This window comes from Candidatus Zymogenaceae bacterium (assembly GCA_016931225.1).
Classification (GTDB): Bacteria; Desulfobacterota; Zymogenia; order Zymogenales; family Zymogenaceae; genus JAFGFE01.
Genome location: JAFGFE010000025.1, coordinates 1 through 57671, shown reverse-complemented (window position 1 = coordinate 57671; position 57671 = coordinate 1). Strand labels below are relative to the sequence as shown.

Genomic DNA, 57671 nt, shown 5'->3' with positions numbered 1-57671 from the left:
CCCCGATCGCGGCGGCGCGTGGGAGGTGATCCACTCCTCCCATCGGGACGAGGGAAGCTCGACCGATCCGGGACGAATCGCGATTCATCCGTCGGAAGCCACCCTCTGGCTGTGCAGACAATGAATCGCCGTTCATTTTTTCTTTCTTGACATATGGAAGTATTTTTGATAGTAAGATGATTTTGTGTGAACAACGTTAGTACGAGGAACACGCAACGATGAAAACCTACCTTATGAGTCCGGGGCCGACGCCTATCCCCGAGCGGGTTTTAGCCGCCATGTCGGAACCGATCATCCATCACCGCGCTCCGCTGTTTTCGGAGATTTTGGAAGAGGTCCGCGACGGCCTGAAAAACCTTTACCAGACGAAAACCGAGGTCATCATACACGCCAGCTCCGGCACCGGCGCGATGGAGGCCGCGGTCGCCAACACCCTCTCCGCGGGCGACGAGGTCATCTGCGTCCGGGGCGGGAAGTTCGGCGAGAGATGGGCGGAGATCTCCGAAGCCTACGGCGTTACACCCATCAACATCGACGTCACCTGGGGTCAGGCGGTGAATCCGAAAACCATCGCAGACGCCCTCGACGCGAACAAGAACGTCAAGGCGGTCATGGTCCAGGCGTCGGAAACATCCACCGGCGTGGGACACCCTATAAAGGAAATCGCCGACATCGTCCGGAAAAAAGACGATACCATTCTCATCGTCGACGCCATCAGCGCCCTGGGGGTCATCAATCTTCCGGTGGACGACTGGGGCCTCGACGTGGTGGTTTCCGGTTCCCAGAAAGGCCTGATGCTCCCGCCGGGGCTTGCCTTCGCCTCGGTCTCCGAAAAGGCCTGGGAATTCGTAAAGCGATCGAATCTTCCGAAATACTATTTTAACTTCGCCAAGGAGCAGAAGAACCTCCTGAAGAATCAAACCGCCTATACGCCGGCCATATCCCTCATCGTGGGACTCAAAGAGGCGTTGAATATCATCAATGAGATCGGGCTGAAAAAGCTTTTCTCCCGCTATGAAAAAATGGCCGACGCCACCAGGAAGGCGGCTCTCGGTATGGGGCTGAGCCTTTTCGCCCCCACCTCCCCGTCCGGCTCCATCACCGCCATCCAGTCTCCGCCGGATATCGACGGCCAGGCGGTGGTAAAGAGCCTTCGTGAAACCCACGGGATCACCATCGCAGGGGGGCAGAGCCAGCTCAAGGGGAAAATCTTTCGCATCGCTCACATGGGCTACGTGGACAGATACGATATCATTATGACCCTGGCGGCCCTGGAAATGACGTTGAAGGGGCTCGGCGCCACTATCGAGCTGGGGAGCGGCGTCCGGGTTGCTCAGGAACTTCTCACGGACATGGACTGAGGATAGAACAATGAAAAAGGTTCTTGTCAGCGACAGCATGTCCGAAAAGGGCATCGATATTTTTAAAAACGCCGACGGCATCGAGGTGGACGTCAAGACGGGTCTTTCCCCCGATGAGTTGAAAGAGATCATCGGTCAGTATCACGGCCTGGCCATTCGATCCGCCACAAAAGTAACCGTGGACATCATCGAAGCCGCCGACAACCTCAAGGTCGTCGGGCGGGCGGGAATCGGCGTGGATAACGTGGATATACCCGCCGCCAGCAAGCGGGGCATCGTGGTAATGAACACCCCCGGCGGGAACACCATCACCACCGCCGAGCACTCCATCGCAATGATGCTGTCCCTTTCCCGAAACATCCCCCAGGCGACCCAGTCCATGCGGCAGGGCCTGTGGGAAAAGAAAAAATTCATCGGAAAAGAGGTCTTCAACAAGACCTTGGGCGTTCTGGGCCTGGGAAACATTGGGAAAATCGTTACATTACGGGCCCAGGGACTCAGGATGAACGTCATCGCGCACGATCCCTTCATCAGCCAGGAGGCGGTGGAGAAGCTGGGCGTGGAGCTTGTCGAACTGGATGAGCTGTTCGCCCGAGCGGACATCATCACCATCCACAGTCCGAAGACCGATGAAACGCTCAACCTCCTCAATAAAGACGCCTTCTCAAAGATGAAACGTGGGGTGTTGGTCGTCAACTGCGCCCGCGGCGGCATCGTCAACGAGGACGATCTCCTGTGGGCGCTCAACGAGGGGATCGTGGGCGGAGCGGCGCTGGACGTCTTCTCAAAGGAGCCGCCGGATTCCAGCCCCCTGATGGAACACGAGCGGGTCGTCCTAACGCCTCACCTGGGGGCGTCCACTGAAGAGGCCCAGGTGAATGTGGCGGTGGCGGTGGCGGAACAGATCGTTGATTATCTCACCCGGGGAATCGTCAGAAACGCCCTGAACATGCCGTCCGTCAGTCCCGAGGCGGCGACGGAAATCCAGCCCTACATCCACCTGGCGGAGATACTCGGCTCGTTTCTGTCTCAGCTCGGTCTGCCGGGACTCACCGAGGTCAACATCGAATACCTGGGCGAGGTGACGAATCTGGAAACCCCGCCGATTACCGTTGCGTTTCTCAAGGGGATTTTCGAGCCGATCCTGGAGGAAAAGGCCAATTACGTAAACGCGCCCATCATCGCGAAAGAGCGGGGCATCAAGGTGGTGGAATCCAAAAGCGAACAGGCCGGCGGATACACCAACATGGTCAGGCTCACCGCGAAAACACAGCAGGGGAATCGGGTCATCGCCGGGACAAATTTCGGCGTGGATAATCCCCGCATTCTGGAGCTAAACGAATTCAAGCTCGAGGCCATCCCCCACGGGATCATGCTGGTGCTGAAAAACAACGACAAACCGGGCGTCGTCGGATCGATCGGCACCTTGCTGGGCGAAAATAACATTAATCTGGCGCTGATGCACATGGCACGAACGAAGATGGGCGGGACGGCGCTTGTGATTCTCTCGGTGGACGACGACGTCCCCCCGGAGGTAATGAAAAAACTGAAAGAACTCCCGCACGTGCTCACCGTGCAACAGGTCAAGCTCTAAAGATAATCCATATAATCACAGGACGCAAAAGTGCGTCCCGTTTCGTCGCGGCGCCGCTTGTGCCGCGTTACGGATTATTTTGTCTGCACGATACAGACAAGAGCCCCCGATCGCGAATATAGAAGAAGTTAAGAGAGGGAGAAGGACGTGTCTCAAATTGTCATAATCGGAACCCAGTGGGGAGACGAGGGCAAGGGAAAAATCGTTGACCTGCTTTCGGAACAGGCGGATGTTATCGTCAGGTTTCAGGGCGGCAATAACGCCGGACACACACTGGTGGTTGGGGGGAAACAGGTCATACTCCATCTGATCCCCTCGGGTATCCTGCATGCGGGAAATCTCTGCATTATCGGCAACGGCGTGGTTATCGATCCGGCGGTGCTGGTCCAGGAGATGAACGATCTGAGGGATAAGGGTTATTTCACGGACAGTGAAACGCTCAAGATCAGCGAACAGGCGCACATCATCATGCCCTACCACAAAAGCATCGATCTGGCCCGGGAGGCCAAGCGAAAGAAGGGTAAGATCGGCACCACCGGCCGGGGAATCGGCCCCGCATACGAGGACAAGGCGTCTCGGATTGGATTCCGCGCAGGCGAGCTCTCCAACCCGGACCGTTTTCGTGAACGCCTGGAATCAGTACTCCCGGAAAAGAACTTTTACCTGGAAAAATATCTGAACGCGACACCCCTCGACATCGACGAGGTGTTCGATACCGTCATGACCGCCGCCGATCAAATGGTGCCGCACCTTGCCAATACGTCGGCGATCCTCAGACACCGCATCGAAGCGGGGGACAACGTCATGTTCGAGGGCGCTCAGGGGACATTGTTGGATGTCGATCACGGCACCTACCCCTTCGTCACCTCGTCCCACACCGTCTCTGGTAATGCGGCGGTGGGAGCGGGCGTGGGTCCCAGGGACATCGACGACGTCTACGGCATCACCAAGGCATATACCACCCGGGTCGGCTCCGGCCCCTTCCCCACGGAACTCACCGATGCGACGGGAGACAAGCTCCAGGAGGTGGGGTGCGAATTCGGCGCCACCACCGGCCGTCGTCGCCGCTGCGGCTGGCTGGATGCGGTGGCCCTCAGGCACGCCGTCCGCCTTAACAGCCTGTCCGGGCTGATCATCACGAAGCTCGATGTCTTGAGCGGAATCGATCCGATACGCATCTGTACATCATATACTATCGACTCTGAAAAACACGCCGATTTTCCCGCCGATACAAAAAGCCTCGAACGGGTCGTCCCGGACTACATCGAGGTCCCCGGATGGACGGAGGACATCTCCCATGTCCGCTCCGTACACGACCTCCCCGCCAACGCCCGGGGGTACATCAAAACCATCGAGGATCTCCTGGGGGTTCCCGCCGCCGTCATATCGGTGGGTCCGGACCGCGAGCAGACCATCATTATCCGCCATCCCTTCGGGGCGACAGCATGACCGATGTAATCTACCGACGGAAAAAAGACATATCCATTCGCTCAATCGACGGCGGTATAACGGTTCTCGTCCACATGGAGGACAGGGTCCACGAAATGAAGGTTGAGGTGGACGTGGGCCTGCCGAAGATGAAGATATTGGACATACGGGGGCATATGATCAGGATACCACACGAGGAGTGCGGAAAGGCCCTGGAGGCCCTCCCCCGGGCCGTGGGGCTGGAGATCAAGCGGGGGCTTTCGGTATTGATGGAGGAGACCATCGGCGGAAGCATCGGCTGCACTCATATGACGAACCTGGTTATGGAAGCCTGTTACTGCTCCATTCAGGGTCAGTACGCCGCGTTCAGGGAAACCTTCCCCGCCCTGGGGGACGATTTGACGCCGGAGGAGCGGATGAAGCTCTTCATGACCATGCGGCCTGATATGATCAATTCCTGCGCCCTGTACAGCAACGACTCTGAATTGGTCAAAAGGGCGAGGAAACTCCCAATGTCTGAAAATATCCAGAAGCTCATCGACCGGGTCGTTTCCTTTTACAAAGCGGGGTAACGCCCCGTCGTGGAGCACCGGGAAGACGGCTTCCGGTTCCCCTGCCCCGCCCGACGCCCTCCGTGATATGGATCATGGATGACGGGGGCGATCTCTACCCCCGAATCCACCGATGCGAATCCTCCCGCGCCGATTTTGGATCGTGAATGAACTGCAATACCTGGTCGATCACCTCGTCCCCTCCCCGGTATACGATGCCGTGATAGGGGGAATCGATCCAGACCAGCCCCTTGATGTCCGAATTGATGGCGCTGTAGTACTCCCCGGCGCTCTCCGGGTCCACCGTGGGATCACCTCCCCCCTGGAGAATCAACGCCGGTATCTCCACCCGGTAAAGCTCCCCCTTGACGACGTCCGCGAGCTCCAGAAGCTGGTCGATGCCGTGAATCGGATTCTTGAAATAATTGATATGCGGATTTTCCGGGTTGTTCTTTACGAACTGCACCGGCCCCTTCTTGGCGCCGAAGAATTTCATGACGCCGCCGACAAAATCGATGGCCGGGGCAAGCATCGATGATCTGTTCACCAGCTTCATCGCCGCCGAAATCGATGCGATCCCCGATAACTTCGGGTGACCCTGGGCCGCCAGGTGCCACGCCAAGAGCCCCCCCATGGAAAATCCGCATACGAAAAAGCGATCCGTCAGGTTGGTGATCACGCTCACCCCGACCCGTACCGAGCGATACCACTCCTCCCAGCTTCGGGTATCCAGATCGAAGGGGGATGTGCCGTGCCCCGCCAGCCTGACGGAATAGACCGTGTATCCGTCCTGGACAAGGCTCTCGTGCAGGGGGCGCATCTCTTCGGGGCTGGCCATGTACCCGTGTATCAGGAGCACGCCGGTTTTTCTCGAGCCGATGGTCAGCTTCGGCCACCCGAAACGCTGCTCCTTCGATTCATCCTTTGAAAAGAATCGGGTGTAGTCCCGCTGGTATTTCTCCTCCTCGGTCAGCGCCAGCGCCCCGGCGGTCTCCTCCTTAAGTCGCCGTCCTGAAAGCTTCAGGGTTTTATCAACGATGTCTGTCACCTCGGTGATCGGGGTGATCTCGTTGTTGATGACCTGGATGGTATTGAGGACCCGGATATCGTGGAACTCCTGGGGCCACTTGAAGTCCCGCTCCCTGATGATCAACTGCTCTTCCTTCATTTCTATCAAGGACTCGTCGATTCCCATGTCGAAAAAGCCGTCCAGGGCGTTCCCGCCCCATTTCACCAGGCTTTCGGGATGTTCAGCTACGGCGTCGTGAATGAAGAGATCCGTAAGCTTCCTGACCTTCATGGCGGCCAGAAACACCCGGCGGCGGATATCTTCCACGCTTTCCCGTACCATTCCCCGGCGCGCCATGCTGAACAGGAGCCGTGCCGCCAGGTGATCCGGTGTGACTGTGGTCAGGCGGTAGATACGCCCCATGTAGTGAAACATCAGGCGGTTTACGGCGTCTTTTACGGCCTTCGAGGGCGCTCCGGGGGTTTTCCCCACGGGCGGAAAGACGCTTGTGGGGGATATCTTTTTCGTATAATCCTTAATGTCTATCGTCTCGCCGAAGTTTACGTGTATTTCAACACCGGGGGAAAAGATGGAGCTTTCCACCTTCAACTCTTCGATGAGCTGGTCGGAAAGACTGACGCTCTCCAGATAATCGGCCAGTCGCTCCACCTGCCGGGACAGGCCGGTTTCGTCCACCCGCAGCGGATAGTAGGTGATATTCACCGGCACCAGGGTAACCTTCAGGTCCTCAAGCCGCTCCAGGTCGAAGATGTTTTCGAGACGGTGTTTTCGAGCAAACTCCTCGAACAGCTCCAGGGCCGCCCGCGCCCTGAGGGCAAGCACCGCCGCCCCGGTGTGGGGGGGACGATCCAGTTTGACGTCGCCGTCGTGGATGCGGAAGGTGTCCCCCTCCATCACGTTCTTGTCCTTGATCATCCGTCCCTCCGGGAAGATGATCCAGCACTCCCCGGAAAGGAGGCTCTTGACGGCAAGATCGTCGCGGTCCGCCAGCTTCAGCGGCACCGATCCGAGGCCCGCCATGAAATCCTTGGGAAACGCATCGAAAACGTACTGGGCCGTGAGGCTTCTGGTCAGGAGGCCCCTCCTGCTCAACATCACGTAGGGAAGCAGTATTGCCTCCATGCGAGTAAAGTGATTGCAGACAAAAATCGTTGAGCGATCCGGCACCTGTTCAATGCCCCTGGTGATGAGTTTCACCCGGGATATCCGGATGAGGGTGTCCACCAGAAAGCGCATGCGCGCCGCACTCGACCGGTTAAATTCCTTCAATTGAGGCATATTCTTCCTCGAGAATGTAAGCGCCGACATGAGGCATCATCCGTTCCCCCGCCCCCGCGCAACCTGTGGGAAATCCCGCCGACATACCGGATGAATGCAGAAAACACATCCGAAGAAAGGGGGGAATCGAACAATGGGTATTGCCGCGAAGGGAGTCCGCCCCTCTTGTGCTTTCATCGAGTATACTTGTTTTTTTATGTCTGTGCAACTCTTGGAATATTCCTCTGTCCATCCGGTCGTCACCGCCGCCAGCCCCCCGCTTCCGATGAGAAACGACAAGGAAAAAGGATGGGGAACGAACCGACAGGCTCGCTCATCGTTCATATTTTCTTTCCGTATGTGTCCTCCGCACTTTTTTATACACCGTATATAATTGTATGATATAATATTGGAATAGTTTTAAGCAGTGAGAAAGCAGGAGCGTTTCTCTTTTTTTGTCTCAAAAAACCTACAAGGAGGTTTGTATGAAGAAGCTTGCGGTATTCACCGCCTTGGTGATGCTGTTGACCGTCGGCGTGGCCTTCGGTCAGAGCGGCGAGTATGTGGACGTAGAAGTGCCCGAGTACGGCTACGCCTTCGAGCTGCCCAAGGAGTTCTCCCTGGAAGACAAAATTGACAAGACCACGACCTGGCTGTATCAGCCCGGCTCCGGCGGCGGCGCGGTGGGCGGCATGCTCAAGTCCAAGATCCCCGGTGTTGCCGGCGGCGGATTGGACAGCGCCCTGTCGATCTACGTAAACTGGGTTTGGATGCCCGACGTGTCCTCGAGCACGATGTTCAACGAAAACAAGAAGTCCGACCTCCAGAATATCAACTCTCCCGATCCCGATTATACCGACCTTATTGTACTGGACGGCTTTGAGGGCGGATCCGCCTACTGGTATAAAGAGGTGGACAAGGACGATCCCGAGGAAATCCACCGGTGGCACATCAAGATGTACGGCAACAAGAGCGCCTACGTCGTGGGACTGTGCGGCGTGTATCGCCAGTTCGAGGAGTGGGGCCCCATCTATGAAGAAGTGGTGCACAGCTTCCGCCTCATCCCCCTGGAGGGCACCGAGTAACCATCCGCGCAATTTTTTGCGTGATGCGGGCGGGGTCCCCTCCGGGGTCCCGCCCTTTTTTCTCGATCGAACCGAAAACCCATGAAAACGGCACATATTCAAAAAAAGACGAGCCTGGCACCCGCCGTGTTGCTCGCCGTCATGTTGACGGTGACGGCATCGGCGCTCCTTCCCGTGGCCGCTGCCGCCCAGGAGCTGGGAGACGTCGTTCACCTTGAGGGGGGGACGTTCCTGATGGGAAGTAACGGAGGCAAAGCCGACGCCGCCCCGGCCCACGAGGTGACGCTCTCTCCCTTCACGATGGACGCCCACGAGGTGACGGCCGCCGACTTCGCCCGGTTCCTGGACGACATCGGCACCATCGCCCTGGACGGGAACCCCCTGGTGGACCTGGGGGTTGCCAACGTGGAGGTGAAAAGCGGGAGGTTCTCACCGAACAAGGGCATGGCCGAATACCCGGCGGTGGGGGTGACGTGGTACGGGGCGCAGGCATACGCCGAGTGGGCGGGAAAGAAACTCCCCACCGAGGCCCAGTGGGAATACGCCGCCCGGGGGGGGATTCCCGACGCGGTCTATCCCTGGGGCGACGAGTTCGATGCGCTCCGAAGCAACCTGGCGGGCTCCTTCACCTCGATAACGCCCGTCATGAGCTATATCCCCAACGGCTTCGGGCTTTTCGACATGGCGGGAAACGTGATGGAGTGGACCCGGGATCGCTACGGGGAGGAATACTACGCCCGCTCGCCGAAAAGCGACCCCAAGGGGCCGATCAGGGGGGATGTGCGGACGGCCCGGGGCGGCGCGTGGGACAGCGCCCGTCCGACCACGGTTTACGACCGCACCCCGCTTCTCCCGGAGACGGCGCTTTCGAACCTCGGCTTTCGATGCGTGGAAAAGGAGTGAGGTGATTCTCCCGCTTTCTACACTTTCCATCATATACCTGAGTACTGCTGTCGATATTTCTCCACAGTCCCCCGTTGCAATTTCATCATCAAGAATCGGATAGTATTGCAGTCCGGACAATACAAGAATCCACCATCGGAAGGCATTTCAAAATTTTCAAGATCAAGATGGCGCCGAATGCGTCGGATGCCACCGCCCGATACCGGGATTTTTAAATTCCGATTGACATATACCTTCATAAGTAATATAAGATGTATCGAATTTTGTCGATAATACAACATATTTGAATATAATCAATCAGCAGATCTGACTTCATTTTAAACCGATCACAATGGAAAAACATGAAAGAATGTCTCAAAAAGATTCTTCCGGAATGTGTTCTGAATGTACTGAGAGTGATTCGGCGGAAAATCAAATATATATATACAATTGATGCAATAGTTGATGATCTCAATTCACTTCGATCGCATGTTTTGGATATAGAAGTCGAGCTCACACAATTGAAATCCGTCATTCAATACGAATCCGACATGCCCCTGCCGCCTCCAAAACATCTCCAGGTAAGAGTGGTTGGTGGATACGCACCAACCTTCATACAAAGCGGATTCAGAGTATGTAATCATATCAACGATGCCCTCAAAACCGTCGAGAAGGAGCTTACGGATTTCAATACAATTCTTGATTTTGGCTGCGGATGTGGTCGGGTAATCAGATGTTTGAAAATAGTCCATCCTTCATCTGATTTATATGGTACCGATATTGACAGTGAAGCAATAGAATGGCTCAGCGACAATTATTCCAAGTATGGAAGTTTCTCTGTTTCTCCACACATGCCGCCGACAGAATACCAGGATAATTTTTTTGATTTCATTTACGGAATAAGTGTATTCACTCATTTGCCGGAGGATATGCAGTGTGCGTGGTTGAACGAATTGAGAAGAATTACAAAGCGGAAGGGGTATCTCATTCTTACAACACACGGGGAAAAGCATTATGGGAAATGCGGCATGGAAACAACTGAAATCATGGCAAACAAGGGGTTCCTATACAGACAATTTGATAATTACGGAGAGAGAATACAATTACCAAGTTTCTACCAAAATACGTATCATTCGCATGACTACATCAGGAGAGAATGGGGAAAACTATTCGATGTCATTGATATCAAAGCAACAGGCATGGAAAATCACCAGGATGCTGTCTTGCTGCAAAATAAATAGGGAGGCATTAAAAACACGCACCTTCCGTACCGTGTCCACTCCCATGCCGTCCATTGGGGCGGCTTCCCCCTTTTCAGAGACAGGTTCCGATATCTCCTTTTTTCTCTTCTATTTTTCGACGGTTTCTATAGACCGCATTTTTCTTTCCCGGAGACGGCGCGTGACGACCTCGGCTTTCGGTGCGTGGGAGGGGAGTGATTTTTCGAGGGTGAGTGAGTTTTATATGGTGTCTGATTTTTATTTGTCAGGCGGGAGAGTGCCGCCGAACCGCGCGGCGACCTCGATTCAATCCAGTTTCCCCAGGCAGTCCTTCCAGGTATCCGCTTTTTCAATGAAGGCGGGATACCCCTCGCTCCTGATAAAATCGAGAAACTCAAGGCTCCTCCTCAGCTTGTAGTCCGTGAACCTGCCCCGGATCAACCCGCACGTGGGAAAATCCGCACAATCGGCGCAGATCTCGAATTTGTTATCCCTGAAACAGCATAATTTTATCTTGCACTTTGCCCGGACGATGTCCCGCTCCCCGGTGTCATACCCCAGCTTACAGCCCCGGCACTGCCCGTCCGTATATACCTTGCACGTCCTGCAGTAAAACCCACAGCAGGCGATGTATGTTATTGGTTTTTCAAGATTTATATTTTCAGAAATTTTCATCTTTAAGCATTGTATTTTTTATATATACTATTCTTACGCTATGATATCGTATGCTAAATAGATTTTATGCCATTCACTCTATGGAGTTTATAATGATTCAAGAAGAATATTTCAAGTCTTTATTTGAAAAATATATTAGAGCATTTGAACCTACGAAAGTAAAAGATTTGTTGATGGATTATTTGGACAGACCAGATATAGTTTGTCAAAGTAATTATGGGGTTTGGGCAAAATATACGAGATTCTTTCGTAATCAACTATTAGAGAATTTTGAATATCAAACTTGTATTGATTTCCACGAAGAGCTTCTTGATTTCTTTAAAAAAGTATTAGAACCAAAATACGGTCATATACATAAAGGGGAAATCCTATGGCAATTAGGCTCTCTTTGGGGTCCTATTGATATTAATAAGTCGAAGGAATACTTGCTTGAAGCAAAAAAGGATAATGAAATACTCGAAAAAATTAGGGATGACCATCCCAGTAAAGGTACTTCAACATATACAAAATTATGTATTATAGACAGGATTGAAGAAGGTATTCATTTTACTACAGAAGATGAAAAAAGGAAATTTTTTGGTGCCTTGTTCACACCTGCCTTTAATGCAGCTATTTATAGAGCAGTTGTTAATCCTGAAAAAGTTAAAGAAAGAATCAAAACCTTGATAAATAGTAATGATGCACTAATAGATTTCAATATTATAGACATTTACGATGAATTATCCATTTCAAATGGAAATGATTTGAAAATTTCAACAGTAACATTGACTGGAATACTTCTGGAAAGTATAGTTATGGCCTTACTAAAATATAAATATGAGAAAGATGTATTGGAGACAAAAATTGCCAACAAAAAAACAAAAAAAGTTAAACTCGAGGAAGCTAAGTTTAAGGATCTTTTAGAGAATATATATACATATGAATCACTTAATGATTCAATAAAAGTCACATTCGATACTATTAGAGTTTTTCGGAACAGGTTACATCCAGGAAGAGAATGGAGAGAAGAATACAAATTAACCAAAAGAGTTGCCCGAACACTAAAGAATATATTCGATCTAGCTCTACATGAATGGGCAAATTCCTAAAATACTTTTCTGTATTTTCAAAAAACGAAAGCGGGACGCCTTCACGACGCCCCGCTTTTCGGTTACCTTATTTTCTAAAATACTTGCTACACCATCCCCGGCTTGAGGTTAAACCGCTGGCGCAGGCTCTCCAGCTCCGCGGCCAGCTCCGGCGCCAGCAGATCGCCTTCGGCGGTGCCGATGAGGTTGTTCATCTCTCGGGGATCGTTCTCCAGGTCATACAGCTCCGGATCCCGGCACGCCTCCCATTCGACGTACTTGTGCTTTTCGGTCCTTACCGCCTTGTGGGGCGGCACCCGCCCGCCGAAGGGGAAATCGCGGAACAATTCGTAGGCGAAGGACTCCCTCCCCTGTGCTTTCGCCGAGCGCAGGATGGGCGCAAAGCTCTCCCCCTGCACCGAATCCGGAATCGGTATCCCGGCGAGCTCCAACAGCGACGGCGACAGATCCAGGTTCAGCACCATCTGCTCCGCCCGGCGGCCCGGATCGGGGATGATCCCCGGCGCCCGGACGACGTAGGGGATGCGGATGGATTCCTCGTAGGAGCAGTGCTTGGCGATAAGCCTGTGCTCTCCGAAGATGTAGCCGTTGTCCCCGGCGTAGACGATGACGGTGTTGTCAAGCTGACCGGTCTCCTCCAGCGTCGAAAGCAGCCGCCCAAGCTCCTCGTCCACCGATTCCAGGCACTCGCAGTATCTCCGGTAGCGGGTGTGCATGTCGTCCATGCCGCCCTCGATGAAGTTGTTACCGGTCATGGTGTTGTACTTGTCCCCCTCCGGGGCCAGGAACGAGAGATCCGCGTCCTCGTATTTTCCCTTGAGGTGTTCCGGCGGCCGCCAGTCGTGATGGACCGCCTTGTGGGAGAGGTACATGCAGAACGGCGTCCCCGCGTTCTCCTTCACGAAGTCGATTGCGTAGTCGGTGAGATCCGTGGTGATGTAGGGGTTCCGCGGCTCCGTCACCAGCTCGTAGTTCTTGTAGATGGGGCAGTTCCAGTAGTCCCCCTGGCCGTCCTTTCGGGTAAAGGAGATGAAGAGGTCCACCCCCGGCAGCTCCGGCAGTCCCGTGCCGGTGCCGGGCATGTGCCACTTGCCGATGAAGGCGGTGGCGTATCCCGCCTCCTTGAAGTGCTGGAGGTAGGTGATGTTCGTTTCCGGGTCCCACCGGCTGAAGTTGTTGACCACCCCGTGGGTTGATGCGTACTGCCCGGTCAGAAAACTCGCCCGGCTGGGGCTGCAGAGCGATGTAGTCACGAAGGCGTTTTCGAACAAGACCCCCTCATTCGCCAGGCGGTCCATATTCGGCGTCTGGATGAAGGGATGGCCCATCGCGCCCATGACGTCCCAGCGGTGATCGTCGGTGAGGATGAAGATCACGTTGGGTTTTTTGGATCCCTGGGCGAAGAGATTTTCCGAGAATCCCAGGCCGGAGGCCCCCGCCAGTGCCGCGGCACCGCCCATCAGCTTCAGGGCGTCCCGCCGGGTGATAGATGTATCAAACAATCCGTTTTCGTTCTTTTTCCGTGTCATGTGATGCCTCCCGCTACTGGTTGAGGAAATGGGTGGCGTAATGGTGCACCACCAGGTACACCCACTCCTGCCCCCGAATCAGGCCGATATAGGTGCCGGCCAAACCCAGCACCAGGGTGATGATGATCCCCACCGGGAGCACCCGGGGCGGATCCTCCGGCTCGATCCTTCTGTGAATGAAGCGGCTGATGATCTCCATGACCGAAAAGAGAAACAGCGTCACGCAGATGATGCCGAAGAACCAGGGCAGAAAGAGAAAATAGATCAGCTCCACCCCGCTGAACTGACAGGTCACCATCAGCTCGTTCTTGATAATCCAGAGTATCGGGTTGGCGAAGGCTATGATGACCCGCTCGATCTGCAAAGCGCCCCGAAAATACGAGAGCGGCACGCCGAGGATCGGCGAAAACCAGATCGATAAGAACAGCACCAGCCCGAAGACGTTGACCAGGAATGTCCTGAGGGGACTTGGCGCAAGGTGGGCGGCGCCGTGATAGATGAGGCCTGAAACCACCATCAGGCCCACCACCACCAGAAGCGGCACGATGAAGCTCTGAAAAAAGCCTTTTCTGTAATACATGAAACTCACTCCTTGTCTCGTTTCGTGTGTGTTGTCGTGCGGAATTATATCACACTCTTTGGCAGCATTTCCAATATGATTTTTCATACAGGCCTTCGAAAACGTCCGGGACACCCCTTCAGTGAAAACGTCCCGACCGCTCCCGACACACACACCGGCCCTCAAAACCACCCGTTTCTCTTGAACCATTTCACCATCATGAGAAACATGAACAACATCAATGCCAGCGCTGCGGGATATCCGTATCTCCAGCCCAACTCCGGCATGTATTTAAAATTCATTCCGTAGATACCGGCGACGAACGTCAGGGGGATGAAGATCGTGGCGATGATCGTCAGCACCTTCATGACCTCGTTCATCCGGTTGCTCACCATCGAGAGGTGCAAATCCAGTATCGAGCTCAATACATCCCGAACGCTCTCGACCATTTCGACCACCCGGATGGTGTGATCAAACACGTCCCTCAGATACACCACGGTATCCGCCTCGATTAACGGTGCGGGATTTTCCACCAGGCGGTGTATCACCTCCCGAAAGGGCCAGACGGAGCGCCGAAGCTCGATGATACGCCGGCGCATGTCGTGAAGCTCGCCCAGGATTTCCTTGTTTTCACCGGTCAGCACCTCGTCCTCCAGCTCCTCCAGGCGATCCCCGATGTGCTCCAGCACCACGAAATAGGCGTCCACCATCGCGTCCACCAAGGCATAGGCCAGGTAATCCGCCCCCATGGATCGTATTCTCCCCCCCCCCTTTCGAATGCGATCCCGCACATTCTCGAACACATCTCCGTCCCGCTCCTGAAACGAGATCACCTTTCCCTCCATGAGCACCAGGCTGACCTGTTCCCGGACGATCTTTTCTCCCCCGTCGGGGATGAACAGCATATGCATGACGATAAAGAGAAGGTGATCGTATTCTTCCACCTTCGGCCGCTGGTTGGTGTTCATGATGTCCTCGATGGTCAAGGGATGCAGGCCCTGGGCCGCTCCAATTTGTGAGAGGACCGCCTCATCGTGAACACCCACCACATCGATCCAGGTCGTCTCGGGCCGGTCCAGCTCGCCAAGCGCCTCCTCCACCGAGATTCCCTCCCGTTCCCTGAAGGCGTCTTTGTCATACGACATGGCGCGCAGTGTGACCGTGCCGACCTTTCGCTCCCCCACATGGAGCGGCGTTCCCGGCGGCAGCCCGGCCTTCCTCGACTCCCGTATTCTGAAAAGATCAATCACGAAACGCTCCCTCCTCAGATGTCACCGACGATGCCCGTTATACAGGCCTTACGACTATATCATATCAGGGGTGTCTCGTACACCTTTTGACACACATACCGCACGCCGCCCCCGACGCACGTTTTATGTTCTTATCCCCCGATCCGATGCGGTCATGTTAATCCATTGGTCCGAATTCCTGTGGTATCGCCAATTTCCCGTATCAGCACCCGCACCGAACGGGCCTCGTCTTCGCCCCTCGTCCCGCCGGTTCGCCTTTTTATCTTGACAAACGACGCTCAAGTGTATAGACTCCTTGATTGACAAGTCAATCTATTCAATCACTGTTATCCATTCAAATAAGGAGTCGTGAACGCGCGATAGAGCGATCCGTCCAAGCAGACGCCGCACTCAACAATCGCCCCCGCTACGTCAACTGTCATGAGTCAAAACAAAACATCAGAGAACAAACGCAAAACACAGACCCGCCAGAACAACGACGTGAACCAACAGGACAAGACCCAGGTCATCCTTGATGCGGCGATACGGGTATTCGCCAGAAAGGGCTATTACGGCGCGCGGGTATCGGACATCGCCAACGAGGCGGGCATCGCCTACGGACTGGTATACCATTATTTCAAGAACAAAGAGGACCTGCTGCTCTCCATTTTCAGAACCAGGTGGGACCAGTTTTTGGACGCCATCCGCTCGATTATGGAAACCGGGACAGATCCGGCGGAAATGATCAGAAAGGTCATCTCCTTTCTCTTTCACTCCTATAAAAACAACCCGGCCATGATCGAAGTGATGATCATGGACGTCACAAAGAGCACGCGGTTTCTCAACGATGAAAACATCAGTCATTTCCTTGAGGCCTTCAGCCTCATCACACAAATCGTCGATCTCGGCAAGGATTCGAACATATTCAAACCGGATATCGACAGCACCATGACGGCCTACACGATCTACGGATCGGTGGAGCGTATGATGCTGCTTTGGATATTGAGAGATCAGAAGAGTATCACCATTGAGGAGGCGAAAAGCGCCTCCAACATGGTATCAACGATACTTCTCAACGGTATGATCCGATAAGATTGTTCACACGCATATTTCGAGCTGCTGGCAGCACTATAAGGAGGAAAACATGGATTTCGCGTTTACCGACGAGCAACTGGCCTTCAGGGAACAGGTGCTCAAGTTTTCCCAGAACGAAATAGCCCCCCTGGCTGAAGAATTTGATGAGAAGGGGGAATTCTGCTGGGAGGCCTGGAAAAAGATGGGAGAGTTCGGTCTCTTGGGCCTTCACTTCCCCGAGGAATATGGCGGCGCCAATGCCGATGTGGTTACCTCGTGTATGGCGGCCGAAGCGCTGTCTGAGGGAGGCGCCGACGGCGGTTTGACCCTCTCCTGGGGCGCCCATACCTATCTTTCCGCCGATACCATCTATCAGCACGGCACGCCCGCACAGAAAGAGAAATACGTTCCCAAAATGGCCACCGGCGAATGGGTGGGCTGCATGGCCCTGACCGAGCCGAACGCCGGCTCCGACGCCGCGTCTGTCGCCACCACCGCCGTCAAGAAGGGAGATCGATACATCCTGAACGGATCCAAGATGTTCATCACCAACGGCCCCATCGCGGACGTCTGCGTTGTGTACGCCTCCACCGACAAGGAAAAGCGGCACATGGGCATCTCCGCCTTCATCGTCGAAAAGGACTTCAAGGGATTCGGCGTCAGCAAAACCCTCAAGAAAATGGGCGTGAAGACTTCCTCCACTGCGGAGCTCTACTTCGACGACTGCGAGGTGCCCGAGGAAAACGTCCTGGGCGAAATCAACAACGGCTTCCCCATGGCGCTTCAGACCCTGGAGTGGGACCGCTCGGCGCTGCTTGCTCCCTTCGTCGGCGGGATGGAGTATGTCCTGAAGCTCTGCACCCAGTATTCAAAAGACCGGGAGCAGTTCGGCCGCCCCATCGCCAAGTTTCAGGCAATCCAGCAGAAGCTCGCAGATATCAAGTGCTTTGTCGAGGCGTCGCGGCTCCTTGTCTATAAAGTCGCCTGGAGCAAGGACCAGGGGAAAGCCCTGAACCACATGGAGGCCGCAGTGGCGAAGCTCTTTGTGGGGGACTGGGGCATGCCTGCGGTATCCGAGGCGGTTCAGATCCACGGCGGGTACGGCTACATGCACGAATACCCGGTGGAGCGGGTATTTCGGGATACGAAACTGGCCCAGATCGGCGGCGGTACCTCGGAAATCCAGCGTATGATCATTTCCAGGCTACTGTTGTCGTAAGGAGGAGACGAAGAATGGATTATTCTCTCAATGATGAACAATTGGCATTGCAGGAATCATTCCGAAAATTCTGCGATAATGAAATAAAACCGAACGCCGATAAACTTGACAAGGCCGACCACGCCGAGGCCGACACAATCATGAAGCAGAACTTCAAGAAGCTTGCCGAGTTCGGATACACCGGTATGTGTCACGAAGAGAAGTACGGCGGCAGCGGTAAGGATCTGATAACCCAGTGCGTGGCCCAGGAGGAGCTGGCCAGGGTATGCGCCGCCACCTTTCTCTCCGTGGGCGGAAGCCTGGGCCTGTGCGGTCTTCCCATCGCTCATTTCGGCACCGATGCTCAAAAAAAGAAATACCTCCCGAAGCTCATCTCCACGGATATGATCGGCGCCTTCGGACTAACGGAACCCGAGGCCGGGTCGGACGCCATAAGCATCAAGACCACCGCCCGGAAAAAGGGCGACCGCTACATCCTCAACGGCTCGAAAACCTTCATCAGCAACGGCCCCATCGCCGACATCGCCGTGGTCATGGCCGTAACCGGGAAACCGGACGAGAAGGGACGCAACGTCAGCTCCTTCATCGTGGAAAAGGGGATGAAAGGCTTTTCCGCCGGAAAACACCTGGACAAGATGGGGTATCGGGGCGCCGCCACATCCGAGCTCTTCTTCGATGACTGCGAAGTCCCCGCCGAAAACCTTTTGGGCGTTGAAAACGAGGGCTTCATCCAGGCAATGAAGACCCTGGAATACGGGCGCATCGGCATGGCGGTGGTGGCCCTGGGCATCGCCGTCGCCTGTATGGAGGAGTCGATCAAATACGCCAAGGAGCGCCAGCAGTTCGGAAAGCCCATCGGCAAATTTCAGATGGTCGGATTCAGGTTGTCCGACATGAAGGTGTTAACCGATGTATCCCGCCTGCTGATCTACAAGGCCGCATGGCTCAAGGATAAGAACGATCCTGAAGCGGCCACAATGGCCTCCATCGCAAAGCTCACCGCTTCGGAAGCCTCGACGAAGATATCGAGCTGGGCGGTTCAGGTCCACGGCGGCTACGGCTATATGACCGAATATCCGGTGGAGCGGCTCTATCGGGACGCGAAGCTGGGGGAAATCGGCGAGGGGACATCGGAGATTCAGCGGGTGCTCATCGCCCGAGATGTTCTCGCGAAGTATTAAAAACACCTGAAAATAAACACTTTTCAGAAAAAGCGGGCGAACAGCCCGCTTTTTCCGTTACCACACCCGCCGTTTATTATATAATACCCTCGGCCGCCACTGCCCAATCGAAGTCAATAACGTCCCGATATTGGCGACACACAGGATCATATATCATCGTGACATGATAATACGATTCATTTCAAGGTGGAATACCCACTGAAATATTGATCTCAGCCGTGTATCACACCAAACCATATGAGGGAGACAACGGCATTCAGTTTGAGGACGTCGGAAGGTGGATGAGAGAAGATAAAAACCGACCTCCCTACATCTTACACACCATGAAAGAGTGGAAATAGATGGATACTGAAAAAGGAAACCATTCGTCGAACGATATACATGACGATTCACAATCGAACGATACGGTTCCATCCCCCCTTCCCGTCCGCCTGATTTCTGCGGGTGCCTTTACGCTGCTCGCCATCGTTGCCCTGGTGCTGCCGGTGTCGCCGTCGGTGTATGTAAAGCTGGCTTTCAGCCTCGTTTTGCTGGCCGGGTGCCTCGTCTTTCTCACGGGAGCGTCACGGCTTCTCGCCCCGGCGGTCTTTCTCACCCTGGCCTACATCGTGCGCTGCCTCCCCTTCTATTCACTCTTTTTGATGCTGGCGGCGCCTCTGGCGATCTATGGGCTTCTGGTTCTGTGGCTGCCGGCGCTTCATCCCGGCCGCCGGGGATTCACCATGGGACGCATCGAAAAAGGACCCCTCCTCATAACGGTCGTCGGCACGGTGCTGAGCGTTACGGGCCTGGTGGTATGGTATATCACGGGGGATGTTGATTTCAGTGGATTTACCGATGCTTTCAGCGATCGGGCCACCTTCGTCGTCATCCTTGGGGGGCTGTTATTCTCCGTCGTGAACATTCCCGTCTCAGAAACCGTGTTTCGGGGCGTGATGTGGCAGGGCATCGAGGAGTGCGTCCACTCGGCCCTCCCGGTGGTGGTCATCCAGGGGCTGCTCTACGGCGCGGCCCACTACTGGGGCGCTATACCCAACGGCTGGGAGGGGGCGATCCTCTCAGGAATATACGGGCTGTTTCTCGGGGTCGTCAGGCATACTTCAAAAGGGCTCCTGCTCCCGATGATCTCCCATCTGTGCATCGATATCGGTATCCTCGTGCTCGTCCTCCACTCCCTGGAGCGCTTGTAACGGCAATAATAAAGGGACACAGGCCCGATCGGATCTGACCCGCCCCATCGAGCGGCCCCGCCCGGGAGCAAAACACCGCCTCGTGTGATCCCCGTTCCGGCCGATCTCCATCACCGCATCCAAACGAACATCGCTTCGAAACAAGAGAACCGCCCTCCCTTCACCTCCTCATCTGACCGATCCCCGTGATATATTCCGATATGATACAAAAGAAACCCCACAACCGTCAGGTATTGTGATATCATGCCTCCGATGACGGATAGCGAGACGACAACCGAAACACACAGCGGCCGTGAAACGGCGATCGGGCTTGCGGCGTTCATCTGTGCCGCCGCGGCCGGGCTGCTCCTCCCGACCCAGGGCCTCATGTCGACGATAAGCCTCGTGCTGCTGTTTCTATCCGGGTGGATGATCCTCCAGCTCGACATGCCCGCACCAGCCACATACGTCCTGTTTTTCATCCTCGCCCATCTCACCCGCATCCTCCCCTTTTATTCCCTGGGCCTGATGCTGTTTTTCCCCCTGCTCGTTTTTATCACGATATGTCTCGTCTTTGAGCCTCTGCGGTCGGGATCCCTGTGGCTTCGTCGGGGGCGCATCACCCCACGGGGTATCGCCGTCGGGGGTGTAATCATCGCCGTCAGCTGCGTCTCCCTGGTCCTCTGGTACCGTCTCTGCAACCCGGACATCTCCGAGTTCACAGCATTCCTCCCTCCCTCCTCGGGCATCGCGCTCCTTGCCACAGGCCTCGCCTTTTCGCTGGTGAATGCCCTGACAGAAGAGTGCATCTACCGGGGTATCCTGTGGGAGGGTCTTCACGCCGTCACCCACCGCTGGCAGACGGCACTGATCGTCCAGGCCTTGATATTCGGCGTCGCCCACTGGTGGGGCGTGCCGAACGGTATCGTGGGGATTATCCTGGGGATCGTCTACGGCCTGATGATGGGATTTGTTCGATACGTCGCCGGCGGTCTCCTGCTTCCGATCGCGGTGCACATCTTCGCGGACCTCGTCGTCTTCGCCCTGCTCCTTGACACGGCGGGACGCCTCGGGTGAGGATTTTTTTTACAGAATCACTGTTTTCAGAAGCAGAATGAAGCCGATGCCGCCCACGACCGTGACGACGAGGTTTCTCGTCACCGCCGCCAACCCCGCCGTCAGAAAACCGGCCAAGAAGTAGGGATTATTCCAGGTGGGAGAGAATGTTCCACCGGGAGCCGCCACCAGCGGGATGGTGATGGAGGTGAGCACCGCCACCGGCACGAACCTGAGGCATCGCTTCACAAAGGGCGAGAGCTTTTCATCATCCAGAAAGACGATAAACAGCACCCGGGTCAGGTATGTCACCGCCCCCATGCCTAAAAGCGTCAGGAGAATCTCAATCCGCATCGTGTGTCACCAACGCCCCGGTAACCGCCCCGAGGACCGATCCCAGGAGGATATACCAGTTCCCGGGGATAAACAGAAAAAAGAACACCGAAAACATCGCGGACCAGAGAACCACCACGATCTCCGGCTTTCCCTTGATCTGGGGTATCATCAGCCCGATAAACGCCGCGGCCACGGCGAAATCGAGCCCGAGCCTTGTAGGGTCGCCCAGGAGGTTTCCGAACACGGCGCCCACAAGCGTCGAGACGAGCCATGATGTGCCGCCGACGATGCCGCAGCCGATCAGGTAGTCCCGAACCGAGTCGGTCCGATCGGTATCCCAGACGGCGGAGGCCAGGGCAAATGTCTCATCGACGAGAAAATACGAGGCGATGAGCCGAGGGAACACCTCCGGTTCTTTCATCCTGCCGGAGATCGCCGCACCCATGATGAAGTGGCGGATATTGACGACGAAGACGGTCCCGATGATCATCCAGGGGCTGACGCCCGCGGCGAACATGGGCAAAGAGATAAACTGGGAGGCACCCGCCAGCACGATAAGGCTCGAGAGCAGCGCCTCGAGCGCCGTCAGACCGCTCTTGACGGCCAGAACGCCGTACACCAGCCCGAAGGGAAAGACCGACACCATGATGGGAAGGGCGTCGATCATCCCCTTTCGTATTTCGGATCGCTGAAACGTCATTGCTACCAACCGCTTCCCACAGGCAACGAGCGCCAAAAGCTGCGATTATAATACAACTCACTTTCCGGCACAACAGTAAAACGCTTGCGAAAGGCGAAAGACATATGATAAAAAGTATATATTAAAATCCATATATTTCCATTGCTGAGAAGGAGGAGATCATGACCATCGGTAATATTGTTGCTCGAAATGCTGTCCGATATCCTGACAAGGAGGCCCTTATATTCGAAGACACCCGCTTGACCTGGAAGGACCTCAACGACCGGGTCAACCGACTGGCTGATGCCTTCCTTTCACTGGGGCTCAAGAAGGGAGACAAGGTGGCCATGCTCTCCGAGAACGTCCCGGCGATGGTGGAGACGAATTACGCCCTGGCCAAGATAGGTGTGGTATACTTTCCGGTGAAAACACGGCTCCTGGCCCCGGACATCGCCCATCTCATCGACCTGTCCGATGCAAAGGCGCTGCTGTTTCATCATGATTTCACGGAGATGGTCAAGGGGTTCAAGGAGCAACTGGGAAAGGTTGACACCTACATCCAGATCGGCGGTAAAAAGGCGAATTTCGCCGCCGATTACGAGAAGTTCCTCAAAAAGGGAAAACCCAAAGAACCCAACGTCGACGTGCTCCCGGACGATCTGTATATATTTCTCTGCACCGGGGGGACCACCGGTACGAGCAAGCTGGCAATGCTCACCCACGCCAACTCCCTGTGGGCGGTCTACACCACCATCGAAGCCCTAAAAATCACCAGCGACGATACCGGCCTTCAGGTATTGCCGCTGTTTCATGTCATCATAAATAACTGTCTCAACTCCCTCATGGCCGCAGGGGCCAAGGTGGTCCTCCAACACCGGTTTGACCCGGTTCAGTACATGAAAAACCTCTCAGAAGAAAAGGTGACGGTGGCGATGGTGGTGCCGCCCTTTCTCTTTAACTGGATAATGGGCGTGCCCGAGGCAATCGTCTATGACGTCACCCACGTCAAGACGTTCGTCACCGCCGCGGCCACATTCCCCAACGATTTAAAATTGGAAGTGCAGAAATACATGCCCAAGGCCTCCCTCTTCTACTCCTACGGCCTGACCGAATCCAGCGGCGGCAACGCCACGGTCCTCCCCACCGATCACATGTTCGACAAAGAGGGATCCATCGGTGTCGTCAATACTGTGCTTGACTACCGTATCGTGGACGACGGCGGGAACGACGTGAAAACGGGTCAACCGGGAGAGCTGATTCTTCGGGGTCCGTCGGTGATCTCCGGCTATTACAAGCGGGACGACGAGACGAAGGAGACGTTCAAAGACGGCTGGCTCCATACGGGCGATATTGTCCGGCAGGACAAGGATCAATTTATCTACTTCGTGGATCGGCGCAAGGATATGATCAAGACCGGCGGGGAGAACGTTTTCGCGAAAGAGGTGGAAGACGCCCTCATCTCTCACCCACAGGTACAGGAGGCGGCGGTATTCGGCCTGCCGGACGAAACGTGGGGAGAAAAAATCCATGCCGCCGTGGTTCGCCATCCCGGAGAGAAAGTGACGGAAGACGAGCTGATGGCGTACGCCAAGGAAAAGCTCCCGGGCTACAAGCGGCCCAAGGTGATCTACTTTTTGGATGTTCTCCCCAGGAACCCCAGCGGCAAGGTGATGAAATACAGGATGAAGGAAGAATACGACGGGTGATGCGGGATACGACGTCGTTTGAACGATGCCTGTGCGCGACTATATAAAATGAAAGAGTGCGGCGGCCGATGTGCCGCCGCATCCTTTTGTATACGTATCATTCCCCTTATCAAGATATGTTACGATTCCTCCTGAAGCCGCTCTTCCTCCTGCTCCTCCAAGAGATGGAGCTCCGCGTCCAGCCTTCTGGTCAGCTCACCCGCGGCCTCCTCGGAGATCATCCCCTGAAGGACAAGAGTCTTCAGGGTATCCTTCTGAACGATCAAGAGATGTCTCCTGGCGGCGTACGCCTCTTCATAGCGGAGCAGCTCCCTCTCCAGGTGCAGGTCGGAGATGTTTTTCTCGTAGACATCCATGCGCTTTTTATAGTCTTTGTATACCAACCCGTAGTTCTCCTGAGAGATGGTACGTCGCTCCCTCATCTTTTCCAGCTCCTCCATGGCCCGGCTGACGGCCATGAGCCCGCCCCGCATCCGCTCATAAGTACGCCGCTCCTCGGACACAAGACCGATGCCCAGCCAGTTCAACAGGGGCTTCATGCTCATACCCTGGCCGATCAGCGTCAAAAACACCACCCCGAAGGTCATGGAGAGAATCAGCTCCCGGTGTGGGAAGTCCTTCGGCAAGGACAACACCAGAACCATCGAGATTGACCCGCGGATACCCCCCCACACCAGCACCCACCCCCACCTCGGGGTGATATCGCTCCCCAGGCGGTTGACCAGGGGCCGGGACAGGAAGACGACCGTCATCCTGGAGAGCAGTACCGCCCCCCAGGCGATGAGTATCGGCACGATATGCTCCACCAGGTGGGCCACCGACAGCTCGATGCCGATGAGTATAAACACCATCGAGTTGACCACGAAGACCACGTACTCCCAGAAAGACGACACCGCAAGCTTCGTGGTGGGGGACATGCCGTAGCGGGTGCCGAAGTTTCCGCTCATCATCCCCGCCACGACCACGGCGATAACGCCGGAAAAGTGCATGTCGAAGATGTGCACGGACTCCGCCACCAGGTAGGAGCCGTAGGCGAGGATGGTGGTGAGGGTGATCTCGATGAGGTGATCGTCCACCTGGGCGGTGAGGACGCTCAGGGCGAATCCGAGGATCGCCCCCACGGCGATGCCCCCGGTCACCACGAAGAGGAACTGGACCAGGCCGTCGGTCAGGGTGAGCTCCCCGCCCTGGAGCGCCGCCAGTGCGATCGAAAAGATGACCACCGCCGTGCCGTCGTTGAAGAGGCTCTCCCCCTCGATGATGACGGTGAACTTCTTGCTGATGCCCAGCTTTTTGAATATGGCGAGCACGCTGATGGGGTCCGTGGCGGAGATGAGGGAGCCGAAAAGGAGTGCGTATCCGATGGTGAACGTCAGCTCGCTTTTGGTCATCTCTATGCCGAGGGCGACGATCCCTCCGACGATGAACATGGTCAAGAGCACTCCCGGCACCGCCAGGATGACGATGGCCCAGGCGTTCCTGAGAAAGTCGTCGATATCCAAATGAAACGCCGCCTCGAAAAGGAGCGCGGGCAAGAGGAGAAAGAAGAGGAGATCGGGCGTCAGGTGAATGCCGCCGATGATGTCGAAAAACCCGAGCACCAGCCCCACCACCACCAGGGCCACCGTATAGGGGAGCTTGATCTTCCGGACGACCATCGCCACCGAAGTGACAATGATCAACAGCCAGATCACCTTTATCTCAAGAAGCACTTCCACGGGATACGTCCCATTTTTGAAAATCGATTTTTTGAATTTTATCGGATAGAGGACGATGTGTCAATAGAACGTTAGCCCGAAAACGGCATAACCGCCGCAGATAAAAAACCCGGATGCGATCCGGGTTTTTTTATGAACGATTTCACAGGGGAAGATTACAGGTAGGTGTCAAACAGCTCTACAGGGCCTCCATTGCCTCTTTCAAATCCCCCAGGTCCGGGCGCTCGTTGATGTCGTGCACGTCGATATACCGAATGATCCCCTCGGTATCGATGAGAAACAGCGCCCGCTCGCTGGTTCCGTCACGTCTCAGCACCCCGTACGTCTCCGCCACCTCCCCGTGGGGCCAGAAGTCCGACACCACATCGAACCATACCTCCCCCATCTCCTGGGTCCAAGCGAAGAGGGTGGGGATGTTATCGACGGTGATGCCGATGAGCACCGCGTTGTGCTCCCTGAAAAGATCAACGGCAAGCACATATCCCGGCCACTGGTCCGAGCAGACCGGCGTCCATGCCGCGGGGACGAAGGAAAGAACCACGTTTTTCTTTCCCCGGTAGTCACCGAGGGTAACATCGCTCCCCGCAATGGACGGGAGCGTAAAATCCGGCGCCTCGTCCCCCACCGCCACCTTCAGAACGCTGTCGGTTGCCGGGAGAACACCCGGGTCATATATATATTCCTCAAGCTCCGCCCCGGCGCCGGATGCCGCCGACACAACTACGAACACCGCCGCCGCCAAAAGTGACACAACGGACCGTATAATCACATCAAGTTTCATCGTGCTTCCTTTTCGCAGAAATCTGTTTTGTCTTTTAAAAATCCACTGCACCCGGTCGGAAAAAACGATCGCTACCGGTCGACGAGATGAGATTTGAGCACCTCGAGAAAATCGGCAGTATCTTCGATTTTTCCCACCTGGGTGAAGAGAACAATCATCTCTCCGGAACCATCCCGGGCCACCAGCATATATGTAGGTGTACCGCGAATGCCCGCATCATTCATGAAGGCCCCCGTTTTGTCCGAGAACATCGGGAACGGGATATCGTACTCATCCCGGAAATAATCGACCTCGTAGTCGCTGTTCTTGATACCCACGCCGATGAATTTCAACGATCCGGACAGCTCCTCGTCCGCCTCGATCAGCCCATACAGAATGACCGTATCCGGGGCGTCCGCCTGGCAGTGGGGACAATACATGGAAAAATATTCTATGAGGACCGCGTCGGCATCTATATCCCTGATGGGAAAGGGGTCGTCTCCGGTCACCCCGAGGTAGCGTCCGTCCTGCTTATCGGGAGCGGGAAGGAGCGTGCCCGGCAACGTGTCGCCCGCAGACAGGAGTTCGGCACACACCGCTGGATGCGCCAGGAGAATCGAAAGCCCTATGATCGCCGCTGCTATTATATATGTCTTACCGTTCATACCCACCCCACTTAATTATCGTTGTAAAGAGATGCGTGACGACTCAGGCACCGTCCAGCCCGCCGTGTTCTTGTTCCCGAAACCAGATCTCGGGATCCGTGAGATACAGCTTCATGTCTCCAAGGATTTTATAATGTGACCGCTCCTCGGCGACCATCTCCTCGATGAACTCCCGCTCCAGCGTCTCGACCGCGTCCGACAGATGCTCCCGGTAGAACGCCACCGCGTTTTGTTCAAAATCAAGTCCGACATCCAGTGCTTCGATATCGGACGTGTCAGCCGTAATGTCCGTTCCGTGACGCTTCGCAAGTTCCGTAAAGAACTCTTCCAGATCCCCGTGATCCGGCTTGATCACCTTCCACTCCGACGTCCAGTCCTCATTCTGTTCGAGATGTGCATAGATCTTCATGATCCGATCCATGTGGACCCGCTCTTCCTCCTTGAGCATCTGGAATATCTCTTTTCCCACTTGGTTCGAACAGGTTTTAATGGCGTCTTCATAAAACGCCATGCCCTTTCGTTCCATGTCCAGAGCCTTGTTGAGCATGGTGAGCGCCCTCTCGGCTTTTTTCGCCATCGAATCACACTCCTTTCACGTCGCCGGGGGGGGGGAATCCCCCCGTCCGGCGATACTTATGTTATTTCAACGATATCTCAACGCTTATGCTTCCTCCCCTGCAGCTGCGGGCCATGTGGGAGTTCGCTGGCCCAGCTCATTGTTCATCATGAAGAGGGCGCCGGGGGCGTCTTTGATCATCTTGAGCTTGCCGAGGATCCGATCGGCGGCGTCTTCCTCCTCCACCTGCTCGTCCACGTACCAGGTCAGGAAGGATTCGGTCGCCTTGTCGTTCTCTTTTCTGGCGATGTCCACGAGGTTGTGAATCAGCCCGGTGACCTTTACCTCGTGATCATAGGTCGCCTGAAAAACCGCGATGGGGGAATCCCAACTGCTTTCCGGTTGTTCCACCGCCCCGAGGATGACCCGGCCGCCCCGCTCGTTCACGTAGTTGTAAAACTTCATGGCATGATAGAGCTCCTCCAGGGCCTGGGCCTGCATCCACCTGCCGAATCCATCCAGGTTCTCGGATTCGAAATAGGCGGACATGGAGAGATACATATAGGCGGAATAGAGCTCCGCCACAATCTGGTCGTTAATCGCCTTTTCCACATTCTTGTTCAGCATGGCTCCTATCCTTTCCAGAGACCGTGCAGATTGCAATACTCCCGGGCGGTCACCTGCGCGTCAAGCCCGTCGAAAACCGCCTGGGGTTCCTCGCCCGGCTTTAGGAACTTCCGATAGGCCACACCGCTTTCATCGATTACCTCGATCCACTCGATGTAGTGTTTTTCCTCCATTGGATGCGCCACGTCCCCCACCTTCACCTTTACACCGCCCGCCTTCGATTCCTTGACGGGAACGTGCTTTTCCTTCGCCGCGTCCACCGTGTTCTCCTCGAAAAGGACCATGGGCTCTCCGCAGCAGACGAGCTCGCCCTTTCCCTGGTGCAGCACCTCGACGATATTGCCGCACACCTCGCATTTATAAATCTGCAATCTCTTTGTCATGTTTTTTCTCCCGTTATTGTGTTGTACCTATGTTTTTAATATTTATTTTACATTTCGATTTCGCCCTTCACATCCACCAACAGCTCACCGTTCTCCTCCCTGACGGGACGCCATACCAGGTCCTTCTTGGCCGGGCCCTTTGTCACCCTACCCGTTTCGTCATAGGCCGCGTTGTGACAGGGACACTCGAACGTGCCGTCGGCGATCCGATCCACGAAGCATCCCATGTGAGTGCACTTTCCGGACAGGACGGAAAAACCCTCTTCGCTTCTGAAAATATACAGCTTCTCGTCCTCGATTCTCACCGCCCCGCCAACGATGAAATCGTCCACCTTCCCCACAGATATCCATTTCTCCGCCGCCCGTGCGATCAGGCGGAAAGGCCCCAGGGCGGCGGCGGCCGCAACCACGGCGGTGAGAAATCCCAAAAAACTTCTTCTATGACAATGCGATTTCATACCATGCTCCTTTTTATATGTGATGAAACGATGTAATTCGTATAATGTATCACTATTGATAATAATTATCATTTTCTTAGTATAGTGCCGACATCTGACTTTGTCAATAGATTACGTGCGATATCCATCACGGTACGTACAGAAAATAGACACCCTCGTCCGCTCAATCGAGCAGCACCGGAACCATTCCCGTAATCTCCATCCCCTCGATTGTTACATTCGACGACACGGCATAGATTTCCACCCCCCTCTCCCCCGCCGTCCTGAGCGCCTCTCCGAAGGCCGGGTCCATCCGGTCGTTGGGCGTAAATTGCTCGACGTCCCCCCGCTGGGCGACGAACAGCACGGCCGCCCGGTGTCCCTCCCGTACCGCTTCGATCAGCTCCAGGAGGTGTTTCGTTCCCCTTATCGTCGGCGCATCGGGAAACATCGCCTGCCCACCCGTAACCAGCGTCACCCCCTTCACCTCCACGAACAGGCCAAAAGAAACCTCGGGGTGACCGCCGGTCCCGTGTCCCGATTTTGACAGGAAGAAATCGAACCTGCTTTTCCCGAATCGTCTCTCCGCCTCTATTACGTTGTACCCCCGAAACGGATCGAATCGTCCGGCGGTGAAGCATTCCCTTGCCATCCCGTTCGCCGCCGTCGACTCGATGGAAACCAGCGTCGTCTCCATCCGGGCGAGCACAAGGGTATAGGCGGTCTTTCGCTTGGGATCGGCCTCTCCCCTCAGGTACACGCGGCGTCCGGAGGTCAGAATTTCCGTGAGTCTTCCGGAGTTCGGCACGTGCACCGACACAATCGGATCATCAGACGGATACGGTCTTTGAGTATCGATACTTCCCGGATTTTCTTCACTCTCTTTTGCTGCATCGAGCATCACCCGGGCGAGTAATCTGTTATCCCGGGCGATGAACCGGGCCGGTATGAGCGGGCCGCGATGCTTCATGTATCTCTGCTTTCCGGAGGGAACGTATGTAAAACAAAGCGGTGAGAAATGAGGAAAGAAGAATCAGAATGGAACTGCGGATTTATGGAGAAAATATAAAAGGAAAAGAGCATGAGAGCGTTCGCATGGGCGACATCTCGGCGCCCGCTATCTTGTCCCCCGTCAGGAAAGCCGTTCACCCTATCTCTGGTTTATCAGATAATTATACGCGGAGAGAGCCGCCTTTGCGCCCTCGCCCGCCGCAACGATGACCTGTTTGAAGGGGACGTTCGTCACATCGCCTGCGGCGAATACCCCGGACATGCCGGTCCTGCACTCGCTGTCCACGGTGATCTCGCCGATACGATTCGTGGTGAGGGTGTCGATGACGAGGTCCGAGTTGGGCAACAGGCCGATCTCGATAAATACGCCGTCGGTATCGAGCGTTTTTATCTCGCCGCTTGTTATGGATTCGATTTCGATGCCGGTGACCGATTTATCCCCGATAATCTTTTTTGTGTTGTACTCGGTATAGATATCCACCTTCTCCATCCCCTCCACCTTTTCCGTCAGGATGGGATCGCCGGTCAGCGGTGTGAGGGATATCAGGTGCACGTGATTCGCCACCTTCTCCAGATCTATCACCGCCTCCAGCGCCGAGTTTCCTCCGCCCACCACCGCTGCGGTCAGGTCCACGTATAACGGCGCGTCACAGGTGGAGCAGTATGCCACGCCCCGGCCGGTAAATTCCTTTTCCCCCGGGACCCCAAGGGGACGGGGACTCTTTCCGGTGGCGATGATGACGGTTTTTGCGAGAGAGATTTTGTTGTCGGAGGTGGTAACCTTCTTGATCCGTCCCGAGAGCTCCACGGAGATAACCTCAATCCCCTCCCTTTTTTCGACGTTATACTTTTCCACGTGCTCATGGAACTTGGATATCAAGTCCGCGGTATCCACCCCGCTAAAACCGAGGTAATTGTCGATGTCATAGGTCCATACCACCTGGCCGCCGATGTCCTTTGCGATCAGGAGCGTCTTCATCAGCTTTCTCGCGGCATAAATACCGGCGGAGAGCCCCGCGGGCCCTCCGCCGATGACGATCAGATCGTAAATGCCGGATTCCCTTGCGGCGCTCTCCGTCACTTTATCGGTCCGCCCCAGCCTCTCCCACAGGATACCGGTGGCCTCCAGATACACCAGGTCGCTGTAGCCGCCCAGCGGCTCTCCGTCGATGCATATCTGAGGGACCGAACCGCTTCGGGTTTTCTTTTTCATCCGCTGCCAGTCTTCCGAGTCGGGACTGGCGGGAATCTCCTCAAATTCGATTCCCTTTTCGACCAAGAACGCCTTGGCCTTGATGCAGAACGGACATCCCTCGATCGTATAAATTTTCAGTGTCGGCATAGGTATTCACACCAGAAAAAAGGCCGAAACACCACCCGAATCCATCGATGGATCGGTATTCTCACGACGTAAGGCATTCATCGAGGATCTTCTCAATGCGGGCCTGATCGAAGCCGATGATTACCTCGTCACAGATATGCAGCACCGGAACGCTCAGTCCCCCCTGGGTGAGTTTTCTCATCTCCTCAAGGGCGTCTCTGTCCTTGGTGACATCGTGATCAATGAACTCGACTTCTTTTTTTGAAAGAAACTCTTTCGCCTTTTTGCAGAAGGGACACGTTGGTGTGGAATATACGACAACCTTTGATTCCGTCATTGCGTTATCCTTCCATGCATGGGGTGAAAAATGTATCGGAGCGGCTTCTCCGGTCATCAGGATACCGGCTCGAAGTCCTCCTTCGGGGCGCCGCATACCGGGCACACCCAGTATTCCGGGATATCCTCGAATGCCGTCCCCGGCGCCACATCGTTGTCCGGATCTCCCGCTTCCGGATCATAAATATAGCCGCACACCTGACATTCATACTTTTGCATCTGGACTGTTCCTCCTGATTGATGTTTCTTCATTTTTTATTTTTATTATTATACCAGCTTGCATTGTATTGTACATGAGTAATATATATTTTTTCCGTTCACTCTCCCCCAATAGACGTAACAAGCTCCGCAACTTTTCTCCGTATGTCATCTCTGGTCCTTTTCATGAACGGGAGTGTTTTCCCGGCGGGATCGTCTATTTCCCAGTCGATCACCTCCACGCCGGGAACCACAGGACAGGCGTCCATGCATCCCATCGAGACGATCAGCTCCGGGTCCCCCGCGGCCAGGGCCACCTCGATTGATCTCGGCTCCAGATAGCTCATGTCTATCCCCACCTCACCCATCACCTCGATCATCATTGGGTTGACAGCCGCAGCAGGGGTATCGCCGGCGGATATCGGCTCGATGATGCTCCCCGCGTCCTTCCTGGCAAACGCCCACGCCATCTGGCTGCGACAGGCGTTTTCCCGGCAGAGAAAGAGCACCCGCCGACGCCCAAGGAGATCCGCCGTCGCACCTCGCGCGAGGTCGGCGGCGTCCTTCAGAGCCGTCGGGTGGCCGTCGATATCACCGATGTGTTCGATCCCCCTGAAACCGAGGGAGCCGAAATGACGAGCACCCACGGCGTCGAAGAAGTATTTGAACACCAACCCCGCGCCTTCAAAGAGCCGATCACCCTTGGTGGCCCCCACGGAGAGAAAGACGCCCCGTCTTATCCCCCGGCCCGGATCGGAGAGCCCCCGTACGTACCTGCTGTTCCACATGGCCTGGGACCGATCGATGAGCGCCTTTAGTGAGGCGGTAACGCCGTAAAAGAACATCGGGCTCGCCGCCGCCACCAGGTCCGCCCGGCGAAGCAGCGGATAGACCGCCTGCATATCGTCATCAATCACACATCTGCCGTCTTTCCGACAGGCGTTGCACTCCCGGCAGGGGTGGATGTCCATCTCGGCGACGTTGAGGGTCTCGATCTCACCCCCGAGTCGCTTCGCCTCATCCATGAAGGCGGACAACAGACGCGCCGTGTTTCCCTCCAACCGCGGGCTTCCCTGAAGTCCCAACACAAGCATACCGGTCCCCCTACATGGCTCCGGAATCACCCAGCCTGATGTTCTTATCGATCTCCGTCTGGAGTTCCGGCGGCAGGCCCTCCATGTCCACCTTCAGAAAGCCCCGAACGATCACGCTGATGGCTTCCTCCTCCGAGAGTCCTCGGGCCATCAGGTACTGTATCTCGTCCTGATTGATGCGGCCCACCGCCGCCTCGTGGGACATTTCCAGCCCCTCGCTGTGTCCCTCAAGCTCGGGGATGGCGATAACCGACCCGTCCCCCAGAATCAATCCCTTGCACTCAAGGTGCGCCCGGGCCCCCGGCACCTTCCCGATCAGGCGACCCCGGGCCGTGATGCGTCCGCCGGTGGTGATCGCCCGGGAGATGATCTCCGCCCGGGACCGAGCACCGGTCAGCACAACGCCGCTGCCGATGTCCATTTCGGCCCCCTTGGGGGCCACCAGCACAGAATTGAAGCGGGCCACCGAATCATCCCCCTCAAGGTAGGCCATCGGGTACATCTGGATGGTCTCGACCGGGTTGAGGATGATGTAGTTGTTGACGAATCGTCCGCCGTCCTCGATGCGGGTGGCGGAGCGTGGCCTGACGGTGATCCCCTCGCCCCAGTTATGGATCATCGTAAAGCTGAGGGAGGCGTTCTTCTTTACATACAACTCGGAGACGCCGATATGCAGGCCGCTGGCCAGCCCCGGTGTTGTGGAACAGCCGGTGATGATGTGAAGCTCCGATCCCTCCTCCGCGATAATGATATTATGCACATTTTGGGATATGTTGTTCGTAGCAAGATAGAGGCACGCCTGGACCGGCCTAAGGGATTTCACCCCAGGCAGCGCCCGGATAAAATAGCCTAAATGCGGCTTTTCCACCACTTTTTTGGTAAATTCGTCCTTGTCTCTGGGGACGATCCGCCAGAGATATTCCTCCAGCCAGTCGTGGGTCTTGAGGGCTGTTTGGATGTCCATGATCTCAAGACCCTCCTGGGCCACATTGCAGTGCACAACGCTGTGATCCTTCTGGATGTAGGTGCCCGAGCGCTCGTCGCCTGTGGTGTCGATCCCCGCCAGGGTCATGCGCTCCCGGTCGGCCCCTGAGATGGAGTCGAGGTCATCAATATACTCATGCTCCCCACCCTCGTGTACGTATTCATCGACGATGGATTTATCTACTGTTTCAGACATTTCAGGCACTCCTCGTATCCATGTTGTGAAATCCCTCGGAGCAGCTCCCGGGGGTGTCCCTGGCAGGCGATAACGCCGTCATAGATGACGCTGGCCTGGTCGGCGTTCACGTAATCCAGGATGTGTCCGGTGTGGGTGATGATCAACCCCGAGCGTGTAATGTTCTCCCGATCTTTTTTCAAACAGTATTCCTTGCCCCCCAGGCCGTACCCATGAATCAACTGGTTGATGGTGTTCCCAATGAGGTGTATGCTCTCAAGGTCCACCCCGGACTCCGGCTCGTCGAATAACAAGAGTTCCGGTCCCTGTACCATCAGCTGCAAAAGCTCCGAACGCTTGATCTCCCCTCCGGAAAAGCCGACGTTCAGATCGCGATCCAGGAACTCCTTGAATCGAAGGCTCTCCGCGAGACGCGCGAGGTCATCCCCCTCACACCCCAGAAGCCCCAGCAGATCCCCCAGCTTCAGGCCGTCCACGGAGGGAGGCCGCTGAAAGGACATGCCGATGCCCATCTTCGCCCGGGCGTCCACTGAGAGGTCCGTAATACGCTCCCCCTTGAAATAGATCTCGCCGTCGAGGACATTGTATCCCTCATAGCCGATGATCGTCATCAAGAGTGATGTCTTGCCCGAGCCATTCGGGCCGAAGAGCACGTGGGTTTTCCCATCGGGTACGTGAAGGTTGATGTTCTTGAGCACAACCTTTCCCTCCACCTCCACCTTCAATCCTTCTATATCGAGCATGGTCAGCTCTCCTTTACTATTTCTCTGTATTAAAAGTACACATACATTATATATAATTTCAGTATCGCTTACAATGCAATATTCGATTATTTTTTTGTGCGCCGCCTCCACGAGAAACGAAGCCTGAGGGAATTGCTCACCACGAAGATGGAGCTCAATGCCATCGCCGTCGCCGCCATCACGGGGCTTAAGAATATCCCCGCCACCGGGTAGAGCACGCCCGCCGCAACCGGTATCCCCAGGCTGTTGTAGAAAAACGCCCAGAAGAGATTCTGCTTGATGTTCCTCATGGTCATCCGAGAGAGGTCCAGGGCCGAAAGAATCGCCGTCAGGTCGTTTCTCATCAGGGTCACGTCCGCCGCCTCGATGGCCACGTCTGTTCCCGCCCCCATGGCTATGCCCACATCCGCCTGGGCAAGCGCCGGGGCGTCATTGACACCGTCCCCCACCATCGCCACGATCCTCCCCTTTCCCTGAAAGTTTGCAAGCCGCCGCGCCTTGTCTTCGGGGAGGACCCCCGCCACGACTTTTTCGATGCCCAGGTCCCGGGCGATGGCCTCGGCGGTCGACTCATTATCCCCGGTCAGCATGACCACGTCGACCCCCCGCAGGATGAGCTCCCGAACGACCTCTCTCGATTCCGCCTTCGGCTCATCCCTCAACGCGACGAACCCGAGGAGCGCGTCCTCTTTGGCCACAAACACCACACTCTTTCCTGCTCTCCTGTAGGTTTCGGCGACGTCGAACATACCCGCATCATCGATGCCGCTTTGGGAAAAGAGCTCGTTGCTGCCCGCCAATATCGTTCCCACATCCGTCACCGCCCGCACCCCCAGGCCCGAGAGCGCCGTGGTTTCGGACACCTCGTCCGGCGTTATCCCCATCGATGCCGCCGACTGCACGATCGCCGCCGCCAGGGGATGCTCCGACCTCGCTTCCGCCGTCGCCGCGGCGGACAAGAGCTCGCGTTCGGAGGCCCCCACCGCAGCCACCGCGTCCGTCACCCGGGGGGTGCCCTCGGTGAGCGTGCCGGTTTTGTCGAATACTATCGTGTTTACCCGATATGCCCGCTCAAAGCTCTCGCCCCCCCGGATCAGCACGCCGGAAAACGCACCGAGACCCGTCCCCACCATCACGGCCACCGGCGTCGCCAAGCCCATGGCGCAGGGACATGATATAATCAGGACCGATACGAAGATCAGGAGCGCCTGGGCGAAGGTTGTGCCGGGGACCAGAAAAAACCACACCAAAAACGCCGCCAGGGCGATACTCATGACCACCGGGACGAACACCGCCGCCACCCTGTCCGCCGCCCGCTGGATGGGGGCCTTGGATCCCTGGGCCTGTTCCACCAGCTCGATGATACGGGCGAGCATCGTCCCGCTTCCCACTTTCGACACCGTAAACGTCACGCCGCCGGTACGGTTGATGGTTCCACCGAAGACGTCGTCCCCAACCCTCTTTTCCACCGGATTCGATTCACCGGTGAGCATCGATTCGTCCACCGCCGTCGACCCGGACTCGATCACCCCGTCGGTCGGGATCTTCTCTCCGGGACGAACCAGCACCACATCACCGGGCACCAGGGTTTCCACCGGCACCTCCTCCTCCCTTCCTTCCCGCAGGAGACGGGCGGTTTTCGGCGATAGATCCACCAGCCTTCTTATGGCATCGGACGCCCTGCCCCGGGCCCGCGCCTCCAGAAACCTCCCCAGAAGCACGATGGTGACGATCATGGCGGCGCCGTCGAAATAGACATGGGGGAGAATCCCCGTTGTCGAGAAGAGGCGGGGAAAGAGCACGGCCACCGTGGAATAAAGATACGCCGACAGCGTTCCCACCGCCACCAGACTGTTCATGTCCGCGGTTTTCTGCTTCAGCGCCTTGAGTGCGCCGCGGTAAAACCGTCCGCCCACCCAGAAGAGCACCGGCGTGGTTAAAAGAAACAACAGAGGCAGGCGGGTTGCATCGGGGACTGTCCGTACGAAGGGGAAGAGCATCGGCATGGAGCCGATGAAAACGAGAATCGTGAGAACGATGCCCACGATGAGCCGCGTGACCAGGTCCCGTTCTTCCTTCTTCCGCATCCGCTCGATGGGATCGTCATCTGTGTGACCTCCCGACACCCCGAGAAAATCGTAGCCCGCTCCCCTCACCGCAGCCCTGATCGCCGCGATATCCGCCACCCCCACATCATATCGGACGTCCACCCTTCCGGTGGCGAGGTTCACCGATGCCTCGGAGACACCCTCCACGGCCTCCAGGGCCTTCTCGACCCGCCGTACACAGGCAGCGCATGTCATACCCCCCACGGAAATCGTGACACGGGACATGCCGTCACCCGTGCCCGCCGCTTTCTCCACAGCGGTATATCCCATGGAGTGTACCGCATCGACCAGGTCTGTGCTCTTGACTCGATTCGGGTCGTAGGAGACCGAGGCGCTCTCCGCCGCGAAGTTGACCTGTGCCTCTTCCACTCCGGGAATATTCTTCAGCCCCTCTTCCAGCCGCACCACACAGGTCGGGCAGTCCATCCCTGATATGGAAAGCCGGGCTTCGGTCTTTTCACGATTCGAGTTCATAGCCCGCATCCTCGATGTTTCTTCTCACCTCGTCATAATCGACGGGGCCGACCTCGTCGAAAACCGCCTCACCGTTTTGAAGCGACACCGATATGTTCTTTATGCCGTCAATATTCGTGAGCGCTCCAGTCACCGCCTTCACGCAGTGCTGACACGACATACCTTTTATTTTTATCGTCTTCATGATTCATCCCCCTCGTTTCTCTTACACTATAATAACAGAGTAATATAGTCAATTATTTTGATTTGTCCAGTCTTTTTTTTTCATCCGGACGATATTTTTGAAAAAAACGATCGAGCCAGATGACATAAAGAATCATCACTGCGGTCTGTATCGCCGCGGGAATGGCTGATATATCGGAAATAAATATCAATGCGATACCGCCGGCCAGGGCATAGTTCTTGAGGGTGAAAAGGAGCGTCAGGCTGACGCCGTCTTCATGACCCAATCCCCCCCTCACAGTGACGACATATACCAGAAGGCCGAGTATAAACGTCACAGATACGCTCACCAACACCACCGGCAGAAGGGCCCCGACATGTTCCAGAATCACGTCTCTATTGACGGCCACGATGGTATACATGACCACAAAGAACGACCAGTTCGTAATCGGCCCGCGGTACGGCTCAAGACTCACGTCAAACCGCATCAGACGGATGATCCGGGAGATCAGAAACGGGGCGACAATCAGCCCGCCGACGGTCAGCATGAGCCGCTTCGGCTCGATCAATGATTCCCCTGAGACGACGAACGACATCAGGGGAAGGGTGACGAAGGCGGCGGCGTATCCCGCCAGGATGGCCGTCAGGGTGAGCGTGCGGTTTCCCCGGAACATATCGGTAAACGGCATCACCGCCACCGCCGGAGGGGCGGCGGCAATGAGAAGAAAACCGGCCAGGAAATCGGGCGTATCCATAACAATTTTCGAGAGCGCAATCGTCAAGCCGCCCAACAGCAGGTAACTGCCGCCGACACCTGTGGCGGCGTACACAAGGGCCCGTGAGGGTTTTTCCCACAGTTCGCTTCCAATGCCCAGCATCGAGACGGTCATCACCACACCCAGAAAAACAAGCATCACCGGCCGGGTATAGCGCACTCCTTCCGGCAGCGTGAGGGCCAGCACCAGGGAGAGAAGGAAGATGCTGTTTCGGCTGCGTGCGAGAGACACCGCTTTTTTGAGAATTCCCATGATGTATGTCGCCTTTCTCTGCCCATATGAGAGATTCCGAGCATTTCAATATCGTGCGACGTACTCCCCGTCCTTCTGGAGTATCTACGACACATATTGTTGTCTTTGATGTACTCTACCATAAAAAAACAGCGGGAGCGAATCAGATCCGCCGCCTATGGATATGACAGGGCCATCTTAACTCATCGGCCTTCATGCAGCGCCGAGCCGCCCTCTTTCAGAACCGATTTCATAACCTGGGGATCGGTCACGGGTTCCATACACGTCCGATTTCGGCAGAGATAGACCGTCGCTCTCCCGTCCACCATCCGCATCGACCCGGTATCGGGGGCGATCTTCTCCAGGAGTCCGGTATTATCATCTATGTCCTTGTATATCAGGACAGAACCCAAAGAGAGATACCGGCCGGCGATTTTCCTCATCCTCTCGGTTGCAGGATCACCTTTTCGACCCACAACAACCGCCCTCATCGACGATGAAAGATGGACGTCCAGCGCCGTCAGGTACATGGTGTGGGACGAGGGGTACCGCCCGGCTTCCTGCGCCATGTCGGCGATCAACTCCCCGGCGGATACGCGGTACTCGTCCAGGCCTGTGAATTCGAAGAGCCGAACCAGGTTCAGTGCCGCTACGGAGCTCCCAGACGGCACGGCGGTGTCATGATAATCCTTTTGAGCAATGATCATCTTTTCGGCGAATCTGTCGGAGAGAAAATACCCGCCGCCGTCGGGGTCGTAAAACCGTCTTTTCATCTCATCGGTGAAGTGAACCGCCCGCTCAAGATAGGTCGGCTCACCCGACGCCTCGAAAAGCTCCAAAAGCCCCCAGGTGAAATATGCGTAATCGTCGAGAAATCCGGGCTGCGTTCGGTCTCCCCGGCGATACCGCCGAAAGAGCCCGCCCCGATCGTCCGTCAGCTCCCGCAGCACGAAATCCGCCGCCCTCCTCGCCGCACTGATGCGACGGTTGTCCCCCAGCACCCGCCCGGCCCGGGCGAGGGACGCGATCATCAGTCCGTTCAGGCCGGTGATGATCTTGTCGTCCAGAAGCGGCCGGGGTCTCCCCTCCCGTGCGGCGAAAAGCTTCTTCCTGATCTCCTCAATCTTTTCTATACATCCTCCCGGATCGATCCCCCGGGATGCGGCGAATTCGTCCGGGCTTGATGTCACATGGGGGATGCTCCTGCCGTCCTCAAAATTCCCTCCCTCTGTGATGCCGAAGAATCCGCACGCGATCTCCGCCTCGTTGCGATCGAGGATCTCCCGCACCTCCCGGGGCGTCCAGGTATAAAACCGCCCCTCGCCGCCGTCGCTGTCGGCGTCCTCGGCGGTATAAAATCCCCCCATCCGATCCGTCATGCGCCCGAGCACATAGGCGTGGATGTCATCGGCGATATCTGCATATCGGCGGTTTCCGGTAATCTGGAAGACCTCCACTGCGGCGAGGGAGACCAGGGCCTGGTCGTACAGCATCTTTTCGAAGTGCGGCACCAGCCACGTGTTGTCCGTGGCGTATCGATGAACGCCGAGGCCCACCTGGTCGAAGATGCCGCCGTTTCTTATCCGATCCAGGGTTTCCGTCGCCATCCCGAGTGCGCGGTCGTTGCCACCCTGGCGATACATCCTGACAAGAAACATCAAATGGTGGGGTATCGGAAATTTCGGCGCGGGGCCGAATCCCGCCCTGAGGGGATCGTACGCCCGCTCGAGCTCTGTGTATCCTCGATGGAGCTGGGATTCATCTATCGTACCGCCGCCTTCCGATTTATGGACTTTTTTCAGATGAGCGGTGATCTCTCGCCCGGCCTCGTCTATCCTGCCTCGATCGTGCCGCCACGCCTCGACCACTCGATGGAGCAGGTCGAGAAATCCCGGTACGCCCGGACGGGACGTCTTCGGGAAATAGGTGCCCGCGAAAAACGGGAGCTTTTCCGGCGTCAGAAACAGCGTCAGGGGCCACCCGCCGGAACCGGTCATGGCCAGGCATGCCGCCATGTAGACGGCATCGACATCCGGGCGCTCCTCCCGATCCACCTTGATGGAAATAAAATGCTCGTTCAAAAACGTCGCCACCCGGTCATCCTCGAAGCTCTCATGGGCCATGACATGGCACCAATGACAGGTGGAATACCCGATGGAGAGAAAGAGAGGCTTATCCTCCCGGGCGGCGCGTTCGAACGCCTCCTCCCCCCAGGGATACCACTCGACCGGGTTGTCCGCATGCTGGATCAGATAGGGGCTTTTCTCGTCCGCCAGACGGCGAAGGGAGCCCTGACGCTCTTTTATATCCATGTCTCACCCCTTTCCGGACGCACCATGTGTGATATACTCAATATCACACGCCGACTCCCGTTTTCCTTGTGTCCCCTCCGATAATCCCGATTCCCCCACACGTCAATGCGTCCGGGATAGAGAGTCTTCGAAATAATGTTTGCTTCCCATACAGACGTCGATAAGAAGGAATTATTTTACAACCTTCGTGTTCATCTGATGCATCCTCACATCCATCATTCGCCGCCCTCTGGCACAAACGTGAGGGCAAGGGAGTTGATGCAGTATCTGAGCCCCGTGGGTTTTGGGCCGTCGTGAAACACGTGGCCTAGATGGGAATCGCACCGAGAGCACAGCACCTCGTTCCTGACCATGCCGAAGCTCGTGTCTTTCTCTTCCGTAATATGGTCTTCATCTATAGGCGCCCAGTAGCTTGGCCAGCCGGTGCCGGATTCGAATTTCGTCTCGGATGAAAAGAGCGGCAGGCCGCAGACCGCGCAGAGGTATACCCCCTCATCCTTATTGTCCCAGTACTCCCCGGTAAAGGGACTCTCGGTTCCCTTCTCCCGGGTCACGTGGTACACATCCGGCGGGAGTATTTCCCGCCATTCCTCGTCTGTCTTGATGATTTTTTCCGGCCGTCCGGACACATCCGAATTCTCCGCCATACTCTCCTCAAAGGCCGTCCGTATCTCCTCGATCCGTCTTTTGTTCGTTTCCATATCTTTATTTTCCTTTCTTAACGCCGACCGCACATGTATCAGGCCGCCCTCCCCGTCGACGAGAAACTCAACGTCTCCTGCGGGCCGAAATAAACCCGATACATATTCCGCATGGATGTAGGCGTCTTCCACGGTCACACGCTTTACATGCTTCATTGAATCGATCACAGCGGAAAGTATCGTCTCGGCTTCCTTCACCGATCCGTCGAAGGAAAGCGGCTCCACCCAATGAGCGGGGTCATCCGAGTAAGACGACACGCAGTCGGCGCCGCCGGAACAAGGGGCCAATCGCCCGTCGATTACCCCCGGCACACTCGACACCTCCCCACTGCACTGCGCCAGAAACAGTATAGCCAACGCGAACGCCGCCCATCTGAAATTCATATCCGTCCTCATATCATAATGATAACTATTCTTGTTAGACTTTAATTTAAATATAACAACCATAAGGCCCGTTGTAAAGGAATATTATGAGTGATTTTATAGTATTTTATATGCTTCAAAGAAATGCTGCACAACACGGAAAACGTCCCGGTCGATTCTGAAATTTTCGCTGAAGATGTCTGTCGGTATCGAAATGATGCAGACTGATAACTCCTGGCTCTTTCGATGATCGAGCAGGCCTCACGCCCCCCGAACGATTCTCCATCCGGACGATCTAAAAGTTCCACCTGACATCCCCGATAACACCTTGATATCACGGTCGAGGAACTCCCCCTGCGGCCGGCCCCCGCACGGTCGATAAAGGTGCGTATTCACAGTACTTACAAATTATTAAATAGAGGAATGATGTTTTATAGACGATCCCGGCAGGAAGGGGTAGGACTGTGTATGGAGAGAAGTTGTCCCGGTCGTTGTCACGGGGACGAAGTGCGACGCACCTTCGATCATCGGTCGTAGAGGCTGTTTCCCTGATCGTCGAAGACGATGAACACCGGCAGGTCGCGGACGATGATCTTCCGAACGGCCTCCATACCCAAGTCTGCGAAATCGATCGTGCGGACCGAGGTGATGTGTTCGTGTGCGATCAGCGCCGCGGCCCCCCCAACGGCCCCCAGGTAGAATCCCCCGTATTGCCGACAGGCGTCTCGAACCGTCTTGTTGCGGTTCCCCTTTCCCACCATCACCAGAGACGCCCCCCGCCCCATCAGGCCGGGCACGTAGGGGTCCATGCGCGATGACGTCGTGGGGCCGAAGCTCCCCGAGGGATATCCTTTGGGCTGTTTGGCGGGGCCCGCATAGTAGACCGGGTGGTCCTTCATATACCGGGGGACATCGTTTCCCGTATCCATGAACTTCTGCATCCGTGCATGGGCGATGTCCCGGGCGACGATCATCGTCCCGGAGAGCGCCACCCGGCTCCCCACCGGAAGTCCGTGGAGGGCTTTCCTGATCTTGTCCATGGATTGATCCATATCGACGGCGACCGCTCCGGTCCCATCACCCCTCTCATCCCCGGGCAGAAACCGCTCGGGGCGTTGCTCCAACTTTTCGAGGAATATGCCGTCTTTATTTATCTTGGCGGCAATAACCCGGTGTGCGTTGCAGGAGACGCCGACGCCCACAAAGACCGACGCCCCGTGCCGGGGAAGGCGAACCAGGCGGGCGGAGAGGATGTGGGCGCCTCCTCCGTACTGCGCCCCCAGGCCGGTCTCCCGACCGATGTGGACGATTTTCTCCTCCCACACGCGATCCCGAAAGGCCCGTCCCCAACGGCTCCCTGTGTCGGGGAGGCCGTCGAGCCATCCAGACGCGGCGAGTTTCACGGCCCTGAGGTTCGCCTCCGGCGAGGTGCCGCCGATGACCACTGCCAGGTGATACGGCGGGCATCCGCCGGTGCCGACGGCATTGATCTTTTCTGTAAGAAATGCCTCCAGAGCGTTTTCCGTCAGGAGCGCCTTGGTCTCAACAAAGAGGGACGTCCTGTTGGAGGACCCCCCCCCCTTGGCGGAGAAGAGAAATCGATAGTCACCCCCCGAGATCGACTCGATATCGATCTGTGCCGGGAGGTTCGTTCGTGTGTTTTCCTCGTCAAAGAGCGTCAGCGGCGCCAGTTGGGAGAGCCTGAGGTTATTATCCCGATACGCCTCATATATCCCCAGAGACAATGCCTCCCTTTCATCCCCGGGAGAGACGACATCCGTTCCCCGAAATCCGAACACCGTGGCCGTTCCGGTATCCTGACACAGGGGCAGCACACGGTCCGCCGCGATCGTCGCATTTTTCAGAAGCGACCTCATCACGAATCGGTCGTTCTCCGACGCCGCGGGATTCGTCATGCCTTCGGCCAGCTCCTCGAGGAAGGAAGTCCTCAAAAGAAACGAGACGTCACCCATCGCCCGGCGGGCGAGCATCGTCAGCGCCTCCGGCCCGACCACCAGCACCTCCCGTCCGGCGCACTGCTGGATTTCCACATGCTCAGATCCCAGATGCAGGTATTCAATGTGAACGTCCCCCGTCTGGAACATCTCCTCGTAGTGGAAATCGGGATTATCAGCTCGTTTCGTCATAAAGTCCTCTCTCCCCCCTGATATACCATTGAATTATATTGATTGATTATGATACCGCGTTGCACAGGCGGCGCACGTCCCTCACTCCCCCCTCATTCCTCTGCCCCCTCCAACCTTTTCCACGCCGCCTCCAACCGCATCGACCGGGCCTTCCCGGCGACGTCCAAAAGGGGACGGTCCCTTTTCCATCTCTCCCGTGTCGCGTCGTCGGTCTTCTCCCAGTATTCGCCGGATTCCTCCAGAAAGGAGGTCAACCGCCGAAAAAGTCCCCCCAGGGCGACGTGCACTCCGGGGTCGAGGGCGTCCGCCCCCGCCAGGGACCACGCCGACGCGGCAAGTTCGAGGATTTCTTCGATCGCATCCTTCGGCCAGCGAAACCGCATTCCCACGTTCGCAAGATACCCCACAATCCCCCCGAGGACATGGACATCCTCAATGGTGCGAAAGGGCTTCACGTAGCCGGTGTATCCGTCGCCGGGGAGAATCGCGCCGGCCGGTACCCGCACATCGTCGAAACGCACCCGGCCGTGGACCACCTCGGGAACGAACGGAAGGGGATCCCGGGAGGTAATCGTCACGCCGGGGGAGCTCCGGCCAACCACGACTATGCGGATATCGTTTTTACCCCCAGCCGTCTCGCCCACAGACGCCGCCACCACGAGGTGTTCCGCAAGGTCCGCGTTCGTCACAAAGCTCTTTTCACCGCTCAATGAAAAGACGTGATCATTTTTCCGTGTTTCACGTTCCGTGAGGGTCGCCTTGATGTTCCGCGGGTGGGCGCCTCCCTCCTCGGATACGCACAGGGCCGCCGTCTCCTCCATCCCGATTGTCGGGACGAGACGGTGAATCGCACTGATGTACCCGGCGGTGAACGCGTATCCGACCCGATCGGCCACCCTCCCCCCGATCAGCGCGCGACCGATGGGATGGTGAAAGGGACGGGCCGTATCGAGAAAGTAATCCCACCATGCCCCCAATTCGTCACTTGTGGGGGGATCTCCATCACGGGGTCCCTTCACCATGAACGAAAGCACCGCCTCCAGCTCCCCACGAGAATTGCTCATACGACCCCCATTACGTCCGTATAAAAGGTCATTGCCCGTTCTCTTCCCCGATCAGTCGAAGGGGAAATCCTCGGGCAGATCGTTCAACCTGACGCTCAATGCCCGCAGCTTTTCCTTGTAGTGATCCAGGTCCAGCAGCTGCCGCGCCACTCCCGCCATCATCGCCGCCCTGGCCACCGCCCACGACACCTCCGGCAGCGCCCGGGGATCGAAGGGCTTTGGGATGATGTAATTAGGCCCGAAGCTGAAGGTCTCCCCCCCGTAGGCCCGGCATACTTCCTCCGGCACCGGCTTCTTCGCCAGGTCCGCCAGCGCTCCGGCGCAGGCCAGCTTCATCTCATCGTTGATGGTGGTTGCCATCACGTCCAGAGCACCCCGGAAGATGAACGGAAAACCGAGAACATTATTGACCTGGTTCGGGAAATCCGACCGTCCCGTGGCGATGATGACGTCATCCCGAATCGACTTCGCCGTGTCATATTTGATCTCGGGGTTGGGATTCGCCATGGCAAAGACGATGGGCCGCACGGCCATGGAGCGAAGCATATCCGGCGTCATGGCCCCGGCCACCGATACGCCGATAAAGACGTCCGCCCCGGCCAATGCGTCGGTCAGGGTGCGCCGCTTCGTATCCGCGGCGAAAAACCGCTTTTCCTCGCTCATGTCACCGAAACGACCGGTGTATATGACGCCCCTGGAATCGCACATGAGAATGTTCTCTTGTTTCGCGCCAAGGAGCAGACTGAAACGTGCACAGGCGATGCCCGCCGCACCGGCGCCGTTGACCACGATGGACACATTTTCTATGTTCTTTCCTGCAATCTCCAGGGCGTTGATGAGCCCCGCCCCGGCGATAATCGCCGTACCGTGCTGATCGTCGTGGAACACCGGAATGTCCAGGATGCGCTTGAGCTCCTGTTCGATCCGGAAACACTCCGGCGCCTTGATATCCTCCAGATTTATCCCGCCGAAGGTCGGTTGGATGAGGCGGCACACGTTGATGATGTCCTCCGGATCAGTGGAGTCTATCTCGATATCGAACACGTCGATATCGGCAAATCGCTTGAAGAGCATTACCTTCCCCTCCATCACCGGCTTCGAAGCCAGGGCTCCCAGGGATCCCATGCCGAGGATGGCCGTCCCGTTCGAAATCACCCCCACGAGGTTCCCGCGAACGGTATATTTGTAGGAATTTTGCTCGTTCTCGGCGATCGCTCGCACCGGCCATTCTACCCCCGGCGTGTAGGCAAGAGACAGGTCCTCCTGTGTTTGACACGCCTTGGTGCTGTGTACCTCGATTTTTCCGTGACGGCCCCGGGAATGATATGAAAGGGCGTCTTCCTTGCTCATCTTTTTCATCAAAAAAGACCTCCGTATCGAACGCGCTACCCCAGCCCGAGACGTGAGACCGTCTCGTCTGTGGGAACGCCGTCTTCGTCCCACCCCCTCATCCTGTAGTAGGCGTCCAGCATATTATTGAGGATCTCCGGGGGGCAGTATCGTCCCTTGGCCGGGCCCTCGCCGATCGGCTCGTGCATTACCCGATAGGGGAGGGTATCGTCGGCTCTCCTGATCCCCCGGTCGGTACTGATAATCCGCTCCAGGGTGTAAATCCGCTCCCCGGTCAGTTCCAGCTCATCCAGGGTCTGGTCCCATCCGGTCACAAGGGCGATCACCTTCACCAGTGTCTCTGAAATCGCCATCCCGAAGGCCCGCTCGTAGAGAAACCGGCACATCACCAAGGAGTCACCCACGGCGGTGTTATGCTGGCACTTCACGACGTACTCCACCTGACCCTCGAAGCCGGGGTCCACCCCCGGCTCCGAATAGACCGGCCGTGTGTCGTGATGGCTCCCCCCCCTGGTAGAGGTGGCGTACCCGAGGCTCATCATGCGGAGCCCCCGGGCGGAATGCCCGGCGATCTCCATCCCCTTCACCTGGTACAGATATTGTGCGGCATCCCCGCCGAAGCGCTCGGCAAGCCGTCTCGATCCCAGGGCGAGCAATTCACCCACACCCTCTTTATATGCCGTTTTTTTCACCAGATCCGTCAAGTGTTCCCCGTCCGCGAAGCGCACTGGATATCCGAGGTCCTCTTCCGTGACAGCCCCCCGCTCCAGGCACTCGGCCACAAACGAAAGGGTCACCCCCATGGAAATCGTATCCAGGCCCATGTCGTCGCACACGGAATTTGCGTTCATGATCGAGATAATATCGTCGTTTTCCAGCATGGAGCCCAGGGAATATATGGTCTCATATTCTGGCATCTTGACCGACCTGCCACCGGCGTCTCCCCGAGGCACCGCCACGGTCTTTCCGCACGCCACGGGACACCCGCGACACGCAATACGCTTCTCCATATATTTTTCTTTTATAACCTCGCCGCTGATCGCCCCGGCCTGCGAGAAGGTCTCCCGGCTGTTGTTTCTGGTCCCCAGGGTGCCGTGGGCGTTTATTTTGTTGACCAGTATCGGCGTGCCGATGTCCGTCAGTCCTTTCGCCTTTTCCCTGACATCGTCTATCAGTGTCTTCAGATATTCCGTGAGTGCCGGCTTATCGGCAACAGTTATCTCCTCGTCGCCTCCCGCAACCACGGCTTTCAGCTTCTTCGCCCCCATGACGGCTCCCACTCCCCCCCGACCCGCGGCGCTCAGGCGCCTGCCGCTCATCATGACCGAAGCGAAGAGGACACGGTTCTCACCGCCGGGACCGATGATGGCCGTCTGCATTCCCTTTTCTCCCCGGGAAATCAGCTCCTCATGGGCCTTCCTCGTATCCATGCCCCACAGGTCCGACGCATCCTTGATGACGACACTCCCGCCGGTCACCGACAGGTACACCGGGGTGTCCGAAGCACCGGTTATCGCCAAGGCGTCGCAGCCCGCCTTTTTCAGGGCGACGGCGAAATCCCCGCCGTAATTGGAATCTGCAAAAATGCCGGTCAACGGCGATATAGACGCCACGTGACCCCGACCGCATCCCCATACCGGCGTGCCGGTCAAGGGGCCGACGGCAAAGACAATGGTATTTTCCGGGGAAAACGGGGAGGAATCTTTGGGGACCATGGCCCTGATCAGGGCCGCGGCGAACCCATTGCCCCCCAGGTATTTTCTGGCGAATGCCGTATCGTATGTTTCGACCTCCACTGAGCCGTTCGAAAGATTGACCGTGATGTATTTTCCCGTGTGTCCGTGCATGAAAGACAAACCTTCCGTAGGTACTTAAGCATAACGCCGAGACGCCCTTTTGAACCCGCACCTCATACTAAAAAACACCACTGTTGTGGTGTCCCTATACTTTCAAAAAGCGCGGATCCGCCCTCACCCCCTGAAAAAATTATACCATACCGAAGCGAAAACACCATGTGAAAAATTGTGGTTCCTAAAAGTGTCGAACAACTTCTGTTTCACACGTCCACCGTTCACTCCCCCATATCGGTACGGGACGGGCTACATCCCTCAGAGCCTTGCCGTGATACTCCGCTCACATATTCGGATTTTAAAATCCCATAACAGACCATATCCTCATATTCACCCCACTTCTCGATATGGCTCTTGAAAACCCCCTCCCGGGTCATGCCGATATTCGCCATCACCCGCCCCGATGCGGGATTTGTTGCAAAATGATTTGCACATATCTTATGAAGATTCAGCTCCTCAAAGCCGTAGGCCAGCATCGCCCGGGCGGCCTCGGTGCAGTATCCCTGATTCCAGTACGGCACCCCCATCCAATACCCGATCTCCCCCCTGTTGTGTTCGTGGAAAATGCTCAGGCCCACAGCGCCGATCGGCTCCTCGTCATTTCCGGTCGTGACGGCGAACACCACATCCTCCCCCCTCTCGAATTTTCCCCGATGTGTCGCAATCCACTCCCGCGCCGTCTGTTCCGTGTATGGATGGGGGATGAGAAGCGTCTTCTGTGCGATACGCCTGTCGTTTGCGAGCTCGGCCAGCCGGGAGACATCCGCGTTGCGAAATGGCCGAAGGACAAGTCTTTTCGTCACGATCGTCGGCTGTCTTCGGACGGTATCGTTACGGGCATGTGACATCTGTTACTCTCCTGTACCTGATCGATGGGCTCCGAATGAAAGCCGGCCGGAGATGATATTTCACCATTCGGCTTTTCCCTCCTGACATATGTTTCATACCGACCCGATACCTTTTTGTCAACGAGAAAAGTCCGAATCCCTCTTCCTGAGATACAGATCTATGCGACATCTTCCTCTGACCGTCGGTTACGTTTAATACGCCGAAATGATGATCATCCGGCCTCAGCTAAAACCACAAGAGGTCGTTAAGATCAGTCTACTGATGAAAATAGTCATATCGGATATGCCGTCTGATGGAGAGATCATTCGGACCCGATACGCGGTAGGTGCCTTAAAACCGTTTTCTTTTGGAAAAACCGGACTTTGGTTAACTATAATGAAAAACGGGGCGGTTTTCTCCGTCCCGTTATGATAACTCACACCCATCATTGGGTTGTATCGCGCCCTACTCCACCACCGTGAACGTAATCGTTCGATACAGGACATCATTGAAGTAGACCTCCCAGGTCATCTCACCCAGCGGGTACTCCTCGTCTACGTACCATACCCTGGCCGCCGCATCCTCTTCCGGGGAGAGGGTCGTGCGATACTCCGCCCTGTGCGCATCCGGAAACGGCGTGAAGGCGCCGCTTCCTTCCGACCATCCCTCCCAGGTATTTGGGAATGATGGATACTGCTCATCCTGGAAATACTCCACCGGCTCTCCGTTAATGACGTCGTATCGAAAACAAACACCGAAGAGAGTGCCGGGAACCCGTGGAATGGTCGTGGTCTCTTCAAGGATAACGAACCGGTCGTCCTCTTCTGCAATGATGCCGGCGTAAAATTCCAGAATCATCAATCCCGGTATTTCATCCGCCATCGAGATTCCCGTATCGACCGATTCCGTCCCCGTCGGTGCGATCGTTCCTTCCGGATCGATGCGGAATTCACGCCGTTCCTTGATGAAAAATACCAGAGTAATCGCCACCACCGACAGAATCAGAATAATGACGACTGCCGCCAGCAGCCTTCTCTGCGGCGATATCCCCTGCATCATAATGGGCACCGACGGGGTGTCCGACTCGATGCTCAGCCTTCCCGTCGTATCGCTCGATGTGCCGTCGTTTTCGTATAAAACCATCGCGCCGAAAAGCTCTATGGAATCCCCGGGATACATCCACACGGCGCTGTTTTTTACCACTCGTCCATTCACCAGGCTCCCGTTCCTGCTGCTGTCACGATACACAATCCCGTCAAGAGAAACCTCGAAGACGCCGTGTTCCCGGGACATACGGTCATCATGTATGACGATATTATTTTGCTTCTCCCTCCCCACGGTAAAGCGGGACACGTCCTCGTCTATGGAGAGCCGTCTTACTGTACCGTCATCATAGGTGATAAGGAAGGATTTCATGCCACACTACCAATACATCGAGGCGCTTCACGCCGATTTTTGGAATCGTCTGAATAGACGTCTGAACACGGTGCAAAAACAGGCTGGATTTTTAGTATATGTGAGAATATCACATATGTCAATTTTTATTTATTCATATTTTTCTATATATGTTCATGTTCTGTACCATTATTTTGACATATGACCGAAGGAAAATCCTTCGGTCATATTATCTTCCTCCCAGCCCCTGTATCCGATAAAATCGGAGCTTTTTCTCTATTGCGGTAGGGTCATTTCACCATATCGACAGGGAATACACTCCTCTTCGGCATCAATCCACATATCGTCGAAAAGCCGTATCGTCTCCTCTATCCCCATTTCGTCGCAGGGATAGAGCTCTCCCTGGTACTCCCAGAACGAGATCACATCCAAGTCGTTCACGTAGTATCCGGGGGGGCTGTCCGGGTCCGCGATGAGCTGATACCTGATGATCAGGACGCTGTCATTGCCGATGGACGGCGTATACCAATTCAGGGTCTTCGTTCCCACCGGATCCGGAGACGGCCTCCCGTTTATGGTGGTGCTTCCCGCCACATAGTGGAATCCTTCCGGAATCGTATCCTCTATCCGAACGCGGGACAGCCCGTGATCGATATCGGTATCGAAATCGCACGCGGTATCGACCGCGATGAGGAAGGTAAAAACAGCTCCCGGCTCGCCGCTGCCTTCAGACTCTTCGAGAACAATCTTGACTTTTCTGATAATCTGCGGGCTGAATATCTCCATATGTGATTCATCATTGCCCGGGTATCGTTCGAGGCTGGAAATCTCCAAGAGGCGATTCATGAACGTCGTCATGTGGAACGCCGCCAGGATCTTATCCTCACCTTCCATATAGGGCTGGAGCGCCGATATGAGAAGGATCGTTGATATCAGCTCGGTGTTCGTGTATTCAAGCTCCACCTTTGACCAGTCGTCCTGTTTGTAGACCGTTCCCGTGGAGAGATAGAGCCCCAACTCCTGGACCCATTTATCCTTATCGAATCGGAGAAACGCAGGCATCACTTCATTCAGAAATCGCTCGTTCCCGGTCACTTCGTACGCCTCCAGCACCGCCAGCATCGGGAAGACATGGGTGCCGAGACGCTCCATCAGACACTGGGTTTCGTAGGGCACCTCTCCTCCGAATTCCACCAAGGGCACGGTTCCCTCGTCCGTCAGGATGTTATTGATGATGTATTCGGCCTGATGCTCGATCAGGGTTGTCAGGCGTTCCTTCGTTTCACCGTCCGGCAGGAGTGCCGCCGCCCGCGTCAGGATATCCAGCGCCCTGCTCACCTCTATGGTGTCGACGCTTCCGGTCACCAGGGTTCCGTGTGCCTCGCTGTAATGATTCTCAAGCAGATCGTCTATGCACTCATTGAGAAATTCCTCGTCCGCCTCCCTGTCATCGAGATATGCGTCATAGCGGTCGAACAGTCCCTTGTCCCTGGAATCGATCCACAGCGCCATGGCCCATATCAGAGATACATGATCAAACAGGTCGCTTTCCGAATCGATTGTATGAGGCAGATAACGATCCAGATCGTCATCCCACACCATGTCGAAGGTATGTGGAATGTGATTGATTCCATTCTCCTCGGTATGCGCCGCAAGATCCGATAAGAACCTCCTCTTGGCCGCCGCGGTGAGCACCATGATGTCTCTGACGAATATATCCCCACTGAAGAGATCATCCCTGTTCTCGTAATCCTCGATGAGCATGATCTGCCTGATCATCGTCTGGGCGATGGAGGAAATCCTGAGACTTTCATCAAAGGTGTCTTCATCCCACCCGCCGGCGATGTCGTCGGTGTAGAAGGGTTTTCCCGATGCATATTCCAGATAAATGACATGTCCGAATCGATCCTCAACGCCCGCTCCCGTCAATCCCTTAATCTTACCGAAAATCGGGGCCAGGAAGGTGGATTCATATTCGTCATCCATCTGAGGCACCCGTGCGTTCAGGAACGCCTCCAGGTAATCGTCCGAATTCATTCTCCGGTCGTCCGCAAGGTCCGCGACCAGCGAGGACTCAACCAACTCAATACCCATTCGCGAGTTAATGGTCAGATTCTTTATATTGAAGCGCGACACCTCGTCGCTCAGATACGCGCCGTACGTCTGAATCTCCGGATCGGCGATATAGGGATTGTATGTCGGCAGTTCGTCGTTCAGGTTATCCCGATAGTCGTGAATGAGCGATGAGAAATACATGCCGGTATCGGTCTCGAAGGTATCGTCCACAATACTGCTTGCGATCAGGTCCGGCACCTCATATCTGAGGTCCGACTTCCACTTGGCAAAATCATATATCTTATCCTCATTGCCGGTCGCCATCGCGCCTCCGGGAGTCAGGTTCAGCACCATCTTCCGCACCAGGATCGGGGCCAGATCACGGGTAATGCTCCGATCCCGAATCGGCGTGATAATCGGTTTGATGTACGAGCGGCCGTTGGGATCTTCCGGTATGAGAGTAACCGGTGAATGCCACGGGAAGAACCGATTCTCATAGAGCTGGAGCTGTGACTGATCGAGAATACGCTCGGTCAACAAGGACATGCGATCCAGATAATCGATGATCTCCCGATCGTCACCGTAGAGGGTCAGTTCCCTGAGGGCCCCCATGGTGGCGCCGATATTCTGCGGCGTCATCACCACGTCGTAGTCCCACCGCTCTTCGTCGGCGAATATCTCATGCTCCTCCACCCAGATGTTTTCCACCATGAAGTCATAGACGTCCAGGGCGGCTTTACGATATTTCTCGTCCCCGGTAATGACATATGCGCTCAGGAATGCGCGGATCGCCAAGGAATTGTCCACCAGAGTGCGCTTCGTTCCGGTATCCGGGGCGCCCTCTGCATAGTCGTATGAGGTATAGACACCGCCGTCCAGCTTTGAGATCATGTTCTCTATCATAAAGTCGCAGATATCCACGATCCTGCGCATCGGCTCGTGGCTGTTCATCCTGAGATCCCTGTTGTCGTTGTAGATGGATCTCATGGCCAGCACCGTGTATCCGAGGTCGAGGGCGGTTACCATCCGCTCGTCATCACCGCCGCCGGGGGCATGCAGGCTCTTGTATTCGCCGGTTTCTTCATCGTAATGGACCGACTCAAAAGCGGTATACACCTCACCCAGGCGTTCGGTGACGACATCCAGGGACGCCCGCACATCCGGATCGCTCGAGTGGAGCAGCACGCTCCTGAATTTCGACAGACCCCATAGCATCGACGCATGATCATACAGGCTGCTTGTTTCATCCACCACTGTCCAGTCCAGGGTACCGTCGGCCTCGTTCATCTCGATTTGGCTGTAATGGGGAAGATATTTCACCGGCGGCGAAAATTCCGCCGTCACCATCATCTCCGAAGACATCACCTCCAGCTTCTCCAAAGACAGCATCAACATGAGCCTGCCGAAGAAGCGATTCATGGGATCGGCGCTTTCAAGGAATTCGGGCAACTGGTGGGACGTACGCAAAAGCGTCATCCCCAGCGCCGCGGGCATGATGTTCTTATCCATCAATCCCTCGCTCCATGCCAGCTCGCCGGAAACGATCTTGTCTTCCAGGTATGGATAGGAACCGAAATATTCAAGGAAGATCGGCTCGATCTTCGGCACCTCGTCCAGTCCCGCCGCCCTTGCCATATCGGAAAGCAACATCTTCGCCGCCGTCTCGGGGCTGACGCCGTTTTCCCGGATGGTCTCCCGCATGACCGGCGAGAACCGCATCGGGATGCCCAGCTCAGACTGCATGGTGACATTGCCGAGGTTATACTGTGCATACTCGCCGAGCTTTTCCACCACGCGGTTATAAAGCCCGGTCATCAGGTATTCCCCATCCGGATCGATGCCGTTGAGCGCCAGCCGTTTCGACAGGTAATCCTCAATGATAAAGAGCTCAGTCGCGGCGTACATGGCGATATCCGTCTGGTAATAGATCTCTGGATATCCGGGCAGCGAATCTCCGAAATCCTGCGATCGAATGGCGATCTTCCTGACATCCAGGCAGCACTTATACAGCCGTTCAGACTCCTCCTCTTCCTCCCCTTCACGTCGCTCGCCGGGGCGCTCTCCCCACCCCTCCGTGTCACCAGGTGTGGTGCCTGTGGAAGGCAGCGCCGGCATGATCATGCTTGCCAGCGGAAACGCCACACCCCTCTTTATCGAAACGGTGGCGTTTGCTGTGAGTTTGTACTTTCTTCCCGCGCCGTCAACCATATTGAGGGTTACGTTGTTGACATTCGCACCCGATGAGGCGGCGTGGGACGCCAGGGCGTGATATTCCAAAACGACCGTCGTCTCCGGCGCCACGGTGCCTATGTTCCAGGTCAGCGTTGTAGTGCCGGCGCCGGAAGGATCGCCGATCGTCGCGCCGTCCAATATGCTTGTACCCGGCAGATAGGTAAATCCCGACGGCAGGACATCGGTGATGGTAACGTTGTAGAACTCGATTTTTCTATTGTTTGAAAAGGTAACGGTATACCTGACCACGCCGCCGTGGGCTACCGACCTGGGCGTCGCCGTCTTCGTCAGCACCAGCGGCAGCGTCGGGATATCTACATACACGGGGGCGGTGTCCAGATCATCGTCGTCGGTATCCAGCGGCGTAATGGCCGATCCGTCTTTGACGATAGGCGTCGCCGCGTTGTCCTCACCCTCCACCCACATGGTGTTTATCTGATCGCCTCCGGACGTCCGTGCGGTCACCTCCAGTTCAAAGGTGAAGGTAAAAACGTCTCCCGAAAGAATCGTGTAGTTGTTCAGCCACTGCAGCTCGTCGAGTATAATGGCTGTGGGATCACCGATGGTGGCGCTTCCCGGCACGTATTCGAAGCCCAGGGGCATGGTGTCGTAGATGTTCACATTCACGGCGTCGCCGTCACCGACGTTTTCGATGGTGACGGTATATTCAACGATGCTTCCCACCACGGCCACGGTGGTGTTTGTCGGGTCGCCGTCGATGGCCGTCACCTCTTTCTCCGTCACCAGGAAGGGCTCCCGAGTAAAGAGTGTGGTGGTATCGGTATTGGACGGCACGGTGGTACCCGCCCCGTCGATACATTCTGACTCCGCCAGGTTATCCACCGGCAGGCCCTGAATGATGCCGGAATTGACATACACCACGTAATCCAGCACGTAGCTGGCGCCTCCCGTGAGGATAATGCCGGTGACGATGGGGTGTCCGGTATTGTTTATCGCCGAGCCGTCCCAGGTGATGGTCCCGGTTACCGGTGACGGCTGGTTCGGCGCTCCGGTCCCGTCATGGGTTCCCGCATATCCCCCGGTCCACGAGGCGTCTGTATATGTGCCGGACGGGAGCGTTGGCGGCGGAACCGTGGCAAGGTGATCGCCGTATCCCAACCCCGTGGGCAGCGTATCGGAAATATCCACGTCGTAGGCGGTGCCGGTGCCGGTGTTGTTGACGGTCACCCGGTAGACGATGTAATCGCCCGGCTGTACCGTTAAAAGACCCGGATATGCGATGCCGTTGACCGATATGACTTCCTTATCGAGGCTCAGGATCGGCGTTCGTGCGGTAACATCCACTTCTGCGCTGTCTTCGGGCACGCCGCCTGTGCCGATGACGAAGGTGTCCGCGGGCACGTGATCGGTGTTGTCCGCGGGTATGGTGTTGCCCAGCTCGTCTTCACCGGTCGTAATCGCATAGTTCGTGTAGACGCTCCCCTCGACGACGCTGCTCGTGACATCCACCTCAAAGCTCACCGTCTCCGAGCCGTACCCCGGGATGCTTGCTATCGTCCATATCAAGGGATTCGGCCCGGACACCGTGATGCCGCCGCCGGACGTCGCCGATCCCACAACATAGGTGAACTCCGCCAGGATGCTGTCGGTCACTGTCACATCGTAGGCGGTGCCGCTGCCGACGTTGTTGACGGTGATGTCGTATGTCACCCGGTCCCCCGGCTCGACCACGGCCAGGGCGGTCCGGTCGGTGCCGTCCACGCCGATGATGCTTGCGATGGTCTTGGTGATCGTCAGCGCGGGCACGTGGATTGTCAGATCCGTTGCGGACACCGGACCTCCGGTCTGGGTGTAGGCGCCATATCCCTCATAGTAATATTCTGCGCTGTTGGGGATGGTGTCAAGATCGTCGTTTGCGTCTATATCCATTACCTCGGCGGTGAAGATGATATTCAGCGTTCCGCCGCCTGAGGCGTCAAGGTTCGTAAACTCCCAGGTCAGATCCTGGCCGGTGCGGTTGAATACGGGGGTAACGGCGACGCCTCCCATGGTCACCGATGTCGTGGCGAGATAATCTATCCACTGACCCATGTGATCGGTGATCGTCAGGCTCGGGATGGTGGCATCCGGGAGCTCCATCTCGATTTCATAGGTCACCACGGAAAGTATGGTCACGCTGCCGCCTACAGGATTCGTCAGCGTCTTCGTGATGCTCGCCGCGGTATCCACCACCAGGTCATCCGCATCCTCGTTGCTGTAATCGTTCAGCACACCGCTGTTGTGCAGGCCGTCGGTGCCGTTTCGCTCCTCGTTCGGAGACGGCGTCCCGGAGATGCTCGTCCACTCAACCCGGGCGTCGTTCCAGAGGATCTCATTCGGCTGCACCGTCCCGTCCACCGTCACCTGGTAGGACAACACAACCGCATTGGCGGGTCCCACCGCGATACTCGGGATACTCCACGAGAGGTTCGGAGCACCGCCGGCATCAGCGGTTCCCGAGGTGGTGGTAATCGATCCCGTAACATATGTGAGCCCCGCCGGAATCAGGTCCGTCACCTCAACGTCGTACGCCGTCCAGCCACCGGTATTCTCAAGAAGGATCGTATACGTGATCAGATCCCCCGCCTCCACCGTTATTCCGCCGGTGCCGTCGTCCTTGTCTATCGTGACCACCGCCTCGTTCACCGTCACATTGGCGGATGTGTCGCTGTCGGCATGGGACGTG

48 protein-coding genes (1 of these 48 running past the window's edge) are annotated in these 57671 nt (G+C 56.2%); 15 read left to right on the top strand and 33 right to left on the bottom strand.

Annotated elements, in window-relative coordinates:
* From JW885_10575 to JW885_10555, 5 genes are all read left to right on the top strand, one after another.
* A protein-coding gene (locus tag JW885_10575; protein ID MBN1882607.1) for a DUF3459 domain-containing protein crosses the window boundary here: on the top strand, positions 1 to 124 show its 3' end. The gene continues 1541 nt to the left of window position 1, outside the view; the window shows 124 of its 1665 coding nt (coding positions 1542-1665); its start codon lies beyond the left edge, outside the window; its stop codon occupies positions 122 to 124.
* A 94-nt stretch (positions 125 to 218) separates the two neighbouring features.
* Positions 219 to 1361: an alanine--glyoxylate aminotransferase family protein gene (locus tag JW885_10570; protein ID MBN1882606.1), complete on the top strand. Its 1143-nt coding sequence runs from the start codon at positions 219 to 221 to the stop codon at positions 1359 to 1361.
* A 10-nt stretch (positions 1362 to 1371) separates the two neighbouring features.
* Positions 1372 to 2955 (top strand): phosphoglycerate dehydrogenase, encoded by a 1584-nt coding sequence (locus JW885_10565; protein MBN1882605.1) that lies wholly within the window; start codon positions 1372 to 1374, stop codon positions 2953 to 2955.
* Positions 2956 to 3102: 147 nt separating this feature from the next.
* Entirely contained in the window at positions 3103 to 4404 is a 1302-nt protein-coding gene (locus JW885_10560; protein ID MBN1882604.1) for an adenylosuccinate synthase, read from the top strand.
* Positions 4401 to 4955 (top strand): DUF2889 domain-containing protein, encoded by a 555-nt coding sequence (locus JW885_10555; GenBank protein ID MBN1882603.1) that lies wholly within the window; start codon positions 4401 to 4403, stop codon positions 4953 to 4955. The genes JW885_10560 and JW885_10555 overlap by 4 nt, the downstream gene beginning before the upstream one ends.
* Before the next feature lie 94 nt (positions 4956 to 5049).
* Here the strand turns inward: JW885_10555 and JW885_10550 are convergent, their stop codons facing one another.
* Positions 5050 to 7242, bottom strand: coding sequence for an alpha/beta fold hydrolase (locus JW885_10550; protein ID MBN1882602.1), 2193 nt, complete (start codon positions 7240 to 7242; stop codon positions 5050 to 5052).
* A gap of 464 nt (positions 7243 to 7706) precedes the next feature.
* Here JW885_10550 and JW885_10545 point away from each other — a divergent pair, with 464 nt between their 5' ends.
* From JW885_10545 to JW885_10535, 3 genes are all read left to right on the top strand, one after another.
* A complete protein-coding gene (locus JW885_10545) occupies positions 7707 to 8306 on the top strand; it encodes a hypothetical protein (protein MBN1882601.1) in 600 nt (199 codons plus the stop codon).
* An 81-nt stretch (positions 8307 to 8387) separates the two neighbouring features.
* On the top strand, positions 8388 to 9209 hold the full coding sequence (locus JW885_10540) for a formylglycine-generating enzyme family protein (protein MBN1882600.1): 822 nt from the start codon (positions 8388 to 8390) through the stop codon (positions 9207 to 9209).
* A 341-nt stretch (positions 9210 to 9550) separates the two neighbouring features.
* Positions 9551 to 10429 carry a class I SAM-dependent methyltransferase gene (locus JW885_10535; GenBank protein ID MBN1882599.1) on the top strand — a complete coding sequence of 293 codons (879 nt, stop codon included), beginning with the start codon at positions 9551 to 9553 and terminating at the stop codon, positions 10427 to 10429.
* 285 nt (positions 10430 to 10714) lie between these two features.
* Here JW885_10535 and JW885_10530 read toward each other — a convergent pair whose 3' ends face one another.
* Positions 10715 to 11083: a DUF3795 domain-containing protein gene (locus tag JW885_10530; protein ID MBN1882598.1), complete on the bottom strand. Its 369-nt coding sequence runs from the start codon at positions 11081 to 11083 to the stop codon at positions 10715 to 10717.
* A gap of 92 nt (positions 11084 to 11175) precedes the next feature.
* On the opposite strand from JW885_10530, the gene JW885_10525 reads away from it, so the two are divergent.
* Positions 11176 to 12171, top strand: a complete 996-nt coding sequence (locus JW885_10525) for a hypothetical protein (protein MBN1882597.1) — start codon at positions 11176 to 11178, stop codon at positions 12169 to 12171.
* 86 nt (positions 12172 to 12257) lie between these two features.
* On the opposite strand, the gene JW885_10520 is transcribed toward JW885_10525, so the two are convergent.
* The 3 genes from JW885_10520 to corA all read right to left on the bottom strand — a co-directional run bounded on the left by JW885_10520 (position 12258) and on the right by corA (position 15404).
* On the bottom strand, positions 12258 to 13700 hold the full coding sequence (locus JW885_10520) for a sulfatase (protein ID MBN1882596.1): 1443 nt from the start codon (positions 13698 to 13700) through the stop codon (positions 12258 to 12260).
* 13 nt (positions 13701 to 13713) lie between these two features.
* Positions 13714 to 14280, bottom strand: coding sequence for a hypothetical protein (locus JW885_10515; GenBank protein MBN1882595.1), 567 nt, complete (start codon positions 14278 to 14280; stop codon positions 13714 to 13716).
* A 161-nt stretch (positions 14281 to 14441) separates the two neighbouring features.
* Positions 14442 to 15404 (bottom strand): magnesium/cobalt transporter CorA, encoded by a 963-nt coding sequence (gene corA, locus JW885_10510; protein MBN1882594.1) that lies wholly within the window; start codon positions 15402 to 15404, stop codon positions 14442 to 14444.
* A gap of 585 nt (positions 15405 to 15989) precedes the next feature.
* Here corA and JW885_10505 point away from each other — a divergent pair.
* The 5 genes from JW885_10505 (at position 15990) to JW885_10485 (ending at position 21208) form a co-directional block, all read left to right on the top strand.
* A complete protein-coding gene (locus JW885_10505; GenBank protein MBN1882593.1) occupies positions 15990 to 16580 on the top strand; it encodes a TetR/AcrR family transcriptional regulator in 591 nt (196 codons plus the stop codon).
* 52 nt (positions 16581 to 16632) lie between these two features.
* On the top strand, positions 16633 to 17781 hold the full coding sequence (locus JW885_10500) for an acyl-CoA dehydrogenase family protein (GenBank protein MBN1882592.1): 1149 nt from the start codon (positions 16633 to 16635) through the stop codon (positions 17779 to 17781).
* Positions 17782 to 17795: 14 nt separating this feature from the next.
* A complete protein-coding gene (locus JW885_10495) occupies positions 17796 to 18962 on the top strand; it encodes an acyl-CoA dehydrogenase family protein (protein MBN1882591.1) in 1167 nt (388 codons plus the stop codon).
* A gap of 341 nt (positions 18963 to 19303) precedes the next feature.
* Complete coding sequence (locus JW885_10490) at positions 19304 to 20152, top strand: CPBP family intramembrane metalloprotease (protein ID MBN1882590.1); 849 nt, start codon at positions 19304 to 19306, stop codon at positions 20150 to 20152.
* Between the two features lie 243 nt (positions 20153 to 20395).
* Complete coding sequence (locus JW885_10485; GenBank protein MBN1882589.1) at positions 20396 to 21208, top strand: CPBP family intramembrane metalloprotease; 813 nt, start codon at positions 20396 to 20398, stop codon at positions 21206 to 21208.
* Between the two features lie 9 nt (positions 21209 to 21217).
* Here JW885_10485 and JW885_10480 read toward each other — a convergent pair whose 3' ends face one another.
* Together JW885_10480 and JW885_10475 are read right to left on the bottom strand one after the other, a co-directional pair.
* Positions 21218 to 21541, bottom strand: a complete 324-nt coding sequence (locus JW885_10480) for an AzlD domain-containing protein (GenBank protein MBN1882588.1) — start codon at positions 21539 to 21541, stop codon at positions 21218 to 21220.
* A complete protein-coding gene (locus tag JW885_10475) occupies positions 21531 to 22223 on the bottom strand; it encodes an AzlC family ABC transporter permease (GenBank protein MBN1882587.1) in 693 nt (230 codons plus the stop codon). Before JW885_10475 ends, JW885_10480 begins: the two co-directional genes overlap by 11 nt.
* A gap of 161 nt (positions 22224 to 22384) precedes the next feature.
* Between JW885_10475 and JW885_10470 the strand changes: the two genes are divergently transcribed.
* Positions 22385 to 23908 (top strand): AMP-binding protein, encoded by a 1524-nt coding sequence (locus tag JW885_10470; protein ID MBN1882586.1) that lies wholly within the window; start codon positions 22385 to 22387, stop codon positions 23906 to 23908.
* A 119-nt stretch (positions 23909 to 24027) separates the two neighbouring features.
* Here the strand turns inward: JW885_10470 and JW885_10465 are convergent, their stop codons facing one another.
* From JW885_10465 to JW885_10340, 26 genes are all read right to left on the bottom strand, one after another.
* Complete coding sequence (locus tag JW885_10465; GenBank protein ID MBN1882585.1) at positions 24028 to 25626, bottom strand: sodium:proton antiporter; 1599 nt, start codon at positions 25624 to 25626, stop codon at positions 24028 to 24030.
* 178 nt (positions 25627 to 25804) lie between these two features.
* Complete coding sequence (locus JW885_10460) at positions 25805 to 26407, bottom strand: peroxiredoxin (protein ID MBN1882584.1); 603 nt, start codon at positions 26405 to 26407, stop codon at positions 25805 to 25807.
* A 71-nt stretch (positions 26408 to 26478) separates the two neighbouring features.
* Positions 26479 to 27051, bottom strand: coding sequence for a TlpA family protein disulfide reductase (locus JW885_10455; protein MBN1882583.1), 573 nt, complete (start codon positions 27049 to 27051; stop codon positions 26479 to 26481).
* Between the two features lie 43 nt (positions 27052 to 27094).
* Positions 27095 to 27628: a ferritin family protein gene (locus JW885_10450; GenBank protein MBN1882582.1), complete on the bottom strand. Its 534-nt coding sequence runs from the start codon at positions 27626 to 27628 to the stop codon at positions 27095 to 27097.
* Positions 27629 to 27712: 84 nt separating this feature from the next.
* Entirely contained in the window at positions 27713 to 28234 is a 522-nt protein-coding gene (locus JW885_10445) for a ferritin (protein ID MBN1882581.1), read from the bottom strand.
* Between the two features lie 5 nt (positions 28235 to 28239).
* Complete coding sequence (locus JW885_10440; protein MBN1882580.1) at positions 28240 to 28617, bottom strand: desulfoferrodoxin; 378 nt, start codon at positions 28615 to 28617, stop codon at positions 28240 to 28242.
* Positions 28618 to 28664: 47 nt separating this feature from the next.
* A complete protein-coding gene (locus JW885_10435; protein MBN1882579.1) occupies positions 28665 to 29075 on the bottom strand; it encodes a Rieske (2Fe-2S) protein in 411 nt (136 codons plus the stop codon).
* Between the two features lie 163 nt (positions 29076 to 29238).
* On the bottom strand, positions 29239 to 30024 hold the full coding sequence (sfsA, locus tag JW885_10430; GenBank protein MBN1882578.1) for a DNA/RNA nuclease SfsA: 786 nt from the start codon (positions 30022 to 30024) through the stop codon (positions 29239 to 29241).
* Between the two features lie 180 nt (positions 30025 to 30204).
* Positions 30205 to 31407 (bottom strand): FAD-dependent oxidoreductase, encoded by a 1203-nt coding sequence (locus tag JW885_10425; GenBank protein ID MBN1882577.1) that lies wholly within the window; start codon positions 31405 to 31407, stop codon positions 30205 to 30207.
* A 61-nt stretch (positions 31408 to 31468) separates the two neighbouring features.
* On the bottom strand, positions 31469 to 31723 hold the full coding sequence (locus tag JW885_10420; GenBank protein ID MBN1882576.1) for a glutaredoxin family protein: 255 nt from the start codon (positions 31721 to 31723) through the stop codon (positions 31469 to 31471).
* Between the two features lie 56 nt (positions 31724 to 31779).
* Entirely contained in the window at positions 31780 to 31941 is a 162-nt protein-coding gene (locus JW885_10415; protein MBN1882575.1) for a rubredoxin, read from the bottom strand.
* Between the two features lie 98 nt (positions 31942 to 32039).
* Complete coding sequence (locus JW885_10410; protein MBN1882574.1) at positions 32040 to 33014, bottom strand: NAD(P)H-dependent oxidoreductase; 975 nt, start codon at positions 33012 to 33014, stop codon at positions 32040 to 32042.
* 10 nt (positions 33015 to 33024) lie between these two features.
* The gene (locus JW885_10405) at positions 33025 to 34194 is read right to left on the bottom strand and encodes a SufD family Fe-S cluster assembly protein (GenBank protein ID MBN1882573.1); all 1170 of its coding nucleotides are present in this window, start codon (positions 34192 to 34194) and stop codon (positions 33025 to 33027) included.
* Entirely contained in the window at positions 34179 to 34937 is a 759-nt protein-coding gene (locus tag JW885_10400) for an ATP-binding cassette domain-containing protein (GenBank protein MBN1882572.1), read from the bottom strand. Before JW885_10400 ends, JW885_10405 begins: the two co-directional genes overlap by 16 nt.
* Before the next feature lie 86 nt (positions 34938 to 35023).
* Positions 35024 to 37519 carry a copper-translocating P-type ATPase gene (locus tag JW885_10395; GenBank protein MBN1882571.1) on the bottom strand — a complete coding sequence of 832 codons (2496 nt, stop codon included), beginning with the start codon at positions 37517 to 37519 and terminating at the stop codon, positions 35024 to 35026.
* Positions 37503 to 37703: a heavy-metal-associated domain-containing protein gene (locus JW885_10390; protein ID MBN1882570.1), complete on the bottom strand. Its 201-nt coding sequence runs from the start codon at positions 37701 to 37703 to the stop codon at positions 37503 to 37505. The genes JW885_10395 and JW885_10390 overlap by 17 nt, the downstream gene beginning before the upstream one ends.
* A 52-nt stretch (positions 37704 to 37755) precedes the next feature.
* Entirely contained in the window at positions 37756 to 38709 is a 954-nt protein-coding gene (locus JW885_10385) for a hypothetical protein (protein MBN1882569.1), read from the bottom strand.
* Positions 38710 to 38891: 182 nt separating this feature from the next.
* On the bottom strand, positions 38892 to 41000 hold the full coding sequence (locus JW885_10380) for a thioredoxin domain-containing protein (GenBank protein ID MBN1882568.1): 2109 nt from the start codon (positions 40998 to 41000) through the stop codon (positions 38892 to 38894).
* 215 nt (positions 41001 to 41215) lie between these two features.
* A complete protein-coding gene (gene msrB / locus JW885_10375; GenBank protein ID MBN1882567.1) occupies positions 41216 to 42085 on the bottom strand; it encodes a peptide-methionine (R)-S-oxide reductase MsrB in 870 nt (289 codons plus the stop codon).
* Between the two features lie 503 nt (positions 42086 to 42588).
* Positions 42589 to 44169, bottom strand: coding sequence for a fumarate hydratase C-terminal domain-containing protein (locus JW885_10370; GenBank protein MBN1882566.1), 1581 nt, complete (start codon positions 44167 to 44169; stop codon positions 42589 to 42591).
* A gap of 134 nt (positions 44170 to 44303) precedes the next feature.
* Positions 44304 to 45275: an acyl-CoA dehydrogenase family protein gene (locus tag JW885_10365; protein MBN1882565.1), complete on the bottom strand. Its 972-nt coding sequence runs from the start codon at positions 45273 to 45275 to the stop codon at positions 44304 to 44306.
* Positions 45276 to 45326: 51 nt separating this feature from the next.
* Entirely contained in the window at positions 45327 to 46625 is a 1299-nt protein-coding gene (locus JW885_10360) for a malate dehydrogenase (protein ID MBN1882564.1), read from the bottom strand.
* A 35-nt stretch (positions 46626 to 46660) separates the two neighbouring features.
* On the bottom strand, positions 46661 to 48472 hold the full coding sequence (locus JW885_10355) for an aldehyde ferredoxin oxidoreductase family protein (protein ID MBN1882563.1): 1812 nt from the start codon (positions 48470 to 48472) through the stop codon (positions 46661 to 46663).
* A gap of 224 nt (positions 48473 to 48696) precedes the next feature.
* On the bottom strand, positions 48697 to 49323 hold the full coding sequence (locus tag JW885_10350) for a GNAT family N-acetyltransferase (GenBank protein ID MBN1882562.1): 627 nt from the start codon (positions 49321 to 49323) through the stop codon (positions 48697 to 48699).
* Between the two features lie 445 nt (positions 49324 to 49768).
* Entirely contained in the window at positions 49769 to 50719 is a 951-nt protein-coding gene (locus tag JW885_10345) for an FHA domain-containing protein (GenBank protein MBN1882561.1), read from the bottom strand.
* Positions 50720 to 50974: 255 nt separating this feature from the next.
* A complete protein-coding gene (locus tag JW885_10340; GenBank protein ID MBN1882560.1) occupies positions 50975 to 57637 on the bottom strand; it encodes a DUF11 domain-containing protein in 6663 nt (2220 codons plus the stop codon).
* Positions 57638 to 57671: the final 34 nt, after the last annotated feature.

What these genes read in the sequence shown, in the direction of transcription:
- JW885_10570 (MBN1882606.1), top strand. Translation starts at nt 219, where the DNA reads ATGAAAACCTACCTTATGAGTCCGGGGCCGACGCCTATCCCCGAGCGG.
- JW885_10565 (MBN1882605.1), top strand. Translation starts at nt 1,372, where the DNA reads ATGAAAAAGGTTCTTGTCAGCGACAGCATGTCCGAAAAGGGCATCGAT.
- JW885_10555 (MBN1882603.1), top strand. Translation starts at nt 4,401, where the DNA reads ATGACCGATGTAATCTACCGACGGAAAAAAGACATATCCATTCGCTCA.
- JW885_10550 (MBN1882602.1), bottom strand. Translation starts at nt 7,242, where the DNA reads ATGCCTCAATTGAAGGAATTTAACCGGTCGAGTGCGGCGCGCATGCGC.
- JW885_10545 (MBN1882601.1), top strand. Translation starts at nt 7,707, where the DNA reads ATGAAGAAGCTTGCGGTATTCACCGCCTTGGTGATGCTGTTGACCGTC.
- JW885_10540 (MBN1882600.1), top strand. Translation starts at nt 8,388, where the DNA reads ATGAAAACGGCACATATTCAAAAAAAGACGAGCCTGGCACCCGCCGTG.
- JW885_10535 (MBN1882599.1), top strand. Translation starts at nt 9,551, where the DNA reads ATGAAAGAATGTCTCAAAAAGATTCTTCCGGAATGTGTTCTGAATGTA.
- JW885_10530 (MBN1882598.1), bottom strand. Translation starts at nt 11,083, where the DNA reads ATGAAAATTTCTGAAAATATAAATCTTGAAAAACCAATAACATACATC.
- JW885_10525 (MBN1882597.1), top strand. Translation starts at nt 11,176, where the DNA reads ATGATTCAAGAAGAATATTTCAAGTCTTTATTTGAAAAATATATTAGA.
- JW885_10520 (MBN1882596.1), bottom strand. Translation starts at nt 13,700, where the DNA reads ATGACACGGAAAAAGAACGAAAACGGATTGTTTGATACATCTATCACC.
- JW885_10515 (MBN1882595.1), bottom strand. Translation starts at nt 14,280, where the DNA reads ATGTATTACAGAAAAGGCTTTTTTCAGAGCTTCATCGTGCCGCTTCTG.
- corA (MBN1882594.1), bottom strand. Translation starts at nt 15,404, where the DNA reads ATGTCGTATGACAAAGACGCCTTCAGGGAACGGGAGGGAATCTCGGTG.
- JW885_10500 (MBN1882592.1), top strand. Translation starts at nt 16,633, where the DNA reads ATGGATTTCGCGTTTACCGACGAGCAACTGGCCTTCAGGGAACAGGTG.
- JW885_10495 (MBN1882591.1), top strand. Translation starts at nt 17,796, where the DNA reads ATGGATTATTCTCTCAATGATGAACAATTGGCATTGCAGGAATCATTC.
- JW885_10490 (MBN1882590.1), top strand. Translation starts at nt 19,304, where the DNA reads ATGGATACTGAAAAAGGAAACCATTCGTCGAACGATATACATGACGAT.
- JW885_10485 (MBN1882589.1), top strand. Translation starts at nt 20,396, where the DNA reads ATGCCTCCGATGACGGATAGCGAGACGACAACCGAAACACACAGCGGC.
- JW885_10480 (MBN1882588.1), bottom strand. Translation starts at nt 21,541, where the DNA reads ATGCGGATTGAGATTCTCCTGACGCTTTTAGGCATGGGGGCGGTGACA.
- JW885_10475 (MBN1882587.1), bottom strand. Translation starts at nt 22,223, where the DNA reads ATGACGTTTCAGCGATCCGAAATACGAAAGGGGATGATCGACGCCCTT.
- JW885_10470 (MBN1882586.1), top strand. Translation starts at nt 22,385, where the DNA reads ATGACCATCGGTAATATTGTTGCTCGAAATGCTGTCCGATATCCTGAC.
- JW885_10460 (MBN1882584.1), bottom strand. Translation starts at nt 26,407, where the DNA reads ATGAAACTTGATGTGATTATACGGTCCGTTGTGTCACTTTTGGCGGCG.
- JW885_10455 (MBN1882583.1), bottom strand. Translation starts at nt 27,051, where the DNA reads ATGAACGGTAAGACATATATAATAGCAGCGGCGATCATAGGGCTTTCG.
- JW885_10450 (MBN1882582.1), bottom strand. Translation starts at nt 27,628, where the DNA reads ATGGCGAAAAAAGCCGAGAGGGCGCTCACCATGCTCAACAAGGCTCTG.
- JW885_10445 (MBN1882581.1), bottom strand. Translation starts at nt 28,234, where the DNA reads ATGCTGAACAAGAATGTGGAAAAGGCGATTAACGACCAGATTGTGGCG.
- JW885_10440 (MBN1882580.1), bottom strand. Translation starts at nt 28,617, where the DNA reads ATGACAAAGAGATTGCAGATTTATAAATGCGAGGTGTGCGGCAATATC.
- JW885_10435 (MBN1882579.1), bottom strand. Translation starts at nt 29,075, where the DNA reads ATGAAATCGCATTGTCATAGAAGAAGTTTTTTGGGATTTCTCACCGCC.
- sfsA (MBN1882578.1), bottom strand. Translation starts at nt 30,024, where the DNA reads ATGAAGCATCGCGGCCCGCTCATACCGGCCCGGTTCATCGCCCGGGAT.
- JW885_10425 (MBN1882577.1), bottom strand. Translation starts at nt 31,407, where the DNA reads ATGCCGACACTGAAAATTTATACGATCGAGGGATGTCCGTTCTGCATC.
- JW885_10420 (MBN1882576.1), bottom strand. Translation starts at nt 31,723, where the DNA reads ATGACGGAATCAAAGGTTGTCGTATATTCCACACCAACGTGTCCCTTC.
- JW885_10415 (MBN1882575.1), bottom strand. Translation starts at nt 31,941, where the DNA reads ATGCAAAAGTATGAATGTCAGGTGTGCGGCTATATTTATGATCCGGAA.
- JW885_10410 (MBN1882574.1), bottom strand. Translation starts at nt 33,014, where the DNA reads ATGCTTGTGTTGGGACTTCAGGGAAGCCCGCGGTTGGAGGGAAACACG.
- JW885_10405 (MBN1882573.1), bottom strand. Translation starts at nt 34,194, where the DNA reads ATGTCTGAAACAGTAGATAAATCCATCGTCGATGAATACGTACACGAG.
- JW885_10400 (MBN1882572.1), bottom strand. Translation starts at nt 34,937, where the DNA reads ATGCTCGATATAGAAGGATTGAAGGTGGAGGTGGAGGGAAAGGTTGTG.
- JW885_10395 (MBN1882571.1), bottom strand. Translation starts at nt 37,519, where the DNA reads ATGAACTCGAATCGTGAAAAGACCGAAGCCCGGCTTTCCATATCAGGG.
- JW885_10390 (MBN1882570.1), bottom strand. Translation starts at nt 37,703, where the DNA reads ATGAAGACGATAAAAATAAAAGGTATGTCGTGTCAGCACTGCGTGAAG.
- JW885_10385 (MBN1882569.1), bottom strand. Translation starts at nt 38,709, where the DNA reads ATGGGAATTCTCAAAAAAGCGGTGTCTCTCGCACGCAGCCGAAACAGC.
- JW885_10380 (MBN1882568.1), bottom strand. Translation starts at nt 41,000, where the DNA reads ATGGATATAAAAGAGCGTCAGGGCTCCCTTCGCCGTCTGGCGGACGAG.
- msrB (MBN1882567.1), bottom strand. Translation starts at nt 42,085, where the DNA reads ATGAATTTCAGATGGGCGGCGTTCGCGTTGGCTATACTGTTTCTGGCG.
- JW885_10370 (MBN1882566.1), bottom strand. Translation starts at nt 44,169, where the DNA reads ATGTTCCAGACGGGGGACGTTCACATTGAATACCTGCATCTGGGATCT.
- JW885_10365 (MBN1882565.1), bottom strand. Translation starts at nt 45,275, where the DNA reads ATGAGCAATTCTCGTGGGGAGCTGGAGGCGGTGCTTTCGTTCATGGTG.
- JW885_10360 (MBN1882564.1), bottom strand. Translation starts at nt 46,625, where the DNA reads ATGAGCAAGGAAGACGCCCTTTCATATCATTCCCGGGGCCGTCACGGA.
- JW885_10355 (MBN1882563.1), bottom strand. Translation starts at nt 48,472, where the DNA reads ATGCACGGACACACGGGAAAATACATCACGGTCAATCTTTCGAACGGC.
- JW885_10350 (MBN1882562.1), bottom strand. Translation starts at nt 49,323, where the DNA reads ATGTCACATGCCCGTAACGATACCGTCCGAAGACAGCCGACGATCGTG.
- JW885_10345 (MBN1882561.1), bottom strand. Translation starts at nt 50,719, where the DNA reads ATGAAATCCTTCCTTATCACCTATGATGACGGTACAGTAAGACGGCTC.